Origin of the sequence: uncultured Bifidobacterium sp., assembly GCF_945269915.1 — a bacterium.
GTDB classification, from domain to species: Bacteria; Actinomycetota; Actinomycetes; order Actinomycetales; family Bifidobacteriaceae; genus Bombiscardovia; species Bombiscardovia indica.
In genome coordinates this window covers 1-52,786 of sequence record NZ_CALYOY010000012.1, presented here as the reverse complement: position 1 = coordinate 52,786, position 52,786 = coordinate 1, and the positions used below count along the sequence as shown (strand labels likewise).

The window sequence follows — 52,786 nt, the reverse complement described above, 5'->3', positions numbered from 1 at the left end:
GACCGGACGGCCCCCCGGAGAGATCATCCCCGACCCGAGGGACCGCCCACCACACCCGTACACAGCACACGGACACCACGGATGGATACGTGCCACCACCGGTCCGACAGCCGGTCAGCCACCTCCCGACCCCCGTATACGACACCACGACACCCTCAACCAGCCATCACATAAGACAAGGATGGCTAAAACACTGAAACAGCAATCAGCCCATGACGACGTTGACCGACCGGCCCGCCTGGACTCCTCGCCCACCCGAGGACACCCCACGCCAGAGGCCGAGAAACCTCACCAAGGCCCCTCTTCAGCCTCATAGCCACAAGCTACGACTTGATACAACTCAAAGGCGCCATAGGGGGGGGGGGGGGCAGATCCCTGCACGGTTCCCGACCCGGGTAGGTCAGCCGCACATCTCCCAGGCACTGCCCTGAATGGCCCCGGAACACCGGTTCCACAGTCCTTGCCGCCCCGTGACGCTACGGAACCTGCCACCATCTCGGTGAAGGTCAAGCCACTCGGGGCCTTCACCCGTCAGCGACCGAGCTTTGCTCGGACCCCAGACCGCAGGATCTCGTACCCGACTAGAGTACGGCCTGGAGGACGAAGTCCAGGATGAAGAGGGCTGCCACTGCCCAGATGATGGGATGCACCTCCCTGGCCTTGCGTTTGCAGGTCATGGTCAGGCAGTAGGTGATGAAACCGGCCGCCACACCGTAGGAGATGGAGTAGGCGAACCCCATGAAGATGGCCGTGAAGAAGGCCGGAATGGCCTCGGAGAGGTCGCTCCACTCGATGTCGGCGAAGGAGCTCATCATCATGCAGCCCACAATCACCAGGACCGGGGCCGTGGCGGCCGAGGGCACGGCCGAGATCAGCGGGGCGAAAACTGCGCTCAGCGCGAAGCAGCCGGCGATGACCACCGAGGTCAGGCCGGTGCGCCCACCGGCCGCGATCCCTGCTGCGGACTCCACGTAGGTGGTCGTGTTGGAGGTGCCGAAGAGGGCACCGATCGAGGTGGCGGTGGCATCCGCGAAGAGGGCCTTGTCCATCTTGGAGCTGAAGCCCCTGCCCTCCTCCAGGGAGCGCTCATCATCGGCCGAGAAGATGCCGGAGCGGCGGCCGGTGCCCACGAAGGTCCCGATCGTGTCGAAGGTGTCGGACAGGGAGAAGGCGAAGATGGTCACCAGGACGATGGGAAGCTTGGCCGGGTCGGAGAAGAGGGCCGGGAAGCCCTGGGGGCCGAAGATGGCCAGGAAGGTCTCGGGCAGCTGGGAGCAGGCCTGGCCCAGGTTGACGGGGTTGGAGGTGGACGTGACCCCCATGGGGATGCCCAGCAGGGTGACCATGATGATGGCTATGACGAAGGACCCCTTGTTGATGAAGGAGAGCCTCCCCTTGAACTTGAAGACCATCAGGAAGATCGTCAGCAGAAGCCCGATGACGAAAAGGATGACCGAGGGCTCATTGAAGGTGGTCAGGCCCGGGTTGGCCTGGGCGGCCGAGGACTTGTCGGGTGTGAACTTGATGATGCCGACGTTGAGCAGACCCACGTAGGCGATGAAGACGCCGATGCCGCCGCCGATGGCGTGCTGGAGGAGGGGCGGAATGGCCCGGATGATCATCTTGCGCAGCTTGGTGGCCGTGACCAGGATGTTCAGGAGCCCGCAGATGAAGACCATGCTCAGGGTCTCCTGCCAGGTGAAGCCCAACCCCTTGACCACCGTGAAGGTGAAGAAGGCGTTGAGTCCCACCCCGGGGGCCACCCCGTAGGGCACGTTCGCCACCAGGCCCATGATCAGGGTGCCGATGACCGCTGCGATCAGGGTGGCGATGAACACGGCCCCCCAGGGCATGCCGGCCGTCGACAGCACCGAGGGGTTGACCACGATGATGTAGGCCATGGCGAAGAAGGTGGTGATGCCAGCTACCACTTCAGTTGGCACTGTGGTATTATTGTCCGAAAGCCGGAATAGCTTGTGCATATTCTTCCTTATGTGTCTTATTTGGCGATGAGACAATTGGAAGAATATCATGTGCGCTCGGCTTTTTTTGTTTCCTGATTCCCCTCCCCCATGCAGCGTCGGCAAGAACCCGAGGAACCGCCTTGACCCGCCTATAATCGGCACTACCCGGGCCGGCCGGACAAGGGGTCCTCAGCCTGGCTGACGGGCACCAAGGAGGAGCCATGGTCAGGGACAACCACTGGAGCAAGGACGATCAGAAGCAGTACCAGCACATTCTCGACACGGAACTCGAACGCGGCCAAGACCGGAAGACCGCAGAGCGGATCGCGGCCGCCACCGTCAACAAGCAGCGCACCCGGGAGGGACGCACCCTGGAGCAGGAGCACCCCACCGAACAGCACTGACCCCGCTCAGACAGGCCCCATGACAAGGTGGGCCAGGATCATCAGGATGGTCGAACAGAAAGCGGTCAGGGCCAGGGTGAAACCCGCCAGTCTGGCATTGCCCAGGACCTTGTCGGTGAACATGGTGGCGAAGATCGCCGTGGGTGCCAGGCAGCACAGGGCCACGGCCTGACGGACCAGGGGGCCGAAGGGAAGCAGGAACCAGGCCGTCAGGGCGAAGATGATGCCGAAGGGGATGCGCCAGGCCAGGACCTGGGCCACCTCCTTGACATCCCGCCCCGATGCGGGCAGGTCCATCAGCATCCCCACCATGAACATGGAGCAGAAGGCGTTGGCCGAGGCGAAGGGCTGGCTCACCTGGGCCACCCAATCGGGCAGGGCCACCTTGGCCAGCATCAGGACCAGCATGACCATGTAGGTGTCGAAGGAGACGGAGCCGAAGAACCCCTTGGCGATGTTGGTCAGGATGGCCCTGTACCGGAGGTTGCGGGCATCGTGGTCATCCACCCTGACCGGGGGCACGGACCGGACCCGGCCGTCCGTCCCCTCCTGGCCCGGTGCCTCATCCCGCTCCAGGGTCTCCCCCCGCTTGATGTGCAGGAGACCCTGGGTCATGACGTTGGTTCCGGCGGCCACCATGATGTTGTTGCCGATGTCGAACATGGCCGCGGGGACCAGGGCCGCAGGCCCCAGCAGGGACTGCAGCATGGGGAAGCAGAAGCAACCGATGTTGAAGCCGGACCCGTTCAGCATCAGGAAGGCCCGATGCCCCACCGATCTGCCCCTGCTGGTCAGGTAGATCGCCAGGGGCGGCACCAGGGAGGCGACCAGGGCGAACCCTGAGACCAGGAGGAGACCGGGGTCGTGCGGGTTGGTCGCAAAGGAGAAGATGATGGCCCCTGGCAGGATCAGGTTGAACTCGGCCGTCTGCAGAACCCGGTAGTCCAGGGGTTTGAAAAGCCCGAACCGCTTGAACAGGTACCCCAGGAGGATGATGGCCAAGAGGGTGGCCGGTTCGAGAACAACCGCCATGCCGTCTCTCCTCTCGCCACCGGTCTTCCGCCCCGCGGACTTCCTATCATGGTACCCGGCTGCCCGGGATATGACACAGATGATGTCAGATCTTGCACAGTCGGGGAATCAACCGGAATGGCGGCACGGAGCCGGGTGGCCCATGAGGGAGTGGCCGGACGTGCAAGCGGCCATCAGAAAGGATGACTCAGCCGAACCGGCCGGAAATGTACCGCTCGGTATCCTCCTCCTGGGGGTTGGAGAAGATCGTGGTCGTATCGTTCATCTCGACCAGGTGGCCCGGCTGGCCCACGGCCTTGAGGTTGAAGAAGGCGGTGTAGTCGGAGACCCTGGCGGCCTGCTGCATGTTGTGGGTGACGATGACGATCGTGTAATCCTGCTTCAGCTCGTTGATCAGGTCCTCCACGGCCAGGGTGGAGATGGGGTCCAGGGCAGAGCAGGGCTCGTCCATGAGGAGGACCTGGGGATGGACCGCCACGGCCCGGGCGATGCAGAGCCGCTGTTGCTGCCCTCCCGAAAGACCGATACCCGGCTTGTCCAGACGGTCCTTGACCTCCTTCCAGAGGTTGGCACCGCGCAGGGCCCACTCCACCAGGTCGTCGGCGTCGGACTTGGGGATGTGCTTCTTGTTCAGCCGTATCCCGGCCAGGACATTCTCCCTGATGGACATGGTCGGGAAGGGGTTGGCCCGTTGGAAGACCATGCCCACATCGCGCCTCACCTCGACCGGGTCCACGTCAGGCCCGTAGAGATCACGGCCCTCAAGGAGGACCTGCCCCTCCACATGGGCGCCGGGGGTGATCTCGTGCATCCGGTCCAGGGTGCGCAGGACCGTGGACTTGCCGCAACCCGAAGGCCCGATGAAGGCCGTGACCTTGTTGGCCTGAATCTTCATGTTGATGTCCTGGACGGCCAGGAAATCGCCATAGTAGACGTTCAGGTGGTTGATGTCTATGCGCTGGCCCATACGGCCTCCTCCACACTCATCATGCTTGTCGCCGCGGTTCCGGCCCCGGGGGAACCCGCCTGCCCGTAGGCCAGGCCGGAACCACACGGCCATGCCCTCTGTTTCATTTGGCCTCCTGGACCGAGAAGATACGCGAAATCAGACGCCCCAGCAGGTTGAGCAGGAGGACGATGAGGATCAGGACCAGGGCCGCCGCCCAGGCACGCTGCATGCGGATATCGGTCAGGCAGCCGCTCGCCGCCCCCGGTCCGCAGACCGCCAGACCCTCGGAGTACTCGTTGTAGACGTAGACCGGCAGGGTGGTCATCCTCCCCGAGAAGAGGTTGGGGTTGGTGGTGGCGATGAAGCCGGAGGCGATCAACAGGGGCGCCGTTTCCCCGATCACCCTGGCGATGGCCAGGATGGTTCCCGAGACGATGCCAGGCAGGGCCGTACGCAGGACGATCCTGGTGATGGTCCGCTGCTGGGTGACCCCCAGGGCGTAGGCGGCCTCCCGCAGGTCGTTGGGGACCACGGCCAGCATGTCCTCGGAGGTCTTGACCACGGTCGGGATCATCAGGAGGGAGAGGGCCACGGAGCCGGAGAACCCGTTGACCGTGCCCGGGCCCACCAGGGTGGCGAACATGGAGAAGGCGAAGAGGCCGGCCACGATGGAGGGGATGCCGCTCATCACATCGACCAGGAGGGAGATGGCCCTGGCCAGCCTGCCCCCGTGGGAGTATTCGACCAGGTAGACCGCACACATGACCCCGATGGGGATGGAGATGACCATGGCCCCCAGGGTCACCTCCAGGGTGCCGATGATGGCGTGGAGGATGCCGCCGTATCCACCGGTGGCCGTGGGGTTGCCCCCCACCACCCCGCTCATGTTGTGGGTCAGGAAGTCCAGGTTGAGCCGTTCGACCCCGTTGACCAGGCTGACCCAGAGGACCGAGACCAGGGGGATCAGGGCCACCAGGAAAGAGAGGACGATCAGGGCCGTCATGATCAGGTTCTTGCGCTTGCGGGCCCTGAGCGACGACCGGGTGGGCTTGAACTTGCCGAAGTCGATGACGGGGAGCGGGCCCCCGTCCGCCCCCTTGCCGGCGCCGCCCCCGTCCGCCGCGGTGGCGGGTGATTCAGATCCCGGTGTTTCAGGGCCTGCCGGTACCGGGCCTGGTGACACGGAATCAGGCGATACGGAGGTCGATGATGCGGAACCACCGGCTGAGGATACCGGGGAAAGCGACGCCCGGGATCGCATATCCTTCATGGGCGTCTCACCGTCCTTGTTCGATCCTGGCCATGTCTCGTCCGCCCTGCCCATCATGCACCCGCCTTGGTCGTGATCCGGCGCGCCATATAGTTCACCAGGAAGGTGATGATGAAGAGGACCAGACCGGTGGCCACCAGGAGGGCCACACCGGTCGAGTCGGCCTCGGGGAACTGGGAGGCGATGTTGGCGGCGATGGTCTGGCTGGTCGAGGGACGGAGCAGACGCAGGGCGTAGCTGAACCCGGGAGAGAGGATCATCAGGACGGCCATGGTCTCCCCCAGGGCCCGGCCCAGACCCAGCATGGAGGCGGAGATGATTCCCGAGCGTCCGAAGGGGAGGACGGCCAGCCGTATCATCTCCCATTTGGTGGCCCCCAGAGCCAGGGCGGCCTCCTGCTGGAGGCGTGGCGCCTGGAGGAAGATGTCTCGGGTGACCGAAGTGATGATGGGCAGGATCATGACCGCCAGGACCAGGGCCACCGTGGCGACGGACCGGGCCGGGGCGGCCGCGGGCCCGGCGAAAAGGGGGATCCAGCCCAGGTGACGGGCCACCCACCCCCAGAACCCCGTGATGTGGGGAACCAGGACCAGGGCACCCCAGAGTCCGTAGACCACCGAGGGTATGGCCGCCAGGAGGTCGACCACATAGCTCAGGGCCGTGGAGAGCCTGGCCGGGGCGTAGTGGGAGATGAAGAGGGCGATGCCGACGGCCACCGGGAAGGCCATGAGGAGGGCCAGGCCGGCGATCAGAACCGTACCGAAGACCAGAGGGCCCACATACTGCCAGAAGCCGGATGCCCGCCCCCCGCTCAGGGATTCGATGGCCTTGGAGCGTTGCCCCCCGTCCCCGATGAAGGCAGGGAAGGCCTTGAGAATCAGGAAGAGGGTCACAGCAGCCAGGGCCAGGAGGATGAGGATTCCGGCCCCCCGGGCGCAGAATCGGAAGATCCTGTCTGCCCTCGCGCCCGAATGGGTGCCACCCTGCGCCTGTCCGGCCGGGTCCCGGTCCGGGGTCCGGCGGCCGGCCCCTGCCTCCTTCGCCATCGCCGCTTCTTTCATTGCCTGGTCCACGTCCGCCATCAGTCCACCTCGATCGTCTCGACCGATGCCATGACCATGGCCCGGACGGCCTCGCTCAGTTCTGCGCTTCCGGCATTGGCCGCCGCCTGCCGTTGTCCTTCGGCACTGACCACGTATGTCAGCCACGCCTTGGCGAACCTGGCCCTGGACCGGTCCTGGTCATGCCTATAGACCGAGCAGGCCACGTCGTAGGAGACCAGCATGACCGGGTAGGCGCCCGGCTGGCCCGTGGTGTGGTCGATGTCCAGAACCACCCTCCTGGGTTCCCTGGCCTCAGGGTCACGCCTGGCGGACTCCAGAACCCGGGCTGCCGCCTTGGCGGAGGGAGGGGTCCACTTCGTGCCCACCCTGACCGCCACCGATCCCAGGCTGGTGGTCTGGGCCGCATCGGCGTACCCGATGGTTCCCTGGGCCTGGGTCATGGTCATGACCACCCCGGCCGTTCCCTTGGCGCTCTGCCCCAGATCGTTCGGCCAGTTCTCCCCCACCGGATAGGGCCAGGCCGATCCTGCCGCATCGTGCAGGTAGGAGACGAAGCTCTTGGTGGTGCCGGACTTGTCGGACCTGTGGACCACGGTGATGTGGAGGTCGGGCAGGGTCACACCGGGATTGAGCCTGGCCAGCTCCGGGTCGTTCCAATTGGTGATTCGCCCGCTGAAGATCCTGGCGATGGTCGACGGTTCCATCTTCAGGTGATGGTCCGGACCGTTCAGACCGGCATCACCCAGGTTGTAGGCCACGGCTATGGGGGTGGCGTAGACCGGAAGGTCGAAAGCCGTTCCACCCTGGCAGATGGCCTCGGATTGCTTGACCTGGCTCTTGCTCAGGGGGGCGTCCGACCCGGCCCAGATGGTCGATCCGTTCAGGAAGGCGTTGACCCCGGCACCGGAACCGGAGGGATCGTAGGAGATTCGGGTCTGGGGATGGTCCTGCCGGAAACCGGCTATCCAGGCCTCGTTGGCGCTCTGCTGGGATGAGGCCCCGGAACCGGCGAATTCACCGCTCAGGCTCTGGTCCCCGCCACCGACACCCCCCTTGGAGGGTAGGGTGTTGTCGCCGCAGGCCGCTGGTCCGACCACCAGACCCATGCTCAGGAAAAGGGCCAGGGACCGACCGAACACATGTGAATGCATGCTGCCTTCCTCAACCACCGAATCGTACTTCACGGGAAACATCCGAATCAAGACTACCGGCGCCCGCCACAATCAGCATACTGGAAACGCTGGTCCTGGCGAAACGGCCCTCTGACCCTGCACATCCCCGTTCACGCTTAGGATACGGACCGCCGCCCATCCACGGGGCGGTGTATTATAGGGTTCCTGTTGGACGCTCTATCCCAAGTCCCTAGTCGGTTTCCCCGACCCGGTTTGTCTTTTTGATCTGTCGGTTTCCTGCGTGTCCCTTCACGGTACCGCTCCGACGCCCTGCAGCCGCATGAGGGGGTGGGATTCGTTCCATACCCGGGTCCCGTTCGTGGGGATCGATGAAGATGGACAAACCGAAAAGGAAGTGGTTGTGCATGAGGAAGAAGGAGCTCGCCCGGCAAGGACGAACCCTCAGCAAGGACGGAGCATACGTCAACGGCAGACTCACCCGCGAGGCCTTCATCTCGCTGGCCATCCTCACCGTCATCACCTTCCTGGGCAACTTCACCCAGCTTCAGCTTGCCTCGGCCCTGCCCACCATTGTCCATGAGTTCGGTATCTCCCTGACCACCGGACAGTGGCTGACCTCGGTCTTCCAGCTGGTCATGGGAGTCATGGTCCCCTTGACCGGGTACCTGACCAAGCGCTTCTCCACCCGCCAGATCGTCATCACCTCCATGACCGTCTTCACCCTTGGCTCCCTCCTCAGCTGGCAATCCCAGACCTTCGGACTGGTCCTGCTGGGCCGTATCCTGGAGGCCGTCGGAACGGGCACCATGTGGCCGGTCCTCCAGATCACAGTCTTCTCCATCTACCCCCTTGCCAAGCGTGGGATGGCCATGGGCACCGTGGGCCTGGCCATGAGCGTGGCCCCGGCCATCGGCCCCACCCTGGGCGGCTGGCAGACCGATGCCAACGGTTGGCGTTCCATCTTCCTCACGCTGAGCATCTGCGGGGCCGTGGCCCTGCTCATCTCCATCGTCGGCCTGCGCAATTTCGGGCAGCGCGACACTGGCGTCAAGGCGGACTTCTTCTCGGTGGCACTCTCGATCTTCGGCTTCGGCGGACTCATGTTCGGGTTCACCAACATCGAGAACTACCCGATCACCTCCCCGATGACCTGGCCCTTCATGATCATCGGCCTGGCGGGCATCATCTGGTTCGTTCTGCGCCAGCTCCACCACACCGACCCCCTCCTCAATCTCAGGGTCCTGAAGATCAAGAACTTCACGATGGGCACCATCGTCGCATCCATGTCCTTCTTTGCCTTCAGCTCGGTCACGGTCATCCTGCCCATGTACATCCAGACCGACCGTGGCTATTCGGCCACCATGAGCGGCCTGGTCATGCTGCCGGGCGCCATAGGCACGGCCATCGCCCAGTTCTTCGGCGGCCGGCTCCTGGACCGGTGGGGGGCGCGCCCGGTGGCCCTGACCGGGTGCTCGGTGCTCTTCCTGGGAACCGTGGCCCTCAGCATGATCGACAGCGGGACCTGGATAGGCCTTGTCTCCATCTGCCAGTTCATCCGTCAGATCGGCATGGGCTTCACCCTCATGCCCCTGACCACCTGGTCATTGAACAACCTGGCACCCAAGGACGTGTCCGCGGGCTCGGCCGTGACCAACACGGCACGTCAGATAGCCGGCGCGGTCGGAGCCCCCATCCTGGTCATCATCATGGAGTCCATCACCACCCTGCGCCACTCGGCCCTGGGCGACGGCCCCTCCACCCAGATCGCCTCCAACATCTTCGGCGTACAGTGGGCACTGCGGATTTCAGCCCTCATCTGCCTGGGCATGGTCCTGCTGGTCTATTTCGGTGTCCGGGGAAACGGTGCCGGATCCGGCCGGCAGATGACCAGGATGCTCCTGCGCTATATCCACGTCATCCACACCCCCGCCACGGAAGCATCGGCACCGGCGGGCCAGTTGGAGTCCTCCCAGCTGGAACCCACCGACAGGCAGGCGGAAGGCAGATAGCCCCGACCTTCAAGGAGCCATGCGGAATGCCGGGAAGATGCATGGCAATGGGAATCAGCCGTCCTTCGGCAGAGGCTGCCCCGGACAACCATGCAGGACCCGCATCATGGCGCGCTTTTCGGATGTAGTGACGGTCAAGTCGTATTTGTCCTTGACACCGATCTGCCTGGCCACATAGGCGCATTGGTAGTCGGTCCGTGGCGGGAGCCAGTAGTCGGCCGAGGCGCTCCCCTTCTCCTGATTGGACTGACCATCAACGGCCAGGAGATTGTAGGGATCGTTCCCGAACCGGTAGCGTTGGGCCGTATCCCACCGGTAGGCTCCCGATTTCCATGCATTCTCCAATGCCACCACATGGTCGATCTGCACAGCGGCACTGGTTCTTTCCCCCCTGACGAAGGTGATGGTCCTGCCCGTATATGGATCGTCCAGGACGCCGGTGGCGACCTTGCAGCCACCCAGGGTGGTGGTGCGCACCTCTCGCAGGTCCCTGGTCAGGACATCCTCTCGGATGTTGCAGCCGTTACCGTCCACGTCGGTTTCCTTGAACCCGAAGGAGTCCCTGCGATACTGCCGCCCCGGCCTGGGGCGGTCTTCCACCTGAAGGTGCTCCAGGGTCTGTGCGGCATCGCCCCTTGCCTGGTAGCGGCCCGTCAGACCCCCTACCGTCCCGTTGACCCTGGGGAGAACCAGACCGATGGTGACACCGATGACCAGGGCGAGGACCAGCAGGATCAGGACGCGTTCCAGGGGCGAGGAGGTCCTGAATCCGGCACTCGTCCCGGTCCGTACCGAACCGCTCTGCCTTCTTTCGGGTCTGCGGGTCATCCTTCCTGCTGCCTCCCTGCAATCGCCTGGGTCACGCCCTCAGGCGTAGGAATAGGTTCGCGGATCGTGGCCCGCACGGACCGGACCGTCCAAAGCATCGATGGCGGCGTGTTCAGACTCGGTCAGCGAGAATCCGAACAGATCCAGGTTCTCCTGCTGTCGTTGGGTATGCACGGACTTGGGGATGATAATGGTCCCGTTCTCGATGTGCCAGCGGAGTACGATCTGCGCAGGCGATCGACCGTGATTGCGTGATATGCGGCCTATCACCCCCTGGCCTGCATCCAGATCCGCCCCCCGGGCCAGGGGTGAGTAGGCCTCCACGGCGATCTTCCTTGATTTGCAGAAAGCCGCCAGATGCCGTTGTTGCCAGGTGGGGTGAAGCTCGAACTGGTTGACGGCAGGATATTCACCCGTCTCCACGTGGAGGCGCTCCAGGTCATCCTCACGGAAGTTGCAGACCCCCAGGGTCCTGACCCTCCCCTCCTGGCGCAACCTCTGGAAGGCCCTCCAGGTTTCGGCGGACCGCCAATCGAAGGGGGTGGGCCAATGAATCATGTACATATCCACATAGTCCGTGCCCAGCAGTCCAAGCTGCCTGTCGAAGGCCCTCAGGGTGGAATCATATCCCTGCTCGGAATCGCGCAACTTGGTGGTCAGCCAGAGGGACGCCCGCCGACTCCCGGCATCATAGCCGGCGGCCTTCAGTCCCCTTCCTACACCGCCCTCGTTCTGATAGCCGGCAGCGGTATCGATGTGCCGGTACCCCACCGAGAGCGCCGATTCCACGACCTGTCCGGTCTGGTCATCCCCGATCCTGAGCACGCCCAGCCCTATCTGGGGAATACGGTGCCCGTCAGCAAGTTCGATATCGGGTACAGCAGTCATGCTCCACTCCTCCGTCCTGCCAAGTCCCTTCCGCCCGTTCGGGAGGAGGTCATCCTCATTTTAAGACCAGGTGGAACCGTGACCATGCAAGAGGAACGATGTGGTCGAACATACCCGCCCGCTGAGCGAACCGGAACCATGCCGATCAATGCGGAACGATGCCGAAGAAGGTACATACATGCGCATCGAACCAGGCGTATCCCAGATCAAAGACCGGCAGGAACCCGATTCGCATCATCATACCGAAGGAAGCCCAGGCGAAGAAGAGAGCCAGGAGGGCAAGGACCCACATCAGGAGGGAGTACATCCGCCTCTTACGAACCAAGGTACGCCGCTTCCTCGCGGAGGTAGGAGATCCCGCGCTGCGGTGGTCCTGAGCCTGGCCTTCGATACCGGCCTGTTTCACATCCGCGTGCTCACCCATCGTACTCTCCTTCCTCCCCGGTAGCATGGCTCCGGTCCATCCAAGCCTGCCCTGGTGTCCTGCGGTCCGTCGACCTTCCTGTCCGACCCCCCTCTTCCCCGAAGAAGGCGTCAGTACCGGCCCGCACGATACCGGGTGGACCCTCAAACGAGGAATCCCTATCCGGGGAGACCGCCCCCCATTGGCCGCTCACTCCCGAGGGGGTACCCATCACCGCCAAGTCCCCGCCTGCCGCATCGGTTCCGTATGCACCTCCACCACCGGTTTCGGATACACCTCCGTCATCGCCGCCTGACCCGAAACCAAAGGGCTCGGCCTCACCATCATTCGGCTCGAACCTGTCCAGCGACGCGATGCGGTGCCGACACTTCTTACGGCGTATGGACAGGTAATACCAGGCGAGCAGGCAGAGGGCCATGAGCGCCAGGAGCACCCAGAGCATGTATACGGGAGCACCCTTGGGCTTGGTTGGTGGAACATCGTCACCGATGTACCTGCCACGGATGATCAACCGATGGGAATTGATCCCATAGGGGGTGCAGGTCAGCAGGGTTACATAGTTGGAACCCTCCACTGGTTGCAGAGCATCGACATCTGTCGGCAGGATGACTTTGATCTGGTCCACCTGATAGCTCATTCGCTTCTTGAGAACGCGAATCTGGAAGACATCGCCCTTTTTCAACTGGGTCAGGTTGTCGAACAGGATATGGCCCACCTCACCCGTGTGACCGGTCACAACCGCATGGATGGTTTTGTTGTCCGTGGGGACGTGGGTGGTCGCTATGTGGCCCACGCTGTCCCTGAGCACTTCGTCGGTGGTTCCGTGACGGATGGGAAGCTTCACATTGATCTTGGGGATATCCACATAGGCCATCATCCCCTTCCCGTCGACGTTGAGAATCTTGGAATACCGGCCCAGAGGTTCCTTGACTTCCTTGTACTTGAAAGGATCACGCAGGGTCGGCTTGCCCAGGTCCTCATCGTATTGTTTGGCGTCCCGCCACATCTTCTGCCGCTGCTCAGGAGTGAGCCGGTTGACGATGTCCTCATACGTGTCAACAGCCTCGGTCGTTCCTGCGTAGTTCAGGTATGCAGCAACCAAAGGGTACAGGAAAATGCCGAGACCAATCAGAAAGGCCAGTATTTCGATAATACCGAAACGGCGCCGGGACCTGGCCATGTGCCTGGCCCCTCCCTTCACCGAAGATGCATGTCCGCTGAGTGGTTCCCCGTGGTCGCCATTCCTGCCGGTGCCGGTCATTCCCCCTCCTTCGCATCCATACCCATGATCATCTTCTCCAACCTTCCCATTCGTCTCCGAACGGCCACCAGACCAGCCAATGCGGCCAGGAGGGGCACACCGGTCACAAAGAGCAGCCAAGCAGATCCTTTGGTCTGCGTATCCGGCTCCTCACCGGTCACCGAGATCAGATCCCCTGTCACCATCAGGCGACTGCTGTTGATTCCTTTTGGCGTGCAGGTCATCAGTGTCACCTGGTTCTTCCCATATCCGGCTTCCAGAGCATCCAACCTGTCCGGAGCAATTATGCCGATATGACTGACCTTGTAGACATAGGTACTGTCCAGAATGCGCACGGAGAACTCATCCCCGTCGGACAGTCTATCCAGGTTGTCGAAAACCAGCTTGCCGTCCTGACCCGAATGACCGAAAAGAACGGTATGGATACCACTCAGATCGGAGGGAATGGCCGTGGATGCAAGATGCCCCACACCGCGTTCCAGAACCACATCGGGCGGACCATAATATATTGGTTGCGATAACCCCACAGCCGGAATGACCAGGTACCCCATGATCGATGGGTCCACCTCGCGCAGAAGATCGGCATAAGCCCGTGGTGCATCAAGCCCCATGGGGTGGAAGGGGTCACCAGGTGAATTGGATCTGAGCCCCTTGTCGTAGATCCGAATTCGCTTCCTGATCGAGTCCACCCTGCCCTTGCTCAAGCGCGAGACGATGAGACCATACTCGTCGACATTCTTCCGGGAAATACGGGCATTCCTGTTTTGCTCAACAATATCCATGCTTACCAGCAGCCAGCCAAGAAGGAAAACACCGACCGCCAGGGCACAGAACCAGGCAGGCCAGGGAGAGGGGCGCTCCTGTTCCACCTTCCTGTTCATCGAAGACCTAGGAGCACCCACGTACATCACCCGTTCCGGCAGCAGGTTTCAGGGCAGCGAACCCGGATGTCTGTGAACATGACCCGAAAAGTCGATGGCACACAGTGCCATCGACTTTCGAAATGACCGACCGCTTCATATTCGGTCAAACCAGGTGAAACTCAATCAAACGTCCTACGACCCTTCGCAACCAGTATCAGGCTGGTTCCTATCAGGAGGAAAAGAGTCAGCAAGACCATGGGCCCAATCATGGGTGATCCGGTGCTTGCCAATGGCTTCGAACCTTGCTGCACCTTGTTGTTGCCCGGTACGACATTGCCCTGGTTCAGGTTCAGCTTGGGATATACATCGACTTGGAATGTCGCAGAACCTGCAGAAGAGTCCAGGTTGGGCAGCTGAATGACGCAGGGGTCAGTGCGGACTGTTATACCACGAGGTGCGGCAACCAATGAGACCAGCCAATAGCTTGGTGTCACAGCCGTACCGTCGAATTCAGCGGCGGTTCCGCCGGAAAGAGTGGCGGTGTTGACGTCCAGACTGGCACCATCCAGCCAAACTCCCTCAGTCTGTGCGCTATAGGAAGTCGTGATGATCCCATTCGAATCCGAGGCACCGTAGAACTGAGTATTGGATGGATCCTTGAAAGATGCCTGATCGGCAACAACAGCGGAGGTCAACCGCTGTTGTACCGTTGAGGGAGATGAGGCCAATCCAGCTGTCACTCTCCTCACCTTGGTCCTATCGAGCTTCACGGCCTGATAGACATATCCGGAACCGGCCGGTGAATTACTGTTGCCCGGCAGGATGGAACCTGTTCCTCCCTGACCGGCCTGGGTCTTCAGAAGATGCAGAGTCAGGCTTGGAGCCCCTGGAGCAGCCGTGGCCCGGGTTGCACCACCTACAAGCACAAGCCCACAGCAAACCACTAGCATTGTCAACCAACGCACCACACGCTTAGTCGTATCTGACGGCAAAGTGTTTCCCTTCATTCCAGCGTCCCTTCCGGATGAGGACTTCACAGCCAATCACCCAAGTCGGAGGTCACAACCAACTGCAACAGCATCCCCGAATCTCCGACACGTTGTACACGCACCAGTGCACTTGTTTCCACACAAGCACATCATAGCATGATACAAGTAAAAAGGCGGGCAATCCTTCTATGAGGACCACCCGCCTTCAGTGAACTCAGGTCTCCCTGAAAATCAAACTTCAACTCATGTCATGCACGAGCCGCATTGCGCCGACTACGAACGTAGAGGGCACCACCCATGATGATGACACCAGCCACAAGCAGCAGGATGATGCCACGACCACCGGTAAGCGGGAGGCCAGCAGGAGTATCGGAATCACCCGTCTTGAAGTTCATCATGTACTTAGCAACATTGCCATTCTGGAACTTGATCGGAGTGGCCGGTTCAGTTGTAGTACCGTAGGTTCCGAAATCCAGTTGTCCATAATCAGGCTGAATGGGGGCGTTGCCATAGTATGTGACGATGTCGTTGGCGGACTTGCCAACAACATGGTTATCAAAGTGGACCTTCGCGAAGGGGTTGGGCGCGCGGTTGAAACCAGAAGGCGCCGAGTACTCGACCACATTCCAATCACCTGCGACACCGACACCACTGCCATCCAGAATCGGCAGGCCGGTAAACGCCACCAGACCGTCGGCATTGGAGGTGGCAGTGAAGAACTGCGCTCCAGCAGTGCCGTCAGCCTTGAAAGTACCATCAACATCCAGGAACTTCGCAGGGTCGGTCGGGTCAGCCAAACGGAACACGGCACCCGCAAGAGGTTCCACAGTGCCAGGGGTGCTGCCCTTCTGCACCTTACCGAAGGCAGCGCTGCCGGACGCAGTGACGGTTCCGCCACCAGGAGGGGTGACAGGGTTGGTTCCGTCGGAATTATCCTTGATATCGGACTCGACGGCGTTTACAACACCACCAGTACCTGTTGAATCACCATTCGGGGTTACCTTGGCCTTATAGGTGATCACGATGGTCAGCTCCTGATCGGTCACCCCGCTCAGATACCCACGAATAACAGAGGCATCCCTGAAGAAATCGAATGCGGTGTATGTTGCGTTCGGATCATTGTCGTTAGCGAACATCTTGGACCCGGTAGGAGCATTGTTGGCTATACGATCAAACTTGGTCGTACCAGTCGTGACCTTGTAGTCCGGCGAAGAATTCGTCGGCGCAATCAAGGGGAAGCTGTTGGTCGGCGTCTTGATGCTCGCCTCCACCGTAGAGGAATCAAGCCTCAACGATGCACCCATCTTATCGACGACACGGAGATCCCCATAGTTGCCGGCCAGCTCACTTGTATCGAGCTTCTGATCGTTTGGGGTTGCCGTGCCCGTATTGTAGATCTTCTGAGTCACCCTGTAAGTGATTGTGTCCCCGGCCTTGGCAATGTGCAGATTCGGGTCATTGTTGATTGCCGATACCGACTTGTCCACCGATGAGTTACTGACATTCTTGGGGTAGACATGCAGGTGGTAGATATAACCGCTCCGAGTCCCATCCGTGGTCTTGTAGGGCAGACCGAAGAAGGACTTTGCCGATACCGCATACTTGCTCGAATCGAGAGTGCCGGACTGGAATGCCGGAGAGGCAGTACGATTCTCTTCCAGGACGAAGTAGTGCAGACCTTGGGGGAGTGTTACGGGCTGACTGGTATCCGGCTGACCCTGTTGGGCCCCACTGGCAACGGCCTTGTACCAGGAGTCTATGACACCATCGCCGTTGGTCATACCCGTTGCCGTAATGGCACCTGGACGAGTGGAGGGCCTATAGGTGCTGGAAACGGCCGGGTTGATGTCAGCGACCGATCCCGTCGGCTCAATTTCAGTAAGATCGAACACGATGTCCTTGGCCGTGGTAACGCCGCTACCGGAAGCCGGCGCATCGGTGATGGAACCCGTAGGTGTGTTTCCCGTGGTACCGCTGAGGTACTTGGTGACCGTCAGCTTAGGCTCGACACTTGTGTCAATGGCACCTGGGCGGAAGTCATCTGCCGTATCAAGCGCCGAAGCCTGTGTGGCAGGGAGGGCGACCATCCCGGCCAGCAGAGTGGCACCAGCCACCGCCAGGCCGACGAGTTTGGAAAACCCTCGCCCCTCGTTTATTTTATCTGTATGCATGCATGCATCCCTTCTATTTTTTGAATCGGTACAGATCGATGTGCAACAACACACTTCGGCTTTACCTGACATCTTTCATTCCCCGGCCCGATAGACCCTTCGACATGAGCCGTTGCTATATCATCTCCCAATACCATTTCATGAGTTTAGCGAATGAAGTAAAACTACGCAAACGTGCGAGCGTCCGGTATGTCATATTTCGACCGGTTGCGGCGTGTTGCCCGGGGGCGGCAAGCCATCCGAACCGAAGAAGACGGAAAAGCCTCGGGACCAGGGCCCCGAGGCGATGGAGAAGGCAGGCTTAGGAGGTCTTATTGCCGGTTGTCGAGTCGGTGAACCATCTCCGCCAATTCGAGATCGCTGGTGAACCGGTCCGCGCTGGTGTTCTCGTCGATGGCGGCCAGCTCGACCCCGGCGATCCGGGCGAAGTCCTCCCAGGCCTCACGACCGACCGTGGTGGTCATGCAGGTGTGGTGGGCCGCACCGGCACGCAGCCAGCACTCGGCCGAGATCTCCAAGGAGGGACGCGGCTTCCAAATGGCGCGGGCCACGGGCAGCTTGGCCAGGGAGCCGCCGGGTTCCACCAGATCCACCACGTTCATGACCAGACGGAACCGTTCGCGCACATCGGCAAGAGAGACCACGACCGCATCCTTGCAGGGTGTGGCCGTGAAAACCAGCCTGACCGGATCCTCGCGATCACCGATCGAAAGTGGATGGATCTCCAGACGGGGCCTGCCTTCGGTCAGCAGGGTGGGCGAGACCTCCAGCATGTGGGCACCCATGATCTCCTCATGCCCGGGGACGAAGTTGTATGAGTAGTCCTCCATGAGGGAACAGCCGCCCTTGAGCCCGTAACCCATGACGTTCCCGATCCGAATCAGGACCGAGGTCTTCCAGTCGCCTTCGGCCGAGAACCCGTACCCATCGGCCATCAGACGCTGGGCACCGACACCCGGCAACTGACGCAGACCGCCCAGGTCCTGGAAGTTGTCCACCGCGGCCGTGGCTCCGACCTCCTGGAGCATGTTGCGCATGCCGGCCTCCTCCCTGGCGGCAACCACCAGGGAGTCATAACGGGAATCCAGGAGTTCGGGAGCGACCTCGTAGCTGCGTTTGTAATCCTCGATCAGATCCATGACCTGGTCGTCCTTGACCGCATCCACATGGGCCACCAGCTCATTGACCGGCCAGGTATTCACGGAGACCCCGAAGACGCGCTCGGCTTCGGTCTTGTCGCCCTCGGTAACAGCGACATCGCGCATATTGTCGCCCCAACGGCAGACCTTCATCGAGTTGGCCGCATCCCAACCGGCACAAGCCCGGGCCCAGGTTCCGATTCTTTCCGCAACCTCCGGATCGGTGTAATGCCCCACGACGATCTTGCGGGGAATGCCCAGACGGGTCAGGATATACCCGAACTCCCGGTCACCATGGGCCGACTGGTTCAGATTCATGAAGTCCATGTCGATGGTCTCCCAGGGAATCTCGACATGGTGCTGGGTGTTCAACTGGAGAAGGGGCTTGCGTAATTGCTCCAGACCGCGAATCCACATCTTGGCGGGGCTGAAGGTGTGCATCCAGGCCACGATTCCGATGCAGGCCGGGTCGGATGAGGCCTGGACCATGAAATTCCTGATGGAGTCCGAATCCTTCAAAATGGGCTTGAGCACAAGCCCGACCGGGATACGGCCCGAATCATTCAGGGTCTTTGCTATGTCGGCGGCCTGAATGGCCACCTGCTGCAGGGTTTCCTCCCCGTAGAGGTCCTGCGAGCCTACGGCGAACCAGAGCTCTTTGCCCTGGAAGGGATCCGTCATTGCCATGATTGCTCCTTATTGATTGATATTGATGGAATTATGGTCCTGTGGGCTCCAAGGGTCAGGCGCTTCAACCCTCCAAGGGTATGGTCCTGACGGCCTCCTGCTCGATGGGCAGGGACCGGGAGAAGCGTTCGAAGAATGCGCGGAACCCCTTGACGTCTTCTGGATCGGGTTCCTCCACACTTGATTCGACCCCCGCGAAGACCTTGGAATCCAGATAATCCGCCAGGGTCTGGTCGGTATGATTCAGATAGTCGGCTAGAACGGCCATGCCCCAGGCGCCGCCCTCGGCCGCCGTCGACATGACCCGGATGGGTGTGTCGAAAGCGGCGGCCAGGATCTTCTGAGCCACCTTCGGGGTGGCGAAGATGCCGCCGTGTCCGACCAGGGAATCCACGCGAACACTCTCCTGCCGGGTCATCACATCCATGCCGATCGTCACCGGGGCGAAGGCCGAGAAGAGCTGGGCCCGCATGAAGTTGGCCAGGTTCATACGGCTCTCCGGCCCCCTGGCGAAGACCGGACGGCCCTCCTCCAGGCCGGCCAGGAATTCTCCGGAATAGAAGCAGTAGTTGATCAGGCCGCCTGCGTCCTTGTCGCCTTGAAGGGCCAGGTTGAAGAGGGTGGCATAGAGTTCGTCGTCATCCATCCTGAGCCCTGCCGCCTCGGTGAAGTCACGGAAAAGACCGACCCAGGCGTTCAGGTCGGAGGTGAAGTTGTTGGCATGGCTCATACCTGCCGGGTCGCCTGCCGGGGTGGCCACCGGGTCCACCTCGGGGTGGAGGCGCTCCATCCGGTCCTCCAGGACCACCATGGCGAAGATGGACGTGCCCGCCGACACATTACCCGTCCTGGGCCGCACGGAGTTGGTGGCCACCATGCCGGTTCCGGCATCGCCTTCGGGCGGAGCCATGGCCGCGCCGGGTTCCAGGGTACCGGTGGGATCCAGCAGGCGTGCCCCCTCCTCGGTCAGGGATCCCGCATCCTCCCCGGCCACCAGGAGCTTGGGGAGTATGTCGCGGATGGCCCAGGGCCGGGACTTGACCTCAGGCAGATGGTCGAAGGTGTCCAGCATGGCCTGGTCGAAGCAATGGCGGCGGGAATCAACCGGGAACATGCCCGATCCGTCTCCGATGCCCAGGACCTTGCGCCCTGTGAGCCGCCAGTGCACATACCCGGACAGGGTGGTGATGAAGTCCACCCTGTCCACGTGTTCCTCCCCGCCGAGAATGGCCTGGTAGAGGTGGGCTATGGACCAGCGCTCGGGGATGTTGACCCGGAAGATCCGCGAGAGCCGTTCGTGGGCCTGGCTGGTGTTGGTGTTGCGCCACGTGCGGAAGGGAACCAGGAGCCGGTCGTCCTTGTCGAAGGCCAGATAGCCATGCATCATGGCCGAGAATCCAATGGCGCCCATCCGGGTCAGTGCCACCCCGTAGCGTTCCTTGACCTGGGCGGCCAGGGCGGCATAGGCACCCTGCACCCCCTGCCACACCTGGTCCAGGGAGTAGGTCCACAGTCCGTCCTTGAGCTGGTTCTCCCATGCGAAATCCCCCTCGGCCAGCGTCTGGTACCCCCTGTCGATCAGGATGGCCTTGATTCTCGTCGAGCCCAGCTCGATGCCCAGGGAGGTCCTGCCTGCCTGAATCTCCTGGGCGAGGTCCTTACCGGTGTCAGCTTCCATGGTCCGCTCCTCTGCCTGGCCGTCCTCGTGGCCCGGGAGGCACGTCTTGACCTCCGCCAACAAGGACTGTTAACGCTCACATAATCCAGTGACAAGTCTAGTCGTGACAAGCGGATCAGGCAAACGGGGGTCGGGTGAATCTCAGGACCGCCGAACGGCCCTGCCCAGTGACCGCCGGGGTACCACGTCGGCCTGGATGAGCCCCACCCCATGTCTGGTTGCCGGGAACTCCACGGGTTGACCCTGGTGGAGCATGGCCAGGAGCTGCCGCATGGTGGCGGTGCCCAACTCCTCGAATCTGGGACGGACCGTCGACAGGGGCGGGTTCAGGTTGTCGACCGTGGGGATGTCGTCGAATCCCACCAGGCTGACATCCTGCGGTATCCGAAGTCCATGCTCCTGGAGGGAGCGGGCCACCCCCACGGCCTGGTTGTCATTGGCGGTGACCACGGCCGTGGGCATGGAAGTGCCGTTCATGCCCCGCTGATCGATCAGGTGGTTCATCAAGGTGTACGATTCGGCCGACTCCCAGCTGCGGGCATGGACCACGGCGGTCTTGACATGGTACCGTGCGCAGGCCTTCCACCAGGAGGCCAGGCGGGTCGAGGCATCGCGCCATTCTGGTGGGCCTGCCATATACAGGACCCTGCGGTGCCCCAACTGCACCAGCTGCCTGGCCACCTGCTGGATGGCCCCCCACTGGTCGATTCCCGTCAGGGCCACCCGGTCGGAGCCCAGATTGTGGCTCAGTGCCTCCTCGATGCTCATCGACCCGTGGGTGGAGGTGACGACGATCCGCGGCTGGGTCACATTCACCTGGCAGGCCGCCTGGAACATCGTATCGGTGGGGGTGATGAAGATGAAGGCGTCGACGTTCTGCTCCAGGAAGGTGCCACACAGTTCCTGGAAGCCATGGAGGGTACAAGCGGCCTCGTTGACCATCATGACCGACATGAATAAACCGTGCGAGCGCGCCACCGTCTCGATGGCCGTGATGGTGGATACCGGTCCGAACAGGCTGACCCCTCCGGCAACCAGTCCGATGGTCCTGCTGTGGCTGGAGGCCAGGGCCCGGGCAGAGTTACTGGGCCGATATCCCAACTGCCGTATGGCCTCTTCCACTTTTCGGCGGGTGGGTTCCGAAACGTCCTTGGACTTGTTGATGACCCGTGAGACGGTCTGGTGGGACACCCCCGCCAACCGGGCCACTTCGAACATGGAAGGGCGATTGGAACGGTGGCGTTCCCTGCTGCCTGGAGGCATGTGATCCTTCTTCCCGAAACCCGTCTCGACTGCTCCGATCATAGCCCGGCGCGGGGAGGACACCGGTGACCTGCATCGGGTCAGCCGGTCAGATGCCAGCTGACCCGATGCAGGTCACTGGGCCCGTATCGCCTGATGGCCGCCATATGTGCAGGCGAGCCGTACCCCTTGTTCCGCTCCCATTGGTAGGGGGCCAGGTCGTCACGTTGCCCGGCCAGGTCGACCATGAACCGGTCCCTGGTCACCTTGGCTATGACCGCGGCACTGGCGACCGTGGCGCAGGATGCATCCCCCCTGACCTTGGTGGTGATTGCCGGCAGGATGGCCAGGTCGGGGGCGTCGAAGCTGTCTGCGGCCTTGGTGATGTAGTCGCTGGGGCCGTCCAGGATGGCCGACGTGTTGGATTCGGCCCCCATGCCCAGCCGGGTCTCGATGTCGGCCAGGGCGCGCAGGGCGGCTATGCCCAGGGCGTGGGTGATCCCCCACTGGTCGATTTCACGGTTGGAGGCGGCACCCACGGCCCAGGCTGCAGCCCAGTCCTCAAGGTCCAGGTATATGGCCGTGCGGCGGACAGGGGTCAGCATCTTGGAATCGGCCACCCCCTCGGGAACCTTCAGCCCGGGAAGATCGCATGATCTGAGTGCCACCACGCCCACCATGACGGGCCCGGCCAGGGCTCCGCGCCCCACCTCGTCCAGACCGAACACATAATCCGACCCCCCGGCGGCCAGTTCCGTCTCCAGGGTCAGGGTGGGTATGGGGTGCATCCCTGCCGCCTACCTGGGCTGCCTGTCCGGAACGGCATCGAAGACCGGGTGCCGGTTGTTCAGCAGCTTCCAGCTGCTGATGGGATAGTAGGTCACCATGGCCGTGCCCTTGATGTTCCCCATGGGTACCTGACCCTCATTCCCATCATTGAGATGATAACGGGAATCCGCCGAATTGGAGCGGTTGTCTCCCATGACGAAGACGTAGCCGGCCTTGACGGTGGCCGTGAAGGGAAAATCACTGGGCTGGGCGCCGGGCCTCAGGTAGGAGCTTTCGTCCAGGGCGACCCCGTTGACCGTGACCGGATGCCCCTTCCCCTTGCAGGCCACCGTGTCGCCGGGCATGCCGATCAGCCGCTTGACCAGGTAGTTGCTGTTATGCCCGTCCGGTGACGCATCCGCCAGCCAATTGGCCGGGTCGGTGAAGACCACCACGTCCCCCCTGCGGGGTTTGGCCAGGAACCTGGTCAGACCGTTGGTGGTGAAGATTCGGTCGTTGATGCCCAGGGTTTCCTCCATGGAGCCCGAAGGAATGACGAAAGGGGCCAGAATGAACAGACGACAGAAGACCACGACCACCACCAGAACCACCAGGTCGACAAGGAACTGGATCAGGGATCCGGACCCGTTGTCCTGAGTGGGTCCTTCGTTCGATGCAGGATCGGTGCCGCCCCCGTCGTAGGGGGCGATGGGGTCGCCTTCGACCCTGAGCGAGGCCCTGGAACGGTGCCTGGGGGCAAAACCCGTCCGTATATCACCTGACTGGGGAACCGACATGCCTGCTCCTTCTGCTTGCACCGTCCGAAATCCCTTCCAGGTCCGGGTCGGATCCGACCCTCGACCGCCATTCACCTGCAACGGCCCCTCATTCATATACCCTACCCGGCGGGATAACAAAAACCCGGGGACCTGAACGGCCTCCGGGTCGACAAGGACGGTCCTACCTGGTCTCGGCCTTGTTGTCGCGACGCTCGACGATACGTGCGGCCTTGCCGTGCAGGTTGCGCAGGTAATAGAGCTTGGCGCGACGCACGCGACCATGCCGCAGGACCTTGATGGAATCGATCTGCGGGGAGTGCAGGGGGAAGCGACGCTCCACACCCACACCGAAGCTGACCTTGCGTACGAGGATGGTCTCACGCACACCGGCACCATGACGGGCGATCACCACGCCGGTGAAAGCCTGGATACGGGTGTTGTTGCCTTCCTTGATGTTCACATTGACCTCGACGGTATCGCCGGGGCGGAAGTCCGGAATCTCCTCCGCGGGCTTCATGTGGCTGGCATCGAATTCCTGAATGGCGTTCATGCTGTTCCTCCACGGCCGCCGCATACCGACCCATGTTCCAGGCCCATCCCGTCTTCGACAGAAGGGCCGTACCCGAGCCCGACGGTCTGCCGTCGGGATACGCCGATCCGCCGGCCATGAACCGGCTGGACCACAAGGAGGGGAACCTATGCGGCAGCTCCCACTCCGGCATTGCAACTGTTCAATGATACACCAGGCAGGGACCGGGGCCCGGGCCGGCGATCAGCGACGATGATCCCGATAATACTGAATCAGGGAGCGCGTGGACTGGTCCTGGGCGGCCAGGGCCTGGTCGTCACGGGAGATGGCCGGAGTGATCTCCTTGGCCAGCTTCTTGCCCAGCTCGACACCCCACTGGTCGAATGAGTCGACCCCCCAGACGGTGCCCTCGGTCAGGGTGATGTGCTCGTAGAGGGCGATCAGTTCTCCCAGGGACCTGGGGGTCAGGGCATCGCCGAAGATGGAGGTGGTGGGTCGGTTGCCGGTGAAGACACGGGCCGGGACGATGGACTCATCGGTCCCCTCGGCGCGCACCTCGTCGGCCGTCTTGCCGAAGGCCAGTGCCTTGGTCTGGGCGAAGTAGTTGGCCAGGAAGAGCTCGTGGACGTCCTGGTCCCCATCCCTGGCGGGGTTGGGGGTGTTGGCGAAGGCGATGAAATCGGAGGGAATCAGCCTGGTCCCCTGGTGGATCAGCTGGTAGAAGGCATGCTGTCCGTTGGTGCCGGGCTCTCCCCAGAAGATCTCGCCGGTCAGGGAGGTCACGGGGGTGCCGTCCCAGCGCACCGACTTGCCGTTGGACTCCATGGTCAGCTGCTGCAGGTAAGCCGGGAAGCGGTGCAGGTACTGGTCATAGGGCAGGACGGCATGGGAATGGGCACCGAAGAAGTTGACATACCAGACGTTCAGCAGACCCATCAGGGCCACGACGTTCTTCTCCAGGGGGGTGTCGCGGAAGTAGCGGTCGATGGCATGGAACCCGGCCAGGAACTCCTCGAACCCGTCGGGGCCGATGGTGATGGCCAGGGAAGTGCCGACGGCCGAATCCACCGAATAGCGGCCACCGACCCAGTTCCAGAAACCGAACACGTTGGCGGGGTCGATGCCGAAGTCCTGGACCTTGTCGAGAGCCGTGGATACGGCGATGAAGTGACGACGGATGGCCTCGGCCGACTTGGCCTCGGAACCATCCACGGCGCCCTGGGCCTGGAGCCTGTCCAGGAGCCAGGCCCGTGCCTGACGGGCATTGGTCAGGGTCTCCAGGGTGGTGAAGGTCTTGGAGACGATGATGAAGAGGGTGGTCTCCGGATCGAGTCCACGGGTCTTCTCGGCCAGGTCGTTGGGATCGATGTTCGAGACGTACCGTGCGGTGATGCCCGCATCCGCATAGGGCTTCAGGGCCTCATAGGCCATGACCGGACCAAGGTCAGACCCGCCGATTCCTATGTTGACCACGGTTTCGATCTTCTTGCCGCTGACACCGGTCCACTGTCCGGAACGGACCTGGTCGGCGAAGGTGTAGATCCGCTTGAGGGTGTCGCGCACATCCCCCACCACATCCTGACCGTCGACGATCAGGGTGCCGCGCTCCTCCTCGGGCCGACGCAGTGCGGTGTGCAGAACGGCACGGTCCTCGGTGTTGTTGATGTGCTCGCCCTGGAACATGGCTTCGATGCGCTGGTCGAGGCCGACCTCCCTGCCGAGCTGGGCAAGGAGGGTCAGGGTCTCGGGCTTGATCAGGTTCTTGGACAGGTCGAAGTGGAGGTCGGCGGCATCGAAGCTCAACCGCTCTGTGCGCCGGGGGTCTTCGGCGAACCACGACCGCAGGTCGATGCCGTTCTTCTGCAAATCCGAGAAGTGCGTCTGCAGGGCCGCCCAGGCCTTGGTCTGCGTCGCGTCTACTGGAGGATTGATGGCCATATGCATAGGTCCTTTCGTGACTTCATGCCCGGACTTGGAACAGGTCTTCAGAGATGATCCGCCCAGGTTTGGGTCTTCTACCAAAGTACTCACAAAAGCGGACACAATACGACAAAAACAGCAACTATGGTTCATCGCGTCGGATGTGCAAAGGACCCTCCGCGCATGGGGTCCGTCAGGACCAGGCCGTGGTCGCCCCCGGCTCAGCCACGCCTCCCCGGCCTAAGCCGGGGGCGAACAGGAAGGTCTGCTCAGAGAATGTCGTCCCTTCCGTATTGGGAGAGTTTGCCGACCATGTCCTTGACCTCCTGGCTGCGTGCCCTGGGTGCCACCAGAAGGGCATCGGGCGTGTCGACCACAATCATGTCGTCCACCCCGAGCAGGGCTATGGTCCGCCCCGTCTCCGGCACGACCATGTCGCCGCCCGAATCCAGATACACCACACGATCGGAATCGCCAAGGATCTTGATGTTGCGACGGTTGGACGACGGCAGGAGGCCGGCGATCGAATTAAAGTCGCCTATGTCGTCCCAATCGAAGCCGCCCGGGACCATGGCCACACCGCCCGCCGCGGACAGGGGTTCCGCCACGGCGTAGTCGAATGCGATCTTCTCGATGCCCGGCCAGTACTCGTCCAGGGCCTGATTGCGCTGGTCCGCCCCCTCATCCCAGACCCGGGCGATGGCCATGATGCTGGCATACAGGTCGGGCACGAAACGCTCCAGGCAGGACAGGACGACATCGGCCCGCATGACGAACATGCCGGCGTTCCATCGATACTCACCGGTCGACAGATAGGCCTGGGCCGTGGAGGCATCGGGCTTTTCCACGAATTCGCTGACCAGGCGCGCATCGGGGGCATCGGGAATCTCGGCGGCCAGGGATGGACCCTGGTGAATGTAGCCGAAAGCCGTGGAAGGCCTGGAGGCGGCCATCCCGATGGTGGTGACATAACCGGCGCGGGCGGCGGCGACCGCCTGGCGGACCGACCGCCCGAAGGCCTTGTCATCGCGGATCACATGGTCGGCCGCGAAGGAGCCCACAACGATCCGATCGCCGTGCCGCCGGGCCAGAACGGCCGTGGCCAAGGCGATGGCCGCCGTGGAATCACGCGGAACGGGCTCGGGGAAGACCGCATCCTCACCGAGTCCAGGCAGCTGGGCACGGACCTGTGCCACATGCCGCCGCCCCGTCGATACCACCACATGGTCCTGCCCGCAGATTCCGGCCAGACGGTCGAAGGTGCCCTGGATCATGGTCCTGCCCGACCCGAGCAGGTCGTAGAGGAACTTGGGACGGTCCTGGCGGCTGAGGGGCCAGAGCCTGGTTCCCACTCCCCCGGCGGGGATTATGGCATAGAAATCGCGAAGATCCATACTCCCCATTCTGCCAAGGAGCTTGTACACCAAGGCCCCTTCCTCGAATCCGGGCCGGTGAAACAGGCGTGCCACACCGAAACGGATACGACTCCCGCGCCCGGCGGTTTTATCCCGGACATCCTGTAGTATCGAATACGCCGTCCGGAACCTCGAGGGCGGCAGGCCACTTTAGCTCAGTTGGCAGAGCGTCTCACTCGTAATGAGAAGGTCGACAGTTCGATTCTGTCAAGTGGCTCCCTTTCGTATGGGCCATCTCACCTTTGTGGTATTCATTGATGGCATGGATATGCACTTATCCGTATTCCACTGGGCGCGAGTGGCGTAATGGTAGCCGCGCAGGATTTAGGTTCCTGTGTCTTCGGACGTGTGGGTTCGAGTCCCATCTCGCGCACGGATGGACCCTGCCTTCGGAACAGCAGGCCCAGGGTTCGAATCTTCTCCATCTCGCACATGGATCCACCCTGCACCTGCGGAATCTACCGCAGACACCGATACGGATCAGCAGACCCGGATCCACCTCTTCCAGTGTCCACAGGCGGGTGTCCCCCTCGCCGATGCCCTCGTATCGGGATCAGGATACGTCATGGCCATCGTCCAGCACCCACCGGATGAGGACGGGCATGATGGCGGCCAGGGCCTTCCCCCTGTGGGAGATGGCGTTCTTCTGGTCTGGGCTCATCTCGGCGGAGGTCAGACGGTGGTCCGTCCCGGCCCGGGCGGGCTGGTCATCGGGCTCAAAAATGGGGTCGTAGCCGAACCCGTCCCCGCCCCTGGGCGTCCGGATGATCCTGCCCGGCATCTCACCCTGGCGCACGGTGTGGCGGTTCCTGACGGGATACCCCGGTTCGTCGGGAACCACCAGGGCGGCGGCGCAGACGAACCGGGCCGTCCTGGACTCGTCGGGAATGTCCCTCAGTTGGCTGAGCAGGAGGTCGATATTGGCCTGGTCATCCCCGTGGCGACCGCTCCAGCGGGCCGACAGAATGCCGGGGGCCGCTCCCATGATGTCGACGATCAGGCCTGAATCGTCGGCCAGGGCGGGCAGGCCGGAGAGCTCCGCCGTCTGCTTGGCCTTGAGGAGGGCGTTGGCCTCGAAGGTGGTCCCGGTCTCCACGGGATCCGGCAGGTTCAGGTCCGAAGCGGATACGAGCTCGATGCCGAACCGGTCATCCCCCAGGAGGGAATCGAGGATGCGACGCATCTCGACCAGCTTGCCCTGGTTGTGGGTGGCCACGACGACCTGTCCGCCTCTCTCCATATCTCATTCCTCCTTGCAGGGCCCCGGTACGTCCGGCACGGGTTGCCCGTCCCCCGCTGCCGCGGATTTCAGCCGACGGCTACGGAGAGACAATCAACGGGCCATCTCCATCGTAAGTCCGGCATCAACCGCTCCGGGCATCAATCCGTGGCGAGCGCCGCAGACTGGGCCGCCTGGAGCTCCCGGTTGCCCTTGGTGGCCAGTTCCAGGAGCGTGTCGAGCTCGGACCGGTTGAAGGGGCGATGCTCCGCGGTTCCCTGAATCTCGATGAAGTCGCCGGAACCGGTCATGGAGACGTTCATGTCGGTCATGGCCTGGCTGTCTTCGATGTAGGGCAGGTCGAGCATGGGATGCCCGTCGATGATTCCCACCGACACGGCGGACACCTGGTCCTTGATGATCTTCTCGACGCTGCGGATGTGGTGGTGGTCCTGGGCCCAACGCAGGGCATCCACCAGGGCCACATAGGCTCCGGTGACCGAGGCGGTGCGGGTGCCCCCGTCGGCCTGGAGAACATCGCAGTCCAGTTGCACCTGGTTCTCCCCCAGTGCTTCCATGTCGACGACACCACGCAGACAGCGCCCGATCAGGCGGGATATCTCCTGGGTACGGCCGCCGACCTTGCCCCGGACGGATTCACGGGCGGTGCGTTCGGATGTGGCCCTGGGCAGCATGGCGTACTCGGCCGTGACCCATCCCAGGCCCGAGTCCCTCCGCCACCGGGGCAGGGTGGGCGTGAAGGAGGCCGTGCACATGACCCTGGTGTTCCCGCACTCGATCAGGACCGACCCCTCGGGGGCATCCGTCCAGTGCCGGGTGATCCTGACCGGGCGCAGCTCGTCCACCGCCCTGCCGTCCGGTCTGACCACGGCCCCATCGGCCAACATGTCCTTGATTGCCACCATGGATGCACATCCTTTCCTTGCATACTGCACTTGATTATCCCGGGAGCCCTATACCTGCACTCAGGAGGCCGTCAGGACCGTCCTGGCGGGGAGGATCCTGTCGATCAGGAAGAGCACCAGCCCCAGGACGAAGAAGACCACCAGGTACTCGGCGATGTTGACGGTCATCTGCCCCCATCCCAGCCTGCTCAGATCGATGAATGCGTAGGGGTAGGGGTTCCCGCCGGGCTCGGGGCCGGAGTGGGGCCAGATGGCCGCCCGCACCAGGACGAAGGCCAGGTAGAGGGGGAAGTAGATCAGCCAGGTCAGGACATAGTGCCACTTGAACCGGCGGTGGGGGTCGAAGAGGAGGAAGTCGACCAGGGCCATGACCGGGGCGATGGCATGGATCATGTAGGTGGTCCGGATGCCCATCACCAACAGGTAGGGCGAGGAGTTGATGCCCAGGACCACCATGGCCACCAGGCCGGTGATGAGAATGTACAAGGTCAGGCACCCCTTGAGCCAGGCCGGGGGTTGGATTCCCTTCAGGAGGGTGGCCGCCCCCGCCCAGAGCATGACCAGACCCAGGGCCATATTGGTCTGGAAGGTGAAGTAGACCCACTTGTTCCCGATGCCCAGAAGCCAGGCTTCATGGGTGCCCGCCAGGCAGAAGAAGGCTATAAGGAACCGATAGATGGCCACCAGGTATCTCATGGGGACCAGCATATCCCGCCGGTCATACTGCCTGGACGTGTGGATGGTCGGGGCGGCCTTCCTGCACATATCGGGTGCGGATTGGACTAGACTGTGGGGAAACACGGCAAGCACAGGAACTGCAAGCGAGGTTGACATGAACGAAACCGACCGGACTTCCACCGCCCTGATGACCGACATGTACGAGTACACGATGCTGGACGCCGCCCTCCAGGACGGCACTGCCGGGCGCCGGTCCGTCTTCGAGGTCTATACCCGTCACCTCCCCGCGGGGCGGCGCTACGGGGTGGTGGCCGGGACCGGCAGGATCCTGGATGCCATCGAGCGCTTCCACCCCACCGAGGATGAGCTGCGTTTCCTTTCGGACAGGAAGATCGTCAGCCCGGCGACCATACAGTGGCTGGAGCACTTCCAATTCACCGGCACCATTCGGGGCTACAGGGAGGGTGAGGTCTTCTTCCCCAACTCCCCCGTCCTCCAGGTGGAGGGCGGATTCGGCGAGTGCACCCTCCTGGAGACCGTCATCCTTTCCATCCTCAACTACGACTCTGCCGTGGCCTCGGCCGCCTCGCGCATGGTTTCGGCGGCCAAGGGAAGGCCCTGCATGGACATGGGCGCCCGGAGGGCCAACGAGTACGCTGCCGTGGCCGCCGCCAGGGCCGCCATGGTGGGCGGATTCCAGGGCACGTCCAACCTCCTGGCCGCCCAGCGCTACGGGTTCAAGGCCATCGGCACCGCAGCCCACTCCTTCACCCTCCTGCACGACACGGAACGCGATGCCTTTGTGGCCCAGATCAATGCCCTGGGCAGGAACACCACCCTCCTGACCGACACCTACTCCATCGACGAGGCGGTCAAGACGGCCGTGGAGGTGGCCGGGCCCGACCTGGGCGGGGTCAGGATCGACTCGGGCGACCTGGGCTCCCTGGCACAGCGTGTCAGGCACCAGTTGGATGCCCTGGGGGCCACCAAGGCCACGATCACCGTCACCAACGACCTGGACGAATACGCCATCGCCTCCCTCCAGACGGCCCCCGTCGACTCCTACGGGGTGGGCACCATGCTGGTCACCGGGTCGGGGGCGCCGACCTGCGCCATGGTCTACAAGCTGACCGAACGGGAGAATTCGGCCGGGACCATGCAGGCCGTGGCCAAGAAGTCCGTCGGCAAGGCATCGGTGCCGGGGCGGAAGCTCGCCTACCGGTCCTACGAGTACAACCTGGCCAGTGCCGAGCACGTCATATCCGGGGCGGAGCAGTCCCTGGACGGATTCAGGCCCGAACAGGACTGGCGGGACCTCCTGGTCACCTATGTGGACCACGGCTGCATCAACCGGGAATACCAGGGAGGGCAGGCCGTGCTGGAGGCCAGGGACCACCGTGCCAGGACCCTGGACGAACTGCCCATCGGGGCGCTCAGCCTGATGCGGGGCGAACCGATCATCCCCACCATCGTCGAAACGATATAAAAGTGAGCACCGTACCCCACCAGAACGGCTCATACACCCCTGCGCCCGACCGCTACGAGACCACGACCTACCGGCACTGCGGATCCAGCGGCCTCATGCTGCCTCCCATATCGCTGGGGTTCTGGCACAACTTCGGGGACCAGACCCCCTTCGAGCGGATGCGGGAACTCTGCTTCACGGCCTTCGACCACGGCATCACCCACTTCGACCTGGCCAACAACTACGGGCCCGAGCCCGGAGCCGCCGAGCGCAACGCCGGCAGGATCCTGTCCAGGTACTTCGCCCACCACCGCCAGGAACTGGTCATCTCGACCAAGGCGGGCTACACCATGTGGCCCGGACCTTATGGGGACCTCGGGTCGCGCAAGTACCTCCTGTCCAGCCTGGACCAGAGCCTGGAGCGCCTGGGGCTGGACTACGTGGACATCTTCTACCATCACCGTCCGGACCCGGACACCCCCCTGGACGAGACCATGGGAGCCCTGGCACAGGCCGTATCCAGCGGCAAGGCCCTCTACGTGGGACTATCGAACTACGACGGCCCCACCCTGAGGAAGGCGAGCGAAATCCTGGACGAACTCCACGTTCCCTTCATCATCAACCAGAACCGGTATTCCATATTCGACCGGACCATCGAATCCAACGGACTCAAGCAGGCCTCCCGGAAGCTGGGCAAGGGCATCATCACCTTCAGCCCCCTGGCCCAGGGGCTCCTGACCGACCGCTACCTGCACGGCATTCCCGAAGACAGCAGGATCAGGGCCGACGGGCGCTTCCTCAAGGAGTCGGCCCTGACCCCAAGGCGTCTGGGTCAGATCAAGGAGCTGAACGACCTGGCCGGTCAACGCGGGCAGACCCTGGCCGAAATGGCCCTGGCCTGGCTCCTGCGGGACCCGGACGTGACCACCGTCCTGATCGGAGCCTCCAAGCCGGGGCAGATCCTGGACAACCTCAAGGCGAGCGCCAATACGGACTTCAGCCAGGAGGAACTGGACCGGATCGACCTGATCTCCAAGGGCTGACCGTCCCGGCGGACGGGCGGGAAGGGCTACTTCTTGCCGCCCATCATTTCCTCGTAGATACGTCGGCAGTCCGGGCAGACGGGGTACTGGGAGGGGTCGTGCTTGGGCACCCAGACCTTGCCGCAGAGGGCCACGACCGGCCTGCCGGTCAACTTGGACTCGGCGATGCGCTCCTTGGACACGTAATGGGCGAACCTGTCGGCATCCCCCTGGTCGCTGCGCCGGGTCTCCTCCCGGGTCTCGGTCTCGGGCCTGTCCAGGACGGCCGTACCGGCACCCTGGTCCGGATCGGAGAGGGGCGAGACCGGGTCCTGGTCCAGGACGGGTTCCGGACCATGCAGGGGCGAAGCGGGGCGCAAGGGAGTCTCAAAAGCAGTCATACCACCATGATAACCGCTCCCGGGGCCCTGACGATACGGTCCATCCCCGGGCTGAGAGCAATCGAACCCGTCCGCAGGGGGCACCGTGGATCCCGCTGGTTCCAGCCAAGGGGCTAATCTGGTTGACATGACAATAGCTGTATGCCCCGGATCATACGATCCAGTGACTTCAGGGCACCTGGATGTGATTGAACGTTGCGCATCCTTCTTCGACACCGTCCACGTAGTCGTGGCCGTCAATTCCGTCAAGACCCCCCTGTTCGGCGAACAGGAACGGGTGGAGATGATCCGTCAGGCCCTGGACGAGGACGGGTACCCGCAGATCACGGTGTCCTCGACCACGGGCCTGATCACGGACTACTGCCTTCAGGTCGGCGCCTCGGTCATCGTCAAGGGCCTGCGACAGAACGGGGATTACGAGGCCGAGCTGGGCATGGCCCTGGTCAACCGCAAACTGGCCGATGTGGAGACCCTCTTTTTGCCCGCTGATCCGCTGCGTGAACACATATCCAGCACCATCGTCAAGGATGTTGCCAGGCATGGCGGCAACATCACGGGCATGGTACCCAACAGTGTAGTGAAGAAACTGACCACCATACTACAGACGGAAAGAGCCGACAATGGTTGAGGAGACAGACAGGCGGGGAAGCGACGGGGACATCTCCGACCAGACGAACAAGGCATTCCGCTTCGGGGGAGGGGACCCGGACGGACCAGGAGAACAAACCGAACCGAGCACCCCGGCCATCGACGATTCCACCCGGATGAGCCAGCCCAGACAGGGCCTGAACATGGATGACCTGCCCGATCTGCGCGAGGCGACCTCCAATGAGCCCCGGGCGGAATTCACCACCGTCTACGACATCATCGACCGGGTCCAGACCATGCTGGACGAGGCCAAGGCCCCCCTGCTCAACCCGGGCATGGTCAAGGTGGACAGGGAGAAGCTCGACGGTGACCTTGACGAACTCAAGAAGATGCTCCCCGTCCAGCTGGAACGCGCCTCCGCCCTGATGCGGGAGGCCGAACGCCGGCTGGACTCCGCCCAGACCGAGGCCAACGCCACCATATCGGCGGCCCAGAGCCGTTCTGCCGAAATCGTCAAGGAGGCGGGCGAGCAGGCCCGATTCCTGGCCGGTCAGGAGAACGTGGTGGCCATGGCCCAGCAGAAGGCCCAGGCCATCATCGACCAGGCCCAGGCCCAGGCCGACAAGCTGACCCAGGGGGCCAACGGGTACGCCGCCCAGGTCATGCAGGAGCTGGGCACCCAGCTGGACAGGGTCGGCCAGGATGTACGGGCCGGGATGGAGGTTCTCCATGAGCGTGAGCAGGAGGCTGCGCGTACCATGAACGGGAACTCCAACCAGCAATAGGGCATACGGGCCCGGACCGGAGGTGGCACCGGGCAGGACCGCATCGTGCGAAAGGAAGCAGGGATGAGCAGACCGGAGGATTCGTCCTGGGCCGTTTCCGTGGCCCAGGTGGCGGCCAGGGCCGGGCGCAGCAAGCATGTCGACCAGGACTTCCCCGCCCCGAGCGGCATCGGTGACCAGGTGGTCGGCATCAGGGAGGGCGACCCGGTGCAGGTCACCGGGTCCTTCGAGTCCATGGTTGACGGACTGATCTTCACCGCCCACATCAGCGCCCCCCTTCGGGCCGAGTGCACCAGGTGCCTCAAGCCCATCGAGCGGGACATCGGGGTGGACCCCGTGGTCTTCTTCCCCTACGAGACCCCCGAGCCTGAACAGACCACCGGCAAGGCCGAAATCATCGCCGGTGAGGAGGAGGGCGGCGACACCTATCCTCTGGCCGAGGGCGGGGCCTTCGCCGACCTGGAGGCCCTCCTGCGCGACAACCTGGCCGAGGCCCTCCCCCTCCAGCCCCTGTGCAGGCCCGATTGCCGGGGACTCTGCCCCCAGTGCGGAATCGACCTGAACGAGCACCCTGACCACCATCATGTGGTGCTGGACGACCGTTGGGATGCCCTGAAAGGCCTCAAGGCCAAGCTGGAGGGCCAGGAAAAGGGAGAATGATCCCCGGCAGCCACCTCAGGATCGGCCCGGTGTGACAAAGACCTGGGGTTGCGGTAAACTGCTCTACGCTTAAGCCCGAGACTCGATCGAAACAGAGGATAACATGGCACTGCCAAAGTACAAGACCTCGCGCGCCAACACGCATTCGCGCCGCGCCAACTGGAAGACCAAGGCCGCCACCACGGTGGCCTGCCCCAACTGCGGGGCCCCCACGCTGCCCCACATGGCATGCCCGAGCTGCGGCATGTACCGCGGCCGCATGTACCGAGACGCCATCCGACCGCAGTTCAGCAAGTGAGCGTGCGTTCGCAAGATCGTTGAGGGAACCCCTGCCATCGACGGGTGGCAGGGGTTCCCTGCATAATGGGAGCCATCAGAGAGGTCGGGATCGGAATCGCATGACCGGAAAGGCAGTGTCGTGAGCAGGGATACGGGCAGGGAGACGAAGACGGGCACGGACGCGGAGGCGGAGTACACCCGGAACCACACGGTCGGGGCGCCCGATCAGGAGAACGACCAGGAGAGCGACCTGCCCGCCAGGGAACTCTTCAGGGCCCTGCGGGCGGAGCTCACCCCCGAACTGCTCGTCCACGCCCTGACCCATCGTTCCTTCGCCCACGAGCACCCCGGCATACCCAACAACGAACGTCTGGAGTTCCTGGGCGATGCCGTCCTGGAACTGGTGGCCACCGAGACCCTCTACAGGGCCCACCCCGACCAGAGCGAAGGCCAGCTGGCCAAGATGCGGGCCAAGGCAGTCTCCGAGGAATCCCTCTCGGCCATAGCCCGAACCAAACTCCACCTGGGCCCCTACATCCTCCTGGGGCGCGGCGAGGCCGAGAACGGCGGGGCCGACAAGGACTCCATCCTCTGCGACACGGTCGAATCCCTGATCGGGTCCGTCTTCGTGGAGCACGGGATCGACGGGGCCCGTGTCACCGTCCACGCCCTCCTCGACGACACCCTGGAGGAGGTGGCCACCGAGGGGCCCGCCCTGGACTGGAAGACCTCCATCACCGTCAAGGCCCACGGGCTGGGCCTGGGCGAACCCCACTACGCCATGGCCGTCTCCGGGCCCGAGTACGCCCAGGTCTTCACTGCCAGGCTGAGCCTGGACGGCAGCGACACCGTCATCGGCACCGCCGAGGCCAGCAGCAAGCGCAAGGCCCAGCTGGCCGCTGCCGCCCAGGGGTGGAAGGCCCTGGACGACCCGGCGGTCCTGGCCTCCCTGAAGGGCGGGGAAGCCAGGTAGGGACCGGCATTCCGCCATTCGGTACCTGATTGGGACCGGGCCACACCTCTGCATAGACTGTGAGGAACAACCGGGCCTGCGCCACGAGCAGCAGGGACTCCCGGTCCTGATCGGGACTCGTTTTGGCCGAACCTGAGCCCCTGACCCGATAGGTACCACGTTAGGGACGCACGACCGGCATGTCGTCGCGCAGTCGAGAGGTTGAGAGGAAAACATGAGTCTGCCGACACCTCTGCAAGCGTTCAGCTCGGTCCCCAAGGATGAGGGCCCGGACCAGGCGGGAACCACCCCCGAGGGGGAGGCGATGACCGGGGCGCAGGCCCTGATCCGTTCACTTGAGGATCTGGGGGTCAGGGATGTCTTCGGGGTTCCGGGAGGTGCCATCCTCCCCACCTATGATGCCATCGATGATTCGGTCAGGTTCAGGTTCACCCTGGTCCGCCACGAGCAGGCGGCCGGCCACGCGGCCGAGGGGTATGCGGTCTCCACCGGCCGGGTGGGGGTCTGCCTGGTCACCTCCGGCCCCGGGGCCACCAATATGGTCACCCCCATCGCCGATGCCATGATGGACTCCGTGCCCATGGTCGTGGTCACCGGCCAGGTGGGCGTGGCCGCCATCGGCACCGACGCCTTCCAGGAGGCCGACATCGTCGGCATCACCTACCCGGTGGCCAAGCACTCCTACCTGGTCACCAAAGCCCAGGACATCCCCCGGGTCATGACCGAGGCCTATCACATAGCCCAGTCCGGCAGGCCCGGCCCGGTCGTGGTCGACCTGACCAAGACCGCCCAGAACGAGCGGATGGTCTATTCCTGGCCCCAGGAGATGATCCTGCCCGGATACAACCCCGTCACCAGGGCACATGGGCATGTGCTCACCGATGCGGCCCGGCTCTTCGCCCAGTCGCACAGGCCCGTACTCTACCTCGGCGGTGGGGCCATGCGCTCCAACGCCCGGCAGCAGGTGGAAAGGCTGATCCAGGTCACCGGCGCCCCGGTGGTCACCACCCTGCCCGCCAGGGGGATCATCCCCGACTCCGACCGGGCCGTGCTGGGCATGCCCGGCATGCACGGGACCGTGGCCGCCAACGGGGCCATCCAGCACTCCGACCTCCTGGTCGCCATCGGGGCCCGGTTCGACGACCGGGTGACCGGCAGTCTGGATGACTTCGCCCCAGTGGCCAGGGTGATCCACATCGACATCGACCCGGCCGAGATCGGGAAGAACCGCCAGGCGGACGTCCCGATCGTGGGCGACGTAAGCCAGGTCCTGGACGACCTGGTCCCCGCCATCGAGGAGGCCCAGAGGACCTGGGGCCGACCCGACCTGAAGCCCTGGTGGAACCTGGTGGAATCCTGGCGGCAGGACTACCCCACCACCTGGGAGGAGACCCCCGACGGGTCCCTGGCCCCCCAGTGGGTGGTCAGGACCCTGAGCAACAAGGCCGACCCGGCAACGATCTGGGTGTCGGGCGTAGGCCAGCACCAGATGTGGGCAAGCCAGTTCATCGACTTCGAACGGACCAGGTCCTGGGTGTCCTCATCCGGCCTGGGCACCATGGGCTACGGCCTGCCCGCCGCCATCGGTGCCTCCATCGGCACCCAGGACGATGAGGCGCCCCGCCCCGTCTGGCTGATCGACGGGGACGGGTCCTTCCAGATGACCTCGGAGGAACTGGCCACGGCAGGCCAGATGGGGCTGCCCATCAGGATCGCCATCCTCAACAACTCCGTCTATGGCATGGTCCGCCAGTGGCAGACCCTCTTCTACGGGAGCCACTATTCCCAGACCAACCTCCACGACGGGGACGCCAGAGAGCCCGGCAGGACCGAGATTCCCGACTTCGTCAAGCTTGCCGAGGCCTACGGGTGCCTGGGTCTGCGCGCCTTCACCAAGGAGGAGGCCCAGGAGGCCATCGACAGGGCCAATCAGGTCAACGACCGACCGGTCCTGATCGACTTCCGCGTCTGGAAGGATGCCATGGTCTGGCCCATGGTGCCGGCCGGGGCCTCCAATGACACGATCATCTACAAGCCGGGAGTCCAACCCCTGGCCGGCATCAGGCCGGAGCAGGAGGAGCAGGAGCCCCAGGAGCGGACCGGGGCCGACCGGGCCGCCATGGCCAACGATGCCGCCGGCCACATGAAGAAGTAGGGAAAGGGGACAAATCATGGCTAATTATCCAGCATCCAAGCCCGGTTCCGAGCGTCACACCCTTTCCGTCCTGGTCGAGAACCGGCCCGGCGTCCTGGCCAGGGTGGCGGGCCTCTTCGCCCGGCGCGCCTTCAACATCAACTCCCTCTCGGTCTCCTCGACCGAGCGGGACGACATTTCGCGCATCACGGTCACGGCCGACGTGGAGGCCGTTCCCCTGGAACAGATCATCAAGCAGCTCAACAAGCTCCTTCACGTGCTGAAGATCGTCGAGCTGAGCGACGAGGAGGCCGTGGAGCGCGAGCTGGTCCTGATCAAGGTCAAGGCCAACGAGCACAACCGGTCCGACGTCCTGGAGATCGTCAACCTCTTCCGGGTGAGGGTGGTCGACGTCCACCCCGAGTCCCTGACCATCGAGGCCACCGGGGCCGAGGGCAAGCTCGAGGCCCTGCTGCGCCTCCTCAAGCCCTTCGGCATCATCGAACTGGTCCGGTCGGGTGCCGTGGCCGTGACCCGTGGACCCAAGGCCCTGAGCGAAAAGGTCCTGGGCTCCCGGATCACCGGCCGGTGACAGGACCGGCTGCCCGGAACGGATCCGACAACGGGCCGGGAGACCGACCAGGGCCGAGCCCCCGGGAAACCCCTGAGCCATCCATCCAAGGCTGGCGGTAGATTGGGGCATCATGCCCATCTATGATCTCGGTCTGGAACACGTCGCCCTATCCTTCGCCACCAAAACCATCTTCACGGATGTGACCCAGGGCATCTTCGAAGGTGACCGGATCGGCATCGTGGGGCGGAACGGTGACGGGAAGTCCACCCTCCTCCACCTGTTGAACGGCACCCAGGAACCAGACCGGGGACGGGTGACCATGCGCAACGGCCTGACCCTCGGCCTGCTGGACCAGCGCGACCCACTGGGAGACGAGGACACGGTCCGCAAGGCGGCCCTGGAGGACCGCCAGGACTACGAGTGGGCCGCCGACCCCAAGTCACGCGAAATCGTCGAATCACTTCTGGGCGGCATGGAGCTGGAGGCCAGGGTGGGCACCCTCTCCGGCGGCCAGCGCCGCAGGGTGGACCTGGCACGGCTCCTCCTCAGGGACTGGGACATCCTGGCCCTGGACGAGCCCACCAACCACCTGGACATGGTCACCATCCACTGGCTGGCCGAGCACCTGAAGAACCGGTGGGCCAGGAACTCCGGCGCCCTCCTCCTGGTCACCCACGACCGATGGTTCCTTGACGAGGTCTGCTCCTCCATGTGGGAGGTCCACGACGGGACCATCGATCCCTTCGAGGGCGGATACAGCGCCTACATGCTCCAGAGGGTGGAACGCGAGCGCCAGGCCGACCTGGCCGAGACCAAGCGCCGCAACCTGGCCCGGAAGGAGCTGGCCTGGCTGACCCGCGGGGCCCGGGCCCGGGCCACCAAGCAGAAGTTCCACGTCAAGGCCGCCCGTGAGCTGATCGCCGACGTGCCCCCCATGCGCAACAGCCTGGAGCTGAAGCGGATGGCCACCTCCCGCCTGGGCAAGCAGGTGGTCGACCTGATCGACGTGACCAAGATCTACCCGGCCGGGGACCCCTCCCAAGCGACCGATGGACTGACGGACACGGGTGCCTCCACCGGCGGCGACGGGGATGGGCGGCCCGGCGACCCCGCCGACCAGCCTGATGTGACCAGGCAGGCCCATGGCAGGGGCGGCCAGATCGACACCGTCCCCTCCCCCTTCGCTGAGAGGCCCCTTATGGGCTCGGTCACCATCGCCGAGGATCCGGACGATTCCGACCCGGATGAAACGGTTGCGGCCCGGACCAGGACGGTCAGCGGCCATATGGTCCTGGATGACGTGACCTGGCTTATCGGACCTGGCGACCGGTTCGGCATCGTCGGCGCCAACGGGGCCGGCAAGTCGACCCTCCTGGGGCTGATCGACGGGCGGATCGACCCCACGGCCGGCCATGTCAAGGTCGGCAAGACGGTCAAGTTCGCTGTTCTGACCCAGCGCCTGGATGAGCTGGAGAAGCTGGGCAAGTACCGGATCAAGGAGGTGCTGAGCCGCTACAGGCCCTCCTACGTCGTCGACGGGAAGGAGGTCACCCCAGGTCAGCTCATGGAGCGCCTGGGCTTCGAAAGCGCCCAGCTGATGACGCGTATCCAGGACCTCTCCGGGGGCCAGAAGCGACGCATGCAGCTCCTCCTGATCCTCCTGGACGAGCCCAACGTCCTGATCATGGACGAGCCGGGCAACGACCTGGACACCGACATGCTGGCCGTCATGGAGGACCTGCTGGACTCCTGGCCGGGGACCCTGATCGTGGTCTCCCACGACCGCTACCTCCTCGAACGGGTGACCGACCAGCAGTTCGCCCTGACGGGCGGCAAGGTGGTCCACCTGCCCGGCGGGGTCCAGGACTACCTGGACATGGTCGAGACGGGCAAGCTCCGGACGGAGGACGACAACCAGGCCGGTCAGGGCGACCGACCCCGGAAGGGGGCCGGCGGAAACGAACCGGGTGGCCGCCCCGACCCCGCCCAGGCCAAGGCCGACCGGATAGCCAAGCGGAACCTGGCCAAGCAGGCGGCCGCCATCGAACGCAGGCTGGCCAAGCTGGCGGATCAGCGCAAGCGGATCGAGGTGGAGATGGCCGGACACGACCCCAGCGACTATGAAGGGCTGAACGACCTGAACGCCAAGCTCAAGGACCTGACCGGCCAATCCGACGAGTTGGAGGAGGAGTGGCTGACCATCGGGGAGGAACTGGAGTAGCCACCCAGGCCCCCGATCGGGCAGGATCCCAAGCGGGCCATACCCGAAATGGCCGATCCTCGAAGGCCCATAGCCGGCACATCCAACCCCGAACGGACAGGGACCTGCCTGACGACCACTGATCTCAGACGGTCTCCAGGGCGGCCGCATTGGTCTGGCACCTGGCGGCGAAGGCCGAGAAGATCGAATCGGCCAGGGGCTGCATCTGCGGCAGTCCACGCTGGAAGTCCTCCCGCATCTGGTCTATCTGCGACTTCTTGAACCCCTTGGTCATCTGGGGGACCTGCATCCACTCGTCAAAGAGCGGCGCCGTCACCTCCAGGTGGAACTGCAGTCCCAGCCCGGACCCGAACCTGAAGGCCTGTACCTTGGTGTACCGGGAGCGGGCCAGGAGCGTGGCCTTCGGCGGCAGGGTGACCTGATCACCATGCCAGTGAAGCACGTCGGTGCGCTTGTTCCACATGGATATGTCATCGTCATCCCCCACCCAGCGGATGGGGGCCATGCCATACTCCGGCTGTTCGGTTTTGACCAGGCTGCCCCCCAGGGCCCTGGCCATGATCTGATGCCCCAGACAGATGCCCAGAACGGGCTTGTCGGCACCGACCGCGGCCTTGACCAGTTTGGTCTCCGCCTTGAGTCCGGGATGGTGGTTGAAGTCGTCGGCCGACATGGGCCCGCCCATGATGACCACACCTGCAAGCTCCTTGAAGTGGGGCAGTTCGGGTTGCTTCTCATCCACGATGTTGAGAATCCTGGTCTCCAGTCCGCAATCCTGCAGATTTTCCAGGATGCGACCCGGCCGTTCCCATTCCACATGCTGCAGTACAAGCACACTTGGTTTAGCCATGGTCCCATTCTTGCACATCCACATGTCGGGCGGTCGCAGCCGTGCGACCACCAGGGTGACGGGAGGTCGCGGGCCGACCGGAACCGCAGCTTCGGCGGGGCGTGCCGAGGGTGATTCAGCAGGCGAAGCCGGTCAACAAGACTTGGTAGGCTCGGGCGTATGGACAAGAGCTCTCATCCGCAAAACGACAAGCATTCCGTCAGCCTTGCGGCCGCCGATCTGCGTCTCTACGACACGGCCACCCACCAGGTGACCCCCTTCCGCCCGATCGAGGAGGGCAGGGTCGGCATCTACGTCTGTGGGGCCACGGTCCAGTCGTCACCCCACATCGGTCATATCCGCACCACCCTGGCCTTCGACCTGATCCGGCGCTGGCTGATGCGCCTGGGCTACCGGGTGACCCTGGTGCGCAACGTGACCGATATCGACGACAAGATCCTTGACAAGGCGGCGGCCGCAGGTCAGCGCTGGTGGGAGCGGGCGTACATCTACGAGCGCGAGTTCAGCAAGGCCTACGATGCCCTTGGTGCCCTTCCCCCCACCTACGAACCCCGGGCCACGGGCCACATCACCGACATGATCGACCTGATCCAGCGCATCATCGACCGGGGCCACGCCTACGTGGTACCCGACACCCAGGGGAACCCCTCGGGCAATGTCTACTTCGACGTTCCCTCCTGGCCCGACTACGGGGAGCTGACCCACCAGCAGACCGGCACCCAGGCGGCCGATGAGCAGGCCGCCATCGCCGACCGGATGGGTCCCAGCGTGGATGCCCAGGCCAGCGGACGGAACGACCCATACAACCCCGCCGACCCGACCGAGGCGGGCAAGCGCGACCCTCGCGACTTCGCCCTCTGGAAGGCCCCCAAACCTACGGACCCACCCACAGCCAGGTGGAAGACCCCCTTCGGCACGGGTAGGCCGGGCTGGCACCTGGAGTGCTCGGCCATGAGCCACCGCTACCTGGGTGCCGATTTCGACATTCACGGGGGCGGTCTGGACCTGCGTTTCCCCCACCATGAAAACGAGATGGCCCAGTCCCATGCCGCCGGCTGGGGTTTCGCCCACCGTTGGATGCACACCGCCTGGGTGACCCAGAAGGGCGAGAAGATGAGCAAGTCCCTGGGCAATGGACTTCTGGTGGATCAGGTTCTGTCACGGTACCCGGCCTGGGTGGTCCGCTACGCCCTGATCGCGGTCCAGTACCGCTCCATGCTGGAGTGGTCGGACCAGACCCTCCACGAGGCGCAGGGAGCCTACGAGCGGATCACCAACTTCATCCAGCGCGCCGGTCAGGTCTGCGGCGGCCAGCCGGAACGGGACATGGTCGTCCACCTGGACGCCGACCACCTGCCCGTCGGATTCGTCCAGGCCATGAACGACGACGTGAACGTCTCCGGCGGGTTGGCCGCCATTTTCGCCACCATCCGGGAAACCAACGCCGTACTGGACTCTCTCGAGTCCGCAGCCGAGGGTTCCTCCCCCGAGTCCCGGGCCATGGCCCGGGACTCGCTCCTCCACGTCAGAGCCATGTTGGATGTGCTCGGGCTGGATCCACTGGACCCGCAATGGACCATGCCATCGGGGCAGGATGACCGTGCTGCCGAAACCCTTGAGGCCCTGGTCGAGGCCCAGCTCAGGGACAGGGAGGAAGCCCGCCGAGCCAAGGACTTCGTCCGGGCCGACGGCATCAGGGCGAATCTGGAACAGGCCGGAGTGACCATAGCCGATACGGCGACCGGCAGCACCTGGACGATCAACAGGTAGACACATGTCGGATATCCGGGACGTAGCCAGGAAGGCCGGGGTATCGGTCAGCACGGTCTCCTATGCCTTCTCCGGCAAGCGTCCCATCTCCTCCAAGACCTACCGGAGGATCATGGAGGCCGTCGAGGAGCTGGACTATGCACCCGATGCCGGTGCACGGATGCTGAGAGCCAAAAGGAAGAACATCGTGGCCCTGAGCGCCCCTCTGCGCCAGCGGCAGGACCGGACCTCCTACTCGGACTACTTCATCGAAATGGCCAGCAGCGAGCACGCCCGAGGCTACGATTCGCTGCTCTTGACCGCGGAAAACGGGGTGGAGGATATCCGTAGGGTCACGCGGAGCAACCTGGCCGACGGGGTCATTCTGATGGATATCGTCCACGACGACATACGGGCCGACCAGGCCGCCACCTACGGTCGGCCCTGCGTGGCCCTGGGGCTGCCGATTCACCACGAGACCCTGGCCTGTGTGGACCTGGACTTCGAACTGATGGGACGGATGGCCGTCGAAGCCATGTATCGGGCCGGTAGGAGACATGTGCTTTTTCTTCAGGATCTGAAGAGCGAGTACCGGCGTGGATCCGGTTTCCGTCTGATCCTCTCCCGTTCGCTCAGAGCCTGGTGCCACCGGTACGGCATGGACCTGCGCGAGGAACCGGGCCCGACAGGCGGGGATCTCCAATACACCCTGGGAGTTCTGCAGATCATGACTCGGAACCATGTGGACGCAGTGATCGGCGAGATTCCCCCCTCCCTCCTGGATACGGTGGTCACCCGGATGCGCGACAAGGGCCTTTCCATACCGGAGGATGTCTCCATCCTCTCCTGCGCGGCCGGCAAGGCCAGCACGGCCCTGGACAGACAGGGCATATCCGAGATGCCCCTGACTCCCGATACCCTCTGCACCACGGCAAGTGACCTTCTGACCCATGCCATAGAGGGAGGCGACTCGATTGCGGGCAGAGTGATACTCCAGAAGCCCAAGCTCATTGACAGGGGTTCGGTCATGCCCCGGCCGACCCGAACCCCTTCCTTCGGGGCCGCCTGAACCGTCGGACAGACACGGAAGGCCCCGACCCTCCCGCCGGGTGCGGGACCGGGCCGAAGCCTGGCTGCCCTGAGCCACCGGAACGATGCCCGTCAGCGAGGGCGCCGATCGCGTTCCGTGGTCTTCAACACCTCCGCCGGGAAGGACAGGTGGGGTTCGATCTGGTACCAATAGGCCACGCTCGCCAGGTCGTCCTGCCGCTCGAAGAGCCCCTGCTCATCCACTCCGATCTGTTGAAGGGTCACCTTGATGGACTCCTGGAAAACGATCGGATCGGGGATGTGCCACCGGTAAAAGCCCCGTGTGACGGGGGTGTCCGTGTCCCAGTATTCGGATTCCCTATCGTGCAACGAGCGGGAGCGGAAGGGGAAGCCCATGAAGGTCCCGGTGTAGGTCTGCTCGACGGTGGCGCCATCGGGGTCATGCCCGGCAAAGCTCCAGGCCCCGCCGAAGTAGTCCTCGCTGCCTGTGGAGCACCAGGTCGGATAATCCTGGTCACCGTCGATGTACATCTTGACCTCGCCCTCTCCCCACCACCGGCTTTCGAGGGCCGTCAGGGCCAGGTAGGTCCCCGCATAGGTGCCCGCCCCCCTGACCCCGTCCAGGATCACATAGTCCCGGGCCAGGTCGGTGACCCGCTGCCGGCGCCACTGGGCGTGGAAGGTCATCACGTCATCAGGCAGATCATCCTTTTCGGCGTAGTCGATCTGATAGAAGAAGGCCTCGACAGGTTCATGGTGCTCGTTGCGCAGGACGATACGGGCGCCTGAGTGGAAGGGCATGGGGAAGTAGCAGTTGAATCCCCGCCTGGGGTAGACGGCCATGGGCAGTGATTCGATCCTGCAGGCCTGGGCGTGCCCGCAGCAGAAGAAGTCCCCCAGGGGAGCACAGACCGAGGGGGACTCCTCCCCGTCCCAGTAGCACTCCAGAATCAGATTGCGCAAAAGGTTGGGGCCCGTGGGTGAGGTGGATTCAGCCACGGTCATCCAGATGTGGCGAATCACTCCGGCCCCTTGCAGATCGGCCAGGACGACCTCCTGACCGGGCTGGATGTCCCTGAGACAGGGCGTTCCCTTTCGGGAGGGACCCAGGTGACTGGCCGACATGGCCGCCCTGCCCTTCCCTCCCCTCGGGTTCTCGGCGTTGACACACCGGGTTCGGTCCGGGGACCGCATGGTCAGTGCATCCAGTCCGTAAGCCTGCTGTACCGTGGTCACGCCCATGATGATAGGTGCCTTTCCTGCTGTTGTACGCTTCTTTGTCGATTTATTCGCCACCCGCGTCCCGGTTCGGGTCGCGGGTGATCCATGGTTCACTTTACCGAGCCCGCCACGATGCCTTGGGAGAGCTTCCTCTGGAAGAAGATGAAGAAGATGATCGTCGGGATGATGCTGAGCAGGGAAGCCGAGGCCAGATCCGTCGCGGCCATGGTGTGCTGCCCCTGCATGGTGGCCAGGGCCAGGGGGATGGTCTGCGTCTTGTCGCTCATCAGGAAGGCCATGGGGATCATGTACTCGTTCCAGGTCCAGATGAAGAAGAAGACGAAGAGGACGCTGATCGTCGACCAGGACACGGGCAGAACGATCCTGCGCAGGATCTGCCAGCGCGTGGCTCCGTCCACGGTGGCCGCCTCGAGGATGGCCTGGGGGAAGGTCCCGTAGACCGCGGAGAGCAGATAGGTGCCGTAGGCGCTCTGAATGATCATGAAAATGATGATGATGGCCCATTGGGTGTTGTACAGCCCGACCCCCTTGAACATGACGTAAAGGGGGTAGAGCAGGGCCTCCTGGGGCACCATGTTGGCCAACATGATGAAGAGGAGAATGATGGTGTTGCCCTTGACCCTGCCGATACCCAGGGCGAAGGAGTTGAGCACGGAGAGGAAGACCCCCACCACCGACACGACCAGTGAAATGAACAGGGAATTGGCGAACTTCATCGGGAAGTCCGTCTTGTTCCAGAAGGAGACGACGCCATCCATGCTGAAGTGGGCGGGGATTGACAGGGGCCCGGTCATGTTGTAGTCGGCCGTGGTCTTGAAGGCATTCAGGGTGAGAATCAGGAGGGGGAAGAGCATGATCAGGGCTCCCAGTATGAGGGCCACCAGACCGGCCCAATCCCCCCAGGACCTGATGTGGCGCGGACGCCCGCCGATCGCTGCCCGTGGTTCGCTTGCGGATGCGTGATTATTCATGATGTGCTTCCTTGCGTTTCTCAGGCGATGTTTTTCTCGACACGCTTCTGCACGATGGTGAAGACGATGGAGAAGATGATGATGACCACCGTCAGCGCCGTGGATATGGCGGCGCCGTAACCGACTTGCTGAAGCTGGAAGAACTGGTTGTATGAGTAGTAGGAGGGCACCATGGTGCTGTTCTCGGGCCCGCCCTTGGTCAGAAGATAGACCGGTGCAAAGGTCTTCAATGCTCCGATGGTTGAGGTCAGTATGACCACCATCAGCTCGGGGATGATGGAAGGCAGGGTGACCACGCGGAATTTCTGCCACCAGCTGGCACCGTCAAGGCTGGCCGCCTCGTACAGTTCGGGATCGACCCGTTGCAGGCCGGACATGAAGATGACGATCGGGTATCCCAGCTGGATCCAGATCAGAATAACCATGAGGATGGGCAGGGCGGTGCCCGGCGAACCCAGCCAGTTGTGCTGGAGGGAGCCCAGTCCGATCTTGGTCAGAAGATCGTTGACCGCGCCATCCTCGGGACGGAAGATCCAGCCCATGATGATGGAGGCCACGGCCACGGGCAGGACCTGTGGCAGGTAGTAGAGGGCTCGCAGGGTTGATGAGGTGCGGGCTCCGAATCTCTTCTGGATCACATCGGTCAGGGCTGATGAAATCAGCAGACCCAGGATGGTGGGTATGATCACGATGGCCACGATGATCCACAGGGAATGGCTGAAGGATGCCCAGAAGGTGGAATCCCGAATCAGGTGGTTCCAGTTCTTCAGACCGACCCAACGGGTTGGTCCCACACCCCGCCAACGGGTGAAGCTCAGATAGAAGTTCCAGAGGATGGGGACGATGACGATGGCGATGATGCCGATCAGCCCCGGTATGAGATAGGGAACGAATCGCGAGGGTTTGCTCCCGGGTATGCGCGAGGCGGTCCGTCCACCTTTGGATTGCTTGTCAGACATGATCTACTCTCCTCGATGTCCGGCCGGCTCCTCCGATCGGATGGGGCCGGCCGCCGACGGTGATTGCTCAATCATTCAGTCCAAGCTGCGACACGCCGTCGTCGTAGTTCTTGTGAATGGTCTTGAGGACCTGAGCCGGGTCTTTGGTGCCGTTGACCAGACCCTGAAGTGCTGCGGGCATGGCATCGGTCAGGTTGGGGGCCGGGTAGTCGGGGTAGTAGCTCATCCTGTTGGCGGCTGCCGCCTTGGTATACTCGTCCACCAGATCCCGGCTCTTGGGATTGGTGATGGCCTTGGTGTCCGCGGCCACCGGGACGCCGCCCTCGTTGCCGATGTAGTTCTGGACCTCCTTCGACAGGACGACATCGATGTACTGCGCTGCCAGGTCCTTGCGCTTGGACTTCTCAGGGATGACCAGGAGGTTTCCTGCGCAGCCCTCGACCTTCCTGGCATCGGGGAAGATGGCGGCGGTCCAGTCGAAGCCCTTGATCTGGTCCATGAAGCGGGACTGGTTCCAGGTACCCGTCTGGTAGATCGGATAGTCGCCCTTGATGAAGGCCGTGGTGGTGTCCTCCGCCTTCATGCCGGTGGCGTTCCTGGAGATGTATCCCTTGTCGACCCAGTCCTTGATGGTGTTGGTTGCGAAGGTAAGGGGCTCGCTGTTCCAGTCGACCTTGTGCTTGTAGAGCTGCCAGTCATCGATGAACGCCGTATCGGCCTTGGTCATGGCCAGCTGCCACCAGAGCCAGAGGACGCCATACTCCTGGGCATCGGCAGCGATGGGGGTCACCCCGTTGTCCTTGAATTTTTGCAGCGCGGCGGTGAACTCGTCGAAACTGGTGGGGATGGCGATACCGTACTTGTCGAAGAGGTTCTTGTTGTAATAGACCCTCTGCATCTCAGCGTATGAGGAGATACCGTACCATGTATCGCCATCCATGACCCCGCGGTCATCGTACTTACCCACAGCGGCCGCCTGACCCTTGACCTTCCTGTCCCAGCCGTACTTCTCTACATAGGGCTTCAGGTCAGTCAGGAGCTTTTCGCTGGAAAGCACGCCGGCTGAGCCGTTGCCACGGTTGGACTCCATCACGTCAGGAGCTTCGTCGGAATTCAGGAACTGGCTGCCGTTCTGGGCGATCTGGGTGAAGGACTTGACCTCGAAGTCCACCTTGACACCGGTCTTTTTGGTAAAGATGTCGGCGGCCTTGAGCCATCCCTTGGCCTGCCCGCTGCTGGGCTCCTCATAGTACCAGATCTTGATGCTGGAGGGATGTTCCTCCTGTGCCGTATTCGAATTCGATCCGCATGCCACCAGGGGAACGACCGACATGGCCAGGGCCAGGGCCGCACCGAGACTCTTTGTGATCTTCATGGTATGGTTCCTTTTCCTCGTTGAAACTACTGCTTCTGCAGTTCTGTTAATCGAAATGTTTCGACGATGGCGCTTCGCCACCGCTTGGTAAATACCCGACCGCATGCTGCCTTGCACCGGCTGGTAGAGCGCCCTCTCCTTTCCCCGTTATCGGATCACCGCCCGTGCGGACATCTGCAACCGATGCCCGCCCGGGCAATCCCTATCATCCTCATCGACACCATTCGATATCGCCGAACTCCTCAATCGAATCGTTTCGATTCAGTATATAAGCAAACCACGACCTTGTCAACCCTCCCCATACGCCATACAGGAGGGCCGGGAGCGGACGACGGAATCCGCACCCGGACCGCTTATGACGAACCGTCCCACCCCCCTGCCCGAATCTCCCGGTCAGCAGCTAGACTGGGGTGATTATGGCAGCTTTTTCATCTTTGACCGACCGGCTCTCACAGGCCTTCACCCACCTTCGTTCCAAGGGCAGACTGACCGAGGCGGACATCGACGGGACCATCCGCGAGATCCGCCGTGCCCTGCTGGACGCCGACGTCTCCCTGGACGTGGTGCGTGCCTTCACGGCCCGCATCCGTGAACGGGCCCTGGGCGAGGAGGTCTCCAAGGCCCTGAACCCGGCCCAGCAGGTGGTCTCCATCGTCTATGAGGAGCTGACTGGGATCCTGGGCTCCGGGGTGGACCGCCCCCTCAACTTCGCCAAGAACCCACCCACGGTCATCATGCTTGCCGGCCTCCAGGGCGCCGGCAAGACCACCCTGGCCGGGAAGCTGGGCTACTGGCTCAAGGATGCCGGCCACACCCCCCTCCTGGTGGCGGCCGACCTGCAGCGCCCCAACGCGGTGACCCAGCTCCAGGTGGTGGGCGAGCGGGCCGGGGTGCCCGTCTACGCACCCGAACCGGGCGTGCAGACCGAGACCCCCGACCGGGTCTCCGCCGGACTGACCGGCGGAGACCCGGTCAAGGTGGCCCGCGATTCGGTCCGTCTGGCCCAGGACAAGCTCTACGATGTGGTCATCATCGACACGGCGGGCCGTCTGGGCGTGGACGAGGAGCTGATGGAGCAGGCCCGAAATATCCGCGACGCCGTCAACCCCGACGAGATCCTCTTCGTCATCGACGCCATGATCGGCCAGGATGCGGTCACCACGGCCGAGGCCTTCGACAAGGGCGTGGATTTCACCGGCGTGGTCCTTTCCAAGCTGGATGGCGACGCCCGTGGCGGTGCCGCCCTCTCCGTGGCCTCGGTGACCGGCAAGCCCATCCTCTTCGCCTCCAACGGCGAGGGGCTGAAGGACTTCGAGGTCTTCCACCCCGACAGGATGGCATCGCGCATCCTCGACATGGGCGACATCCTGACCCTGATCGAGCAGGCCCAGCGCGAATTCGACGAGGAGGAGGCCCGCAAGGCCGCCGGGAAGATGTCGGCTGGAGACTTCGGCCTGGACGACTTCCTGGCCCAGCTCCAGCAGGTGCGCAAGCTGGGCTCCTTCAAAAGCATCCTGGGCATGATTCCGGGCATGGCCCAGCATCGCAAGGAGTTGGAGCAGTTCGACGAGAAGGAGGTCGACCGCACCCAGGCCATCATTCAGTCCATGACACCGGAGGAGCGGCGCAACCCCAAGATCATCGACGGGTCGCGCAGGGCCCGCATCGCCTACGGCGCCGGCACCACGGTCTCGTCCGTCAACGGCCTCCTGCAACGATTCGAGCAGGCCGCCAAGATGATGAAGCGGATGACCAACGGCACACGCTCCATGCCCGGCATGGGCGGAGCAGGCATGGGAGGCAAGGGCAAGGCAGGCAAGAAGGGCAAGAAGAAGGGGTCACGGTCCGGCAACCCCATGAAGCGCGAGGCCGAGGAGAAGGCCCTGCGCGAGCGGCTGTCGAGCAAGGGCAAGTCCTCCGGCGGCTCAGCCTTCACCAAGCAACCCCAGGCCCCGCAGATGCCCGAGGGGATACCCGACCTGCCCCCCAACCTGGGCGGCGGACTGGGCGGTCTCTTCGGCGGCAACTGACCCTTCGGCAGGAGGCCCCATCCATGAACACCACGCTCTGGATCTTCCTGGGACTCACAGCCCTGTGGATGGCCCTGCGCTACCTTCCCGCCGGAGCCGACCGGCACCGCCCCCTGGTGGAGCTGATCGCCCTGATCGACTTCCTTTCGGCCCCCCTCCTGGCGCTTCTGGTCTGGGCCATACTGATCCAGGCATGGCCGCAGACCGCCCTGGCCCTGGTCGAATTGACCCTGGTCTGCGTATGGCGCCTGCAGTACCGCCTGCGCATCCCCTCCCCCGCCGACCCGGGCTCCGAACCGGGCGACAAGGCGGCCCCGGGTGCATCCCTGACGGTCATGACCCTGAACTGCCGTTATGGCAAGGCCGACCCGCAATCCATCATGGACCAGATCCGGGCCCATCAGGTTGACCTGCTGGCCCTGCAGGAGGTCAACTCCTCCTTGTTGGCGGGTCTGCGCAAGGTCGGCCTCAAGGCCACCCTGCCCTACCTGGTGGAAGGCCCCCGAACCGATACGGACAACGGGGGGCGCAACGCCCTCCTCTCACGCACCGAGCCCATGCAATCACAGCCCGCGGGCTTAAATCTGGAAGCCTCGGCCGTTCCCCTGATGGTGGTGAAGTCCAAGGCCGGAACGGTGCGCCTGGCCTCGGTCCACCCCCGGTCGCCCCAACGCGGAGCCCGGCAATGGGGACTGGGGATCGAACGACTGGCCCTGCTCAACAGGCCACGACGATTATCGCCCGCAGGGTCCCCACCGGAGGCCGGGGCGGGACAGGAACCCGCCTTCACCATGGTCCTGGGCGACTGCAACGCCAACCTTCACCACCCCACCTTCCGCGCCATGCTGGCTGCCGGCGGTCTGCGAGACGCCTCCCTCTCCCTGGGCATGGGGCTCCATCCGACCTTCCCCTACCGCCAAGTGGGGCTCCCCCCCATGATCGAGATCGACCACATCCTGATCAGCCGGGGCATCAGGGTGGAGTCCATGCGCACCATAGGCGTTCCCGGCACCGACCACTGCGGACTGGTTGCCCGTCTGCACTTGGCCTGACTCTCCTCCGAGCCAGGTCAGGGTCTCCTGCGGGCCGGTCGCGGGTCGTGGTTGTCCCCTAGTCCTTTTTCCTGTCTGGTGGACGTATGGTAGAATGTCTGACAGTGGACGGAAGGCCTGATGTGTGCAGGGTGCCGGGGAGGGCACCGTGGCGCACGTGGGGTTGCTTTCCCGCCG

At 63.5% G+C, this 52,786-nt stretch carries 47 protein-coding genes and 2 tRNA genes; 18 read left to right on the top strand and 31 right to left on the bottom strand.

From position 1 onward, the window contains the following. Positions 1 to 581: 581 nt before the first annotated feature. Complete coding sequence (locus Q0K62_RS03660) at positions 582 to 1,982, bottom strand: NCS2 family permease (RefSeq protein WP_297316627.1); 1,401 nt, start codon at positions 1,980 to 1,982, stop codon at positions 582 to 584. 203 nt (positions 1,983 to 2,185) lie between these two features. On the opposite strand from Q0K62_RS03660, the gene Q0K62_RS03655 reads away from it, so the two are divergent. Then, a complete protein-coding gene (locus Q0K62_RS03655) occupies positions 2,186 to 2,368 on the top strand; it encodes a hypothetical protein (protein WP_297316626.1) in 183 nt (60 codons plus the stop codon). 6 nt (positions 2,369 to 2,374) lie between these two features. Here Q0K62_RS03655 and Q0K62_RS03650 read toward each other — a convergent pair whose 3' ends face one another. From Q0K62_RS03650 to Q0K62_RS03625, 6 genes are all read right to left on the bottom strand, one after another. Then, on the bottom strand, positions 2,375 to 3,400 hold the full coding sequence (locus Q0K62_RS03650) for a permease (protein ID WP_297316625.1): 1,026 nt from the start codon (positions 3,398 to 3,400) through the stop codon (positions 2,375 to 2,377). A 187-nt stretch (positions 3,401 to 3,587) separates the two neighbouring features. After that, the gene (gene pstB / locus Q0K62_RS03645; protein WP_297316624.1) at positions 3,588 to 4,367 is read right to left on the bottom strand and encodes a phosphate ABC transporter ATP-binding protein PstB; all 780 of its coding nucleotides are present in this window, start codon (positions 4,365 to 4,367) and stop codon (positions 3,588 to 3,590) included. Beyond that, positions 4,352 to 4,474 (bottom strand): hypothetical protein, encoded by a 123-nt coding sequence (locus Q0K62_RS03640; RefSeq protein ID WP_297316623.1) that lies wholly within the window; start codon positions 4,472 to 4,474, stop codon positions 4,352 to 4,354. The genes pstB and Q0K62_RS03640 overlap by 16 nt, the downstream gene beginning before the upstream one ends. Beyond that, positions 4,471 to 5,619: a phosphate ABC transporter permease PstA gene (gene pstA, locus Q0K62_RS03635; RefSeq protein ID WP_297316622.1), complete on the bottom strand. Its 1,149-nt coding sequence runs from the start codon at positions 5,617 to 5,619 to the stop codon at positions 4,471 to 4,473. The genes Q0K62_RS03640 and pstA overlap by 4 nt, the downstream gene beginning before the upstream one ends. 53 nt (positions 5,620 to 5,672) lie before the next feature. Then, on the bottom strand, positions 5,673 to 6,665 hold the full coding sequence (gene pstC / locus Q0K62_RS03630) for a phosphate ABC transporter permease subunit PstC (RefSeq protein WP_297316621.1): 993 nt from the start codon (positions 6,663 to 6,665) through the stop codon (positions 5,673 to 5,675). Positions 6,666 to 6,700: 35 nt separating this feature from the next. Then, positions 6,701 to 7,834 carry a phosphate ABC transporter substrate-binding protein PstS gene (locus tag Q0K62_RS03625; protein WP_297316620.1) on the bottom strand — a complete coding sequence of 378 codons (1,134 nt, stop codon included), beginning with the start codon at positions 7,832 to 7,834 and terminating at the stop codon, positions 6,701 to 6,703. A 386-nt stretch (positions 7,835 to 8,220) separates the two neighbouring features. Between Q0K62_RS03625 and Q0K62_RS03620 the strand changes: the two genes are divergently transcribed. Beyond that, positions 8,221 to 9,825: an MDR family MFS transporter gene (locus Q0K62_RS03620; RefSeq protein ID WP_297316619.1), complete on the top strand. Its 1,605-nt coding sequence runs from the start codon at positions 8,221 to 8,223 to the stop codon at positions 9,823 to 9,825. A gap of 54 nt (positions 9,826 to 9,879) precedes the next feature. Here Q0K62_RS03620 and Q0K62_RS03615 read toward each other — a convergent pair whose 3' ends face one another. From Q0K62_RS03615 to Q0K62_RS03545, 15 genes are all read right to left on the bottom strand, one after another. Then, on the bottom strand, positions 9,880 to 10,653 hold the full coding sequence (locus tag Q0K62_RS03615) for an HNH endonuclease family protein (RefSeq protein WP_297316618.1): 774 nt from the start codon (positions 10,651 to 10,653) through the stop codon (positions 9,880 to 9,882). A 39-nt stretch (positions 10,654 to 10,692) separates the two neighbouring features. Next, positions 10,693 to 11,541 (bottom strand): aldo/keto reductase, encoded by an 849-nt coding sequence (locus tag Q0K62_RS03610; protein WP_297316617.1) that lies wholly within the window; start codon positions 11,539 to 11,541, stop codon positions 10,693 to 10,695. A 145-nt stretch (positions 11,542 to 11,686) separates the two neighbouring features. Continuing rightward, entirely contained in the window at positions 11,687 to 11,965 is a 279-nt protein-coding gene (locus tag Q0K62_RS03605; RefSeq protein WP_297316616.1) for a hypothetical protein, read from the bottom strand. Next, the gene (locus Q0K62_RS03600) at positions 11,958 to 13,145 is read right to left on the bottom strand and encodes a class C sortase (RefSeq protein ID WP_297316615.1); all 1,188 of its coding nucleotides are present in this window, start codon (positions 13,143 to 13,145) and stop codon (positions 11,958 to 11,960) included. The genes Q0K62_RS03605 and Q0K62_RS03600 overlap by 8 nt, the downstream gene beginning before the upstream one ends. Before the next feature lie 77 nt (positions 13,146 to 13,222). Beyond that, positions 13,223 to 14,107, bottom strand: coding sequence for a sortase (locus Q0K62_RS03595; RefSeq protein ID WP_297316614.1), 885 nt, complete (start codon positions 14,105 to 14,107; stop codon positions 13,223 to 13,225). 161 nt (positions 14,108 to 14,268) lie between these two features. After that, positions 14,269 to 15,096, bottom strand: a complete 828-nt coding sequence (locus tag Q0K62_RS03590) for a hypothetical protein (protein WP_297316613.1) — start codon at positions 15,094 to 15,096, stop codon at positions 14,269 to 14,271. 230 nt (positions 15,097 to 15,326) lie between these two features. Further along, the gene (locus Q0K62_RS03585) at positions 15,327 to 17,249 is read right to left on the bottom strand and encodes a SpaH/EbpB family LPXTG-anchored major pilin (RefSeq protein ID WP_297316612.1); all 1,923 of its coding nucleotides are present in this window, start codon (positions 17,247 to 17,249) and stop codon (positions 15,327 to 15,329) included. 311 nt (positions 17,250 to 17,560) lie between these two features. Continuing rightward, positions 17,561 to 19,075, bottom strand: a complete 1,515-nt coding sequence (gene araA, locus Q0K62_RS03580) for an L-arabinose isomerase (RefSeq protein ID WP_297316611.1) — start codon at positions 19,073 to 19,075, stop codon at positions 17,561 to 17,563. Between the two features lie 64 nt (positions 19,076 to 19,139). After that, positions 19,140 to 20,753 carry an FGGY-family carbohydrate kinase gene (locus Q0K62_RS03575; protein WP_297316610.1) on the bottom strand — a complete coding sequence of 538 codons (1,614 nt, stop codon included), beginning with the start codon at positions 20,751 to 20,753 and terminating at the stop codon, positions 19,140 to 19,142. Between the two features lie 141 nt (positions 20,754 to 20,894). Further along, positions 20,895 to 21,971, bottom strand: coding sequence for a LacI family DNA-binding transcriptional regulator (locus tag Q0K62_RS03570; RefSeq protein ID WP_297316630.1), 1,077 nt, complete (start codon positions 21,969 to 21,971; stop codon positions 20,895 to 20,897). Positions 21,972 to 22,096: 125 nt separating this feature from the next. Next, entirely contained in the window at positions 22,097 to 22,783 is a 687-nt protein-coding gene (locus Q0K62_RS03565; RefSeq protein WP_297316609.1) for a ribonuclease HII, read from the bottom strand. Positions 22,784 to 22,792: 9 nt separating this feature from the next. Next, positions 22,793 to 23,560: a signal peptidase I gene (lepB, locus tag Q0K62_RS03560; protein ID WP_297316608.1), complete on the bottom strand. Its 768-nt coding sequence runs from the start codon at positions 23,558 to 23,560 to the stop codon at positions 22,793 to 22,795. Between the two features lie 163 nt (positions 23,561 to 23,723). Continuing rightward, a complete protein-coding gene (gene rplS, locus Q0K62_RS03555) occupies positions 23,724 to 24,092 on the bottom strand; it encodes a 50S ribosomal protein L19 (RefSeq protein WP_297316607.1) in 369 nt (122 codons plus the stop codon). A gap of 222 nt (positions 24,093 to 24,314) precedes the next feature. Further along, positions 24,315 to 26,009, bottom strand: a complete 1,695-nt coding sequence (pgi, locus tag Q0K62_RS03550) for a glucose-6-phosphate isomerase (protein ID WP_297316606.1) — start codon at positions 26,007 to 26,009, stop codon at positions 24,315 to 24,317. Between the two features lie 251 nt (positions 26,010 to 26,260). Beyond that, positions 26,261 to 27,385: a mannose-1-phosphate guanylyltransferase gene (locus Q0K62_RS03545; RefSeq protein WP_297316605.1), complete on the bottom strand. Its 1,125-nt coding sequence runs from the start codon at positions 27,383 to 27,385 to the stop codon at positions 26,261 to 26,263. A gap of 165 nt (positions 27,386 to 27,550) precedes the next feature. On the opposite strand from Q0K62_RS03545, the gene Q0K62_RS03540 reads away from it, so the two are divergent. Next, positions 27,551 to 27,623 (top strand) — tRNA-Thr (locus tag Q0K62_RS03540). Between the two features lie 75 nt (positions 27,624 to 27,698). Beyond that, positions 27,699 to 27,779 (top strand) — tRNA-Leu (locus Q0K62_RS03535). 180 nt (positions 27,780 to 27,959) lie between these two features. Here the strand turns inward: Q0K62_RS03535 and rdgB are convergent. The 3 genes from rdgB to Q0K62_RS03520 form a co-directional block, all read right to left on the bottom strand. Further along, positions 27,960 to 28,646: an RdgB/HAM1 family non-canonical purine NTP pyrophosphatase gene (gene rdgB, locus Q0K62_RS03530; RefSeq protein WP_297316604.1), complete on the bottom strand. Its 687-nt coding sequence runs from the start codon at positions 28,644 to 28,646 to the stop codon at positions 27,960 to 27,962. A gap of 140 nt (positions 28,647 to 28,786) precedes the next feature. Continuing rightward, positions 28,787 to 29,551 (bottom strand): ribonuclease PH, encoded by a 765-nt coding sequence (gene rph, locus Q0K62_RS03525; protein WP_297316603.1) that lies wholly within the window; start codon positions 29,549 to 29,551, stop codon positions 28,787 to 28,789. 60 nt (positions 29,552 to 29,611) lie between these two features. Next, positions 29,612 to 30,247, bottom strand: a complete 636-nt coding sequence (locus Q0K62_RS03520; RefSeq protein ID WP_297316602.1) for a Pr6Pr family membrane protein — start codon at positions 30,245 to 30,247, stop codon at positions 29,612 to 29,614. A gap of 136 nt (positions 30,248 to 30,383) precedes the next feature. On the opposite strand from Q0K62_RS03520, the gene Q0K62_RS03515 reads away from it, so the two are divergent. Further along, positions 30,384 to 31,715 carry a nicotinate phosphoribosyltransferase gene (locus Q0K62_RS03515; RefSeq protein WP_297316601.1) on the top strand — a complete coding sequence of 444 codons (1,332 nt, stop codon included), beginning with the start codon at positions 30,384 to 30,386 and terminating at the stop codon, positions 31,713 to 31,715. Between the two features lie 2 nt (positions 31,716 to 31,717). After that, complete coding sequence (locus Q0K62_RS03510) at positions 31,718 to 32,737, top strand: aldo/keto reductase (RefSeq protein WP_297316600.1); 1,020 nt, start codon at positions 31,718 to 31,720, stop codon at positions 32,735 to 32,737. 26 nt (positions 32,738 to 32,763) lie between these two features. Here Q0K62_RS03510 and Q0K62_RS03505 read toward each other — a convergent pair whose 3' ends face one another. Then, positions 32,764 to 33,117, bottom strand: a complete 354-nt coding sequence (locus Q0K62_RS03505; protein ID WP_297316599.1) for a DUF3039 domain-containing protein — start codon at positions 33,115 to 33,117, stop codon at positions 32,764 to 32,766. A gap of 127 nt (positions 33,118 to 33,244) precedes the next feature. On the opposite strand from Q0K62_RS03505, the gene coaD reads away from it, so the two are divergent. The 8 genes from coaD to Q0K62_RS03465 all read left to right on the top strand — a co-directional run bounded on the left by coaD (position 33,245) and on the right by Q0K62_RS03465 (position 41,331). Beyond that, on the top strand, positions 33,245 to 33,745 hold the full coding sequence (gene coaD, locus Q0K62_RS03500) for a pantetheine-phosphate adenylyltransferase (protein ID WP_297316598.1): 501 nt from the start codon (positions 33,245 to 33,247) through the stop codon (positions 33,743 to 33,745). Between the two features lie 136 nt (positions 33,746 to 33,881). After that, entirely contained in the window at positions 33,882 to 34,490 is a 609-nt protein-coding gene (locus Q0K62_RS03495; protein WP_297316629.1) for a cell division protein, read from the top strand. Between the two features lie 63 nt (positions 34,491 to 34,553). After that, a complete protein-coding gene (locus tag Q0K62_RS03490) occupies positions 34,554 to 35,150 on the top strand; it encodes a DUF177 domain-containing protein (protein WP_297316597.1) in 597 nt (198 codons plus the stop codon). Positions 35,151 to 35,253: 103 nt separating this feature from the next. Next, positions 35,254 to 35,448 (top strand): 50S ribosomal protein L32, encoded by a 195-nt coding sequence (gene rpmF / locus Q0K62_RS03485; protein ID WP_297316596.1) that lies wholly within the window; start codon positions 35,254 to 35,256, stop codon positions 35,446 to 35,448. Between the two features lie 231 nt (positions 35,449 to 35,679). Continuing rightward, positions 35,680 to 36,402 carry a ribonuclease III gene (gene rnc / locus Q0K62_RS03480; protein ID WP_297316628.1) on the top strand — a complete coding sequence of 241 codons (723 nt, stop codon included), beginning with the start codon at positions 35,680 to 35,682 and terminating at the stop codon, positions 36,400 to 36,402. A gap of 214 nt (positions 36,403 to 36,616) precedes the next feature. Continuing rightward, complete coding sequence (locus Q0K62_RS03475; RefSeq protein WP_297316595.1) at positions 36,617 to 38,557, top strand: acetolactate synthase large subunit; 1,941 nt, start codon at positions 36,617 to 36,619, stop codon at positions 38,555 to 38,557. A 16-nt stretch (positions 38,558 to 38,573) separates the two neighbouring features. Further along, on the top strand, positions 38,574 to 39,128 hold the full coding sequence (ilvN, locus tag Q0K62_RS03470) for an acetolactate synthase small subunit (RefSeq protein WP_297316594.1): 555 nt from the start codon (positions 38,574 to 38,576) through the stop codon (positions 39,126 to 39,128). A gap of 112 nt (positions 39,129 to 39,240) precedes the next feature. Next, entirely contained in the window at positions 39,241 to 41,331 is a 2,091-nt protein-coding gene (locus Q0K62_RS03465) for an ABC-F family ATP-binding cassette domain-containing protein (RefSeq protein ID WP_297316593.1), read from the top strand. Positions 41,332 to 41,455: 124 nt separating this feature from the next. Here Q0K62_RS03465 and Q0K62_RS03460 read toward each other — a convergent pair whose 3' ends face one another. Beyond that, positions 41,456 to 42,181 carry a type 1 glutamine amidotransferase gene (locus Q0K62_RS03460; protein WP_297316592.1) on the bottom strand — a complete coding sequence of 242 codons (726 nt, stop codon included), beginning with the start codon at positions 42,179 to 42,181 and terminating at the stop codon, positions 41,456 to 41,458. Between the two features lie 159 nt (positions 42,182 to 42,340). Here Q0K62_RS03460 and cysS point away from each other — a divergent pair, with 159 nt between their 5' ends. After that, entirely contained in the window at positions 42,341 to 43,951 is a 1,611-nt protein-coding gene (cysS, locus tag Q0K62_RS03455) for a cysteine--tRNA ligase (RefSeq protein WP_297316591.1), read from the top strand. Between the two features lie 4 nt (positions 43,952 to 43,955). Beyond that, positions 43,956 to 44,999, top strand: a complete 1,044-nt coding sequence (locus Q0K62_RS03450; RefSeq protein WP_297316590.1) for a LacI family DNA-binding transcriptional regulator — start codon at positions 43,956 to 43,958, stop codon at positions 44,997 to 44,999. A gap of 92 nt (positions 45,000 to 45,091) precedes the next feature. On the opposite strand, the gene Q0K62_RS03445 is transcribed toward Q0K62_RS03450, so the two are convergent. The 4 genes from Q0K62_RS03445 to Q0K62_RS03430 form a co-directional block, all read right to left on the bottom strand. Then, positions 45,092 to 46,222: a glycoside hydrolase family 172 protein gene (locus Q0K62_RS03445; protein WP_297316589.1), complete on the bottom strand. Its 1,131-nt coding sequence runs from the start codon at positions 46,220 to 46,222 to the stop codon at positions 45,092 to 45,094. An 89-nt stretch (positions 46,223 to 46,311) separates the two neighbouring features. Then, on the bottom strand, positions 46,312 to 47,193 hold the full coding sequence (locus Q0K62_RS03440; protein ID WP_297316588.1) for a carbohydrate ABC transporter permease: 882 nt from the start codon (positions 47,191 to 47,193) through the stop codon (positions 46,312 to 46,314). A gap of 20 nt (positions 47,194 to 47,213) precedes the next feature. Next, positions 47,214 to 48,152: a sugar ABC transporter permease gene (locus Q0K62_RS03435; protein ID WP_297316587.1), complete on the bottom strand. Its 939-nt coding sequence runs from the start codon at positions 48,150 to 48,152 to the stop codon at positions 47,214 to 47,216. A gap of 67 nt (positions 48,153 to 48,219) precedes the next feature. Continuing rightward, positions 48,220 to 49,527 carry an extracellular solute-binding protein gene (locus Q0K62_RS03430; RefSeq protein ID WP_297316586.1) on the bottom strand — a complete coding sequence of 436 codons (1,308 nt, stop codon included), beginning with the start codon at positions 49,525 to 49,527 and terminating at the stop codon, positions 48,220 to 48,222. A 416-nt stretch (positions 49,528 to 49,943) separates the two neighbouring features. Here Q0K62_RS03430 and ffh point away from each other — a divergent pair, with 416 nt between their 5' ends. Both ffh and Q0K62_RS03420 read left to right on the top strand, forming a co-directional pair. After that, on the top strand, positions 49,944 to 51,557 hold the full coding sequence (gene ffh, locus Q0K62_RS03425; RefSeq protein ID WP_297316585.1) for a signal recognition particle protein: 1,614 nt from the start codon (positions 49,944 to 49,946) through the stop codon (positions 51,555 to 51,557). Positions 51,558 to 51,580: 23 nt separating this feature from the next. Further along, positions 51,581 to 52,609, top strand: coding sequence for an endonuclease/exonuclease/phosphatase family protein (locus Q0K62_RS03420; RefSeq protein ID WP_297316584.1), 1,029 nt, complete (start codon positions 51,581 to 51,583; stop codon positions 52,607 to 52,609). Positions 52,610 to 52,786: the final 177 nt, after the last annotated feature.

Bases quoted from the DNA above. Each gene is read 5' to 3' on its own strand.
- Q0K62_RS03660 (WP_297316627.1), bottom strand. From the start codon at position 1,982: ATGCACAAGCTATTCCGGCTTTCGGACAATAATACCACAGTGCCAACT.
- Q0K62_RS03655 (WP_297316626.1), top strand. From the start codon at position 2,186: ATGGTCAGGGACAACCACTGGAGCAAGGACGATCAGAAGCAGTACCAG.
- Q0K62_RS03650 (WP_297316625.1), bottom strand. From the start codon at position 3,400: ATGGCGGTTGTTCTCGAACCGGCCACCCTCTTGGCCATCATCCTCCTG.
- pstB (WP_297316624.1), bottom strand. From the start codon at position 4,367: ATGGGCCAGCGCATAGACATCAACCACCTGAACGTCTACTATGGCGAT.
- Q0K62_RS03640 (WP_297316623.1), bottom strand. From the start codon at position 4,474: ATGAAACAGAGGGCATGGCCGTGTGGTTCCGGCCTGGCCTACGGGCAG.
- pstA (WP_297316622.1), bottom strand. From the start codon at position 5,619: ATGAAGGATATGCGATCCCGGGCGTCGCTTTCCCCGGTATCCTCAGCC.
- pstC (WP_297316621.1), bottom strand. From the start codon at position 6,665: ATGGCGAAGGAGGCAGGGGCCGGCCGCCGGACCCCGGACCGGGACCCG.
- Q0K62_RS03625 (WP_297316620.1), bottom strand. From the start codon at position 7,834: ATGCATTCACATGTGTTCGGTCGGTCCCTGGCCCTTTTCCTGAGCATG.
- Q0K62_RS03620 (WP_297316619.1), top strand. From the start codon at position 8,221: ATGAGGAAGAAGGAGCTCGCCCGGCAAGGACGAACCCTCAGCAAGGAC.
- Q0K62_RS03615 (WP_297316618.1), bottom strand. From the start codon at position 10,653: ATGACCCGCAGACCCGAAAGAAGGCAGAGCGGTTCGGTACGGACCGGG.
- Q0K62_RS03610 (WP_297316617.1), bottom strand. From the start codon at position 11,541: ATGACTGCTGTACCCGATATCGAACTTGCTGACGGGCACCGTATTCCC.
- Q0K62_RS03605 (WP_297316616.1), bottom strand. From the start codon at position 11,965: ATGGGTGAGCACGCGGATGTGAAACAGGCCGGTATCGAAGGCCAGGCT.
- Q0K62_RS03600 (WP_297316615.1), bottom strand. From the start codon at position 13,145: ATGGCCAGGTCCCGGCGCCGTTTCGGTATTATCGAAATACTGGCCTTT.
- Q0K62_RS03595 (WP_297316614.1), bottom strand. From the start codon at position 14,107: ATGAACAGGAAGGTGGAACAGGAGCGCCCCTCTCCCTGGCCTGCCTGG.
- Q0K62_RS03590 (WP_297316613.1), bottom strand. From the start codon at position 15,096: ATGAAGGGAAACACTTTGCCGTCAGATACGACTAAGCGTGTGGTGCGT.
- Q0K62_RS03585 (WP_297316612.1), bottom strand. From the start codon at position 17,249: ATGCATACAGATAAAATAAACGAGGGGCGAGGGTTTTCCAAACTCGTC.
- araA (WP_297316611.1), bottom strand. From the start codon at position 19,075: ATGGCAATGACGGATCCCTTCCAGGGCAAAGAGCTCTGGTTCGCCGTA.
- Q0K62_RS03575 (WP_297316610.1), bottom strand. From the start codon at position 20,753: ATGGAAGCTGACACCGGTAAGGACCTCGCCCAGGAGATTCAGGCAGGC.
- Q0K62_RS03570 (WP_297316630.1), bottom strand. From the start codon at position 21,971: ATGTTCGAAGTGGCCCGGTTGGCGGGGGTGTCCCACCAGACCGTCTCA.
- Q0K62_RS03565 (WP_297316609.1), bottom strand. From the start codon at position 22,783: ATGCACCCCATACCCACCCTGACCCTGGAGACGGAACTGGCCGCCGGG.
- lepB (WP_297316608.1), bottom strand. From the start codon at position 23,560: ATGTCGGTTCCCCAGTCAGGTGATATACGGACGGGTTTTGCCCCCAGG.
- rplS (WP_297316607.1), bottom strand. From the start codon at position 24,092: ATGAACGCCATTCAGGAATTCGATGCCAGCCACATGAAGCCCGCGGAG.
- pgi (WP_297316606.1), bottom strand. From the start codon at position 26,009: ATGGCCATCAATCCTCCAGTAGACGCGACGCAGACCAAGGCCTGGGCG.
- Q0K62_RS03545 (WP_297316605.1), bottom strand. From the start codon at position 27,385: ATGGATCTTCGCGATTTCTATGCCATAATCCCCGCCGGGGGAGTGGGA.
- rdgB (WP_297316604.1), bottom strand. From the start codon at position 28,646: ATGGAGAGAGGCGGACAGGTCGTCGTGGCCACCCACAACCAGGGCAAG.
- rph (WP_297316603.1), bottom strand. From the start codon at position 29,551: ATGGTGGCAATCAAGGACATGTTGGCCGATGGGGCCGTGGTCAGACCG.
- Q0K62_RS03520 (WP_297316602.1), bottom strand. From the start codon at position 30,247: ATGAGATACCTGGTGGCCATCTATCGGTTCCTTATAGCCTTCTTCTGC.
- Q0K62_RS03515 (WP_297316601.1), top strand. From the start codon at position 30,384: ATGAACGAAACCGACCGGACTTCCACCGCCCTGATGACCGACATGTAC.
- Q0K62_RS03505 (WP_297316599.1), bottom strand. From the start codon at position 33,117: ATGACTGCTTTTGAGACTCCCTTGCGCCCCGCTTCGCCCCTGCATGGT.
- coaD (WP_297316598.1), top strand. From the start codon at position 33,245: ATGACAATAGCTGTATGCCCCGGATCATACGATCCAGTGACTTCAGGG.
- Q0K62_RS03495 (WP_297316629.1), top strand. From the start codon at position 33,882: ATGAGCCAGCCCAGACAGGGCCTGAACATGGATGACCTGCCCGATCTG.
- Q0K62_RS03490 (WP_297316597.1), top strand. From the start codon at position 34,554: ATGAGCAGACCGGAGGATTCGTCCTGGGCCGTTTCCGTGGCCCAGGTG.
- rpmF (WP_297316596.1), top strand. From the start codon at position 35,254: ATGGCACTGCCAAAGTACAAGACCTCGCGCGCCAACACGCATTCGCGC.
- Q0K62_RS03475 (WP_297316595.1), top strand. From the start codon at position 36,617: ATGAGTCTGCCGACACCTCTGCAAGCGTTCAGCTCGGTCCCCAAGGAT.
- ilvN (WP_297316594.1), top strand. From the start codon at position 38,574: ATGGCTAATTATCCAGCATCCAAGCCCGGTTCCGAGCGTCACACCCTT.
- Q0K62_RS03465 (WP_297316593.1), top strand. From the start codon at position 39,241: ATGCCCATCTATGATCTCGGTCTGGAACACGTCGCCCTATCCTTCGCC.
- Q0K62_RS03460 (WP_297316592.1), bottom strand. From the start codon at position 42,181: ATGGCTAAACCAAGTGTGCTTGTACTGCAGCATGTGGAATGGGAACGG.
- cysS (WP_297316591.1), top strand. From the start codon at position 42,341: ATGGACAAGAGCTCTCATCCGCAAAACGACAAGCATTCCGTCAGCCTT.
- Q0K62_RS03450 (WP_297316590.1), top strand. From the start codon at position 43,956: ATGTCGGATATCCGGGACGTAGCCAGGAAGGCCGGGGTATCGGTCAGC.
- Q0K62_RS03445 (WP_297316589.1), bottom strand. From the start codon at position 46,222: ATGGGCGTGACCACGGTACAGCAGGCTTACGGACTGGATGCACTGACC.
- Q0K62_RS03440 (WP_297316588.1), bottom strand. From the start codon at position 47,193: ATGAATAATCACGCATCCGCAAGCGAACCACGGGCAGCGATCGGCGGG.
- Q0K62_RS03435 (WP_297316587.1), bottom strand. From the start codon at position 48,152: ATGTCTGACAAGCAATCCAAAGGTGGACGGACCGCCTCGCGCATACCC.
- Q0K62_RS03430 (WP_297316586.1), bottom strand. From the start codon at position 49,527: ATGAAGATCACAAAGAGTCTCGGTGCGGCCCTGGCCCTGGCCATGTCG.
- ffh (WP_297316585.1), top strand. From the start codon at position 49,944: ATGGCAGCTTTTTCATCTTTGACCGACCGGCTCTCACAGGCCTTCACC.
- Q0K62_RS03420 (WP_297316584.1), top strand. From the start codon at position 51,581: ATGAACACCACGCTCTGGATCTTCCTGGGACTCACAGCCCTGTGGATG.